The organism is Megasphaera vaginalis (ex Srinivasan et al. 2021) (genome assembly GCF_000478965.1).
GTDB lineage: Bacteria > Bacillota > Negativicutes > Veillonellales > Megasphaeraceae > Megasphaera > Megasphaera vaginalis.
This window is the reverse complement of record NZ_AWXA01000025.1, coordinates 1-57671: the sequence shown is the minus strand read 5'-3', so window position 1 is coordinate 57671 and position 57671 is coordinate 1. Positions and strand designations below refer to the sequence as shown.

General features: G+C 51.2%; 58 protein-coding genes, 1 pseudogene and 2 riboswitches (1 of these 61 running past the window's edge). Of the genes and pseudogenes, 5 read left to right on the top strand and 54 right to left on the bottom strand.

Annotated features, from left to right (window positions below):
- The 25 genes and pseudogenes from HMPREF1250_RS04675 to HMPREF1250_RS04555 form a co-directional block, all read right to left on the bottom strand.
- Nucleotides 1-326, bottom strand: the 5' portion of a protein-coding gene (locus HMPREF1250_RS04675) for a VanZ family protein (RefSeq protein WP_023053434.1). Its footprint begins 112 nt before the window's first position; 326 of the gene's 438 nt are visible here — the first part of the coding sequence; the start codon lies at nt 324-326; its stop codon lies beyond the left edge, outside the window.
- Nucleotides 327-431: 105 nt separating this feature from the next.
- On the bottom strand, nt 432-2336 hold the full coding sequence (locus tag HMPREF1250_RS04670) for a capsule assembly Wzi family protein (RefSeq protein ID WP_023053473.1): 1905 nt from the start codon (nt 2334-2336) through the stop codon (nt 432-434).
- A 273-nt stretch (nt 2337-2609) separates the two neighbouring features.
- A complete protein-coding gene (locus HMPREF1250_RS04665; protein WP_023053499.1) occupies nt 2610-3287 on the bottom strand; it encodes a CpsD/CapB family tyrosine-protein kinase in 678 nt (225 codons plus the stop codon).
- Nucleotides 3275-4741, bottom strand: coding sequence for a GumC family protein (locus tag HMPREF1250_RS04660; protein ID WP_023053508.1), 1467 nt, complete (start codon nt 4739-4741; stop codon nt 3275-3277). Before HMPREF1250_RS04660 ends, HMPREF1250_RS04665 begins: the two co-directional genes overlap by 13 nt.
- Before the next feature lie 156 nt (nt 4742-4897).
- On the bottom strand, nt 4898-5506 hold the full coding sequence (locus tag HMPREF1250_RS04655) for a polysaccharide biosynthesis/export family protein (protein WP_328512813.1): 609 nt from the start codon (nt 5504-5506) through the stop codon (nt 4898-4900).
- A 75-nt stretch (nt 5507-5581) separates the two neighbouring features.
- A complete protein-coding gene (locus tag HMPREF1250_RS04650) occupies nt 5582-6370 on the bottom strand; it encodes a tyrosine-protein phosphatase (RefSeq protein ID WP_023053512.1) in 789 nt (262 codons plus the stop codon).
- 50 nt (nt 6371-6420) lie between these two features.
- A pseudogene (locus HMPREF1250_RS04645) lies at nt 6421-8097 on the bottom strand (polysaccharide biosynthesis protein).
- Nucleotides 8098-8673: 576 nt separating this feature from the next.
- Nucleotides 8674-9138, bottom strand: coding sequence for a 6,7-dimethyl-8-ribityllumazine synthase (ribE, locus tag HMPREF1250_RS04640; protein WP_023053504.1), 465 nt, complete (start codon nt 9136-9138; stop codon nt 8674-8676).
- 55 nt (nt 9139-9193) lie between these two features.
- Nucleotides 9194-9838, bottom strand: a complete 645-nt coding sequence (locus HMPREF1250_RS04635) for a riboflavin synthase (RefSeq protein ID WP_023053493.1) — start codon at nt 9836-9838, stop codon at nt 9194-9196.
- Nucleotides 9819-10961, bottom strand: a complete 1143-nt coding sequence (gene ribD, locus HMPREF1250_RS04630) for a bifunctional diaminohydroxyphosphoribosylaminopyrimidine deaminase/5-amino-6-(5-phosphoribosylamino)uracil reductase RibD (protein WP_023053498.1) — start codon at nt 10959-10961, stop codon at nt 9819-9821. The genes HMPREF1250_RS04635 and ribD overlap by 20 nt, the downstream gene beginning before the upstream one ends.
- A gap of 80 nt (nt 10962-11041) precedes the next feature.
- A riboswitch (FMN riboswitch) is annotated at nt 11042-11176 on the bottom strand.
- A gap of 57 nt (nt 11177-11233) precedes the next feature.
- A complete protein-coding gene (gene rpe, locus HMPREF1250_RS04625; RefSeq protein WP_023053464.1) occupies nt 11234-11878 on the bottom strand; it encodes a ribulose-phosphate 3-epimerase in 645 nt (214 codons plus the stop codon).
- A 5-nt stretch (nt 11879-11883) separates the two neighbouring features.
- Nucleotides 11884-12738, bottom strand: coding sequence for a ribosome small subunit-dependent GTPase A (gene rsgA, locus HMPREF1250_RS04620; protein ID WP_023053481.1), 855 nt, complete (start codon nt 12736-12738; stop codon nt 11884-11886).
- A gap of 7 nt (nt 12739-12745) precedes the next feature.
- Nucleotides 12746-14665: a Stk1 family PASTA domain-containing Ser/Thr kinase gene (pknB, locus tag HMPREF1250_RS04615; RefSeq protein WP_023053421.1), complete on the bottom strand. Its 1920-nt coding sequence runs from the start codon at nt 14663-14665 to the stop codon at nt 12746-12748.
- A gap of 71 nt (nt 14666-14736) precedes the next feature.
- Nucleotides 14737-15444, bottom strand: a complete 708-nt coding sequence (locus HMPREF1250_RS04610) for a Stp1/IreP family PP2C-type Ser/Thr phosphatase (RefSeq protein ID WP_036242714.1) — start codon at nt 15442-15444, stop codon at nt 14737-14739.
- Between the two features lie 64 nt (nt 15445-15508).
- Entirely contained in the window at nt 15509-16543 is a 1035-nt protein-coding gene (rlmN, locus tag HMPREF1250_RS04605; protein ID WP_023053483.1) for a 23S rRNA (adenine(2503)-C(2))-methyltransferase RlmN, read from the bottom strand.
- Nucleotides 16540-17874, bottom strand: coding sequence for a 16S rRNA (cytosine(967)-C(5))-methyltransferase RsmB (gene rsmB, locus HMPREF1250_RS04600; RefSeq protein ID WP_023053485.1), 1335 nt, complete (start codon nt 17872-17874; stop codon nt 16540-16542). Before rsmB ends, rlmN begins: the two co-directional genes overlap by 4 nt.
- A gap of 69 nt (nt 17875-17943) precedes the next feature.
- A complete protein-coding gene (gene fmt / locus HMPREF1250_RS04595; RefSeq protein WP_036242711.1) occupies nt 17944-18888 on the bottom strand; it encodes a methionyl-tRNA formyltransferase in 945 nt (314 codons plus the stop codon).
- The gene (gene def / locus HMPREF1250_RS04590; protein WP_023053465.1) at nt 18888-19349 is read right to left on the bottom strand and encodes a peptide deformylase; all 462 of its coding nucleotides are present in this window, start codon (nt 19347-19349) and stop codon (nt 18888-18890) included. The genes fmt and def overlap by 1 nt, the downstream gene beginning before the upstream one ends.
- Nucleotides 19350-19575: 226 nt before the next feature.
- Complete coding sequence (priA, locus tag HMPREF1250_RS04585; protein ID WP_023053452.1) at nt 19576-21936, bottom strand: replication restart helicase PriA; 2361 nt, start codon at nt 21934-21936, stop codon at nt 19576-19578.
- 65 nt (nt 21937-22001) lie between these two features.
- The gene (metK, locus tag HMPREF1250_RS04580; RefSeq protein ID WP_023053433.1) at nt 22002-23192 is read right to left on the bottom strand and encodes a methionine adenosyltransferase; all 1191 of its coding nucleotides are present in this window, start codon (nt 23190-23192) and stop codon (nt 22002-22004) included.
- Nucleotides 23193-23242: 50 nt separating this feature from the next.
- Nucleotides 23243-23345: riboswitch (SAM riboswitch) on the bottom strand.
- A gap of 175 nt (nt 23346-23520) precedes the next feature.
- Nucleotides 23521-24738, bottom strand: coding sequence for a bifunctional phosphopantothenoylcysteine decarboxylase/phosphopantothenate--cysteine ligase CoaBC (gene coaBC, locus HMPREF1250_RS04575; RefSeq protein WP_023053511.1), 1218 nt, complete (start codon nt 24736-24738; stop codon nt 23521-23523).
- A 14-nt stretch (nt 24739-24752) separates the two neighbouring features.
- Complete coding sequence (rpoZ, locus tag HMPREF1250_RS04570) at nt 24753-24962, bottom strand: DNA-directed RNA polymerase subunit omega (RefSeq protein WP_023053503.1); 210 nt, start codon at nt 24960-24962, stop codon at nt 24753-24755.
- Between the two features lies 1 nt (nt 24963).
- On the bottom strand, nt 24964-25596 hold the full coding sequence (gene gmk / locus HMPREF1250_RS04565; protein WP_023053500.1) for a guanylate kinase: 633 nt from the start codon (nt 25594-25596) through the stop codon (nt 24964-24966).
- Nucleotides 25593-25880 (bottom strand): extracellular matrix/biofilm regulator RemA, encoded by a 288-nt coding sequence (remA, locus tag HMPREF1250_RS04560; RefSeq protein WP_023053448.1) that lies wholly within the window; start codon nt 25878-25880, stop codon nt 25593-25595. The genes gmk and remA overlap by 4 nt, the downstream gene beginning before the upstream one ends.
- An 11-nt stretch (nt 25881-25891) precedes the next feature.
- Nucleotides 25892-26767 carry a YicC/YloC family endoribonuclease gene (locus tag HMPREF1250_RS04555; RefSeq protein WP_196806850.1) on the bottom strand — a complete coding sequence of 292 codons (876 nt, stop codon included), beginning with the start codon at nt 26765-26767 and terminating at the stop codon, nt 25892-25894.
- Between the two features lie 218 nt (nt 26768-26985).
- On the opposite strand from HMPREF1250_RS04555, the gene HMPREF1250_RS04550 reads away from it, so the two are divergent.
- Nucleotides 26986-28707, top strand: a complete 1722-nt coding sequence (locus tag HMPREF1250_RS04550; protein WP_023053505.1) for an Rqc2 family fibronectin-binding protein — start codon at nt 26986-26988, stop codon at nt 28705-28707.
- A 66-nt stretch (nt 28708-28773) separates the two neighbouring features.
- Here HMPREF1250_RS04550 and HMPREF1250_RS04545 read toward each other — a convergent pair whose 3' ends face one another.
- The 11 genes from HMPREF1250_RS04545 to HMPREF1250_RS04505 form a co-directional block, all read right to left on the bottom strand.
- Nucleotides 28774-29964, bottom strand: a complete 1191-nt coding sequence (locus HMPREF1250_RS04545) for a sodium/glutamate symporter (protein WP_023053438.1) — start codon at nt 29962-29964, stop codon at nt 28774-28776.
- Nucleotides 29965-30459: 495 nt separating this feature from the next.
- A complete protein-coding gene (locus HMPREF1250_RS04540; protein WP_023053484.1) occupies nt 30460-31923 on the bottom strand; it encodes a 4-hydroxyphenylacetate 3-hydroxylase N-terminal domain-containing protein in 1464 nt (487 codons plus the stop codon).
- Between the two features lie 59 nt (nt 31924-31982).
- Nucleotides 31983-33284 (bottom strand): acetyl-CoA hydrolase/transferase family protein, encoded by a 1302-nt coding sequence (locus HMPREF1250_RS04535; protein WP_023053491.1) that lies wholly within the window; start codon nt 33282-33284, stop codon nt 31983-31985.
- Between the two features lie 314 nt (nt 33285-33598).
- Entirely contained in the window at nt 33599-34312 is a 714-nt protein-coding gene (locus HMPREF1250_RS11780) for an MATE family efflux transporter (protein ID WP_051356056.1), read from the bottom strand.
- Complete coding sequence (locus tag HMPREF1250_RS11775; RefSeq protein ID WP_023053466.1) at nt 34309-34926, bottom strand: MATE family efflux transporter; 618 nt, start codon at nt 34924-34926, stop codon at nt 34309-34311. The genes HMPREF1250_RS11780 and HMPREF1250_RS11775 overlap by 4 nt, the downstream gene beginning before the upstream one ends.
- Entirely contained in the window at nt 34926-35480 is a 555-nt protein-coding gene (gene yfcE / locus HMPREF1250_RS04525; protein ID WP_023053496.1) for a phosphodiesterase, read from the bottom strand. The genes HMPREF1250_RS11775 and yfcE overlap by 1 nt, the downstream gene beginning before the upstream one ends.
- 82 nt (nt 35481-35562) lie before the next feature.
- Nucleotides 35563-36030 (bottom strand): peroxiredoxin, encoded by a 468-nt coding sequence (locus HMPREF1250_RS04520; protein ID WP_023053437.1) that lies wholly within the window; start codon nt 36028-36030, stop codon nt 35563-35565.
- A gap of 47 nt (nt 36031-36077) precedes the next feature.
- On the bottom strand, nt 36078-36497 hold the full coding sequence (locus HMPREF1250_RS04515) for a SoxR reducing system RseC family protein (protein WP_023053426.1): 420 nt from the start codon (nt 36495-36497) through the stop codon (nt 36078-36080).
- A gap of 136 nt (nt 36498-36633) precedes the next feature.
- Nucleotides 36634-36780, bottom strand: a complete 147-nt coding sequence (locus HMPREF1250_RS11770) for a hypothetical protein (RefSeq protein ID WP_196806848.1) — start codon at nt 36778-36780, stop codon at nt 36634-36636.
- Between the two features lie 86 nt (nt 36781-36866).
- A complete protein-coding gene (locus HMPREF1250_RS04510; protein WP_023053469.1) occupies nt 36867-37568 on the bottom strand; it encodes an SIMPL domain-containing protein in 702 nt (233 codons plus the stop codon).
- Between the two features lie 37 nt (nt 37569-37605).
- Nucleotides 37606-38181, bottom strand: coding sequence for a hypothetical protein (locus tag HMPREF1250_RS04505; RefSeq protein ID WP_023053424.1), 576 nt, complete (start codon nt 38179-38181; stop codon nt 37606-37608).
- Between the two features lie 42 nt (nt 38182-38223).
- Here HMPREF1250_RS04505 and HMPREF1250_RS04500 point away from each other — a divergent pair, with 42 nt between their 5' ends.
- Nucleotides 38224-38496: a hypothetical protein gene (locus HMPREF1250_RS04500; RefSeq protein ID WP_023053456.1), complete on the top strand. Its 273-nt coding sequence runs from the start codon at nt 38224-38226 to the stop codon at nt 38494-38496.
- 53 nt (nt 38497-38549) lie between these two features.
- Nucleotides 38550-38768 carry a 4Fe-4S binding protein gene (locus tag HMPREF1250_RS04495; RefSeq protein ID WP_231391283.1) on the top strand — a complete coding sequence of 73 codons (219 nt, stop codon included), beginning with the start codon at nt 38550-38552 and terminating at the stop codon, nt 38766-38768.
- A gap of 129 nt (nt 38769-38897) precedes the next feature.
- Here HMPREF1250_RS04495 and HMPREF1250_RS04490 read toward each other — a convergent pair whose 3' ends face one another.
- The gene (locus HMPREF1250_RS04490) at nt 38898-40232 is read right to left on the bottom strand and encodes an MATE family efflux transporter (RefSeq protein WP_023053462.1); all 1335 of its coding nucleotides are present in this window, start codon (nt 40230-40232) and stop codon (nt 38898-38900) included.
- Between the two features lie 120 nt (nt 40233-40352).
- Between HMPREF1250_RS04490 and HMPREF1250_RS04485 the strand changes: the two genes are divergently transcribed.
- Nucleotides 40353-40868: a transposase gene (locus HMPREF1250_RS04485; RefSeq protein ID WP_023053431.1), complete on the top strand. Its 516-nt coding sequence runs from the start codon at nt 40353-40355 to the stop codon at nt 40866-40868.
- On the opposite strand, the gene recO is transcribed toward HMPREF1250_RS04485, so the two are convergent.
- Genes recO through HMPREF1250_RS04445 form a run of 8 tightly spaced genes read right to left on the bottom strand, consistent with a single transcriptional unit; the run spans nt 40846 to nt 48429 of the window.
- Nucleotides 40846-41592, bottom strand: coding sequence for a DNA repair protein RecO (gene recO / locus HMPREF1250_RS04480; protein WP_023053449.1), 747 nt, complete (start codon nt 41590-41592; stop codon nt 40846-40848). The genes HMPREF1250_RS04485 and recO overlap by 23 nt on opposite strands.
- A complete protein-coding gene (locus tag HMPREF1250_RS04475; RefSeq protein WP_023053427.1) occupies nt 41579-42928 on the bottom strand; it encodes a hemolysin family protein in 1350 nt (449 codons plus the stop codon). Before HMPREF1250_RS04475 ends, recO begins: the two co-directional genes overlap by 14 nt.
- An 11-nt stretch (nt 42929-42939) precedes the next feature.
- Nucleotides 42940-43833 (bottom strand): GTPase Era, encoded by an 894-nt coding sequence (gene era / locus HMPREF1250_RS04470; protein ID WP_023053510.1) that lies wholly within the window; start codon nt 43831-43833, stop codon nt 42940-42942.
- Between the two features lie 16 nt (nt 43834-43849).
- Nucleotides 43850-44245: a cytidine deaminase gene (locus tag HMPREF1250_RS04465; RefSeq protein ID WP_419177275.1), complete on the bottom strand. Its 396-nt coding sequence runs from the start codon at nt 44243-44245 to the stop codon at nt 43850-43852.
- On the bottom strand, nt 44245-44718 hold the full coding sequence (gene ybeY / locus HMPREF1250_RS04460; RefSeq protein ID WP_023053494.1) for an rRNA maturation RNase YbeY: 474 nt from the start codon (nt 44716-44718) through the stop codon (nt 44245-44247). The genes HMPREF1250_RS04465 and ybeY overlap by 1 nt, the downstream gene beginning before the upstream one ends.
- Nucleotides 44719-44730: 12 nt before the next feature.
- Nucleotides 44731-45687: a PhoH family protein gene (locus HMPREF1250_RS04455; RefSeq protein WP_023053428.1), complete on the bottom strand. Its 957-nt coding sequence runs from the start codon at nt 45685-45687 to the stop codon at nt 44731-44733.
- A 25-nt stretch (nt 45688-45712) separates the two neighbouring features.
- Nucleotides 45713-46663 (bottom strand): TIGR01212 family radical SAM protein, encoded by a 951-nt coding sequence (locus HMPREF1250_RS04450; protein ID WP_023053509.1) that lies wholly within the window; start codon nt 46661-46663, stop codon nt 45713-45715.
- Entirely contained in the window at nt 46660-48429 is a 1770-nt protein-coding gene (locus HMPREF1250_RS04445; RefSeq protein WP_036242680.1) for a B12-binding domain-containing radical SAM protein, read from the bottom strand. Before HMPREF1250_RS04445 ends, HMPREF1250_RS04450 begins: the two co-directional genes overlap by 4 nt.
- A 116-nt stretch (nt 48430-48545) precedes the next feature.
- On the opposite strand from HMPREF1250_RS04445, the gene HMPREF1250_RS11550 reads away from it, so the two are divergent.
- The gene (locus HMPREF1250_RS11550) at nt 48546-48785 is read left to right on the top strand and encodes a hypothetical protein (RefSeq protein ID WP_155914491.1); all 240 of its coding nucleotides are present in this window, start codon (nt 48546-48548) and stop codon (nt 48783-48785) included.
- Nucleotides 48786-48907: 122 nt separating this feature from the next.
- On the opposite strand, the gene ahpC is transcribed toward HMPREF1250_RS11550, so the two are convergent.
- The 9 genes from ahpC to mutS all read right to left on the bottom strand — a co-directional run.
- On the bottom strand, nt 48908-49471 hold the full coding sequence (gene ahpC / locus HMPREF1250_RS04440; protein WP_023053443.1) for an alkyl hydroperoxide reductase subunit C: 564 nt from the start codon (nt 49469-49471) through the stop codon (nt 48908-48910).
- 97 nt (nt 49472-49568) lie between these two features.
- Entirely contained in the window at nt 49569-50135 is a 567-nt protein-coding gene (locus HMPREF1250_RS04435) for a hypothetical protein (RefSeq protein WP_023053461.1), read from the bottom strand.
- A gap of 47 nt (nt 50136-50182) precedes the next feature.
- Nucleotides 50183-51064 (bottom strand): 16S rRNA (adenine(1518)-N(6)/adenine(1519)-N(6))-dimethyltransferase RsmA, encoded by an 882-nt coding sequence (gene rsmA, locus HMPREF1250_RS04430; protein ID WP_023053467.1) that lies wholly within the window; start codon nt 51062-51064, stop codon nt 50183-50185.
- Nucleotides 51051-51611, bottom strand: a complete 561-nt coding sequence (gene rnmV, locus HMPREF1250_RS04425; protein ID WP_023053471.1) for a ribonuclease M5 — start codon at nt 51609-51611, stop codon at nt 51051-51053. The genes rsmA and rnmV overlap by 14 nt, the downstream gene beginning before the upstream one ends.
- A complete protein-coding gene (locus HMPREF1250_RS04420; protein ID WP_196806849.1) occupies nt 51608-52852 on the bottom strand; it encodes an aminotransferase class I/II-fold pyridoxal phosphate-dependent enzyme in 1245 nt (414 codons plus the stop codon). The genes rnmV and HMPREF1250_RS04420 overlap by 4 nt, the downstream gene beginning before the upstream one ends.
- A gap of 28 nt (nt 52853-52880) precedes the next feature.
- Entirely contained in the window at nt 52881-53822 is a 942-nt protein-coding gene (gene miaA / locus HMPREF1250_RS04415) for a tRNA (adenosine(37)-N6)-dimethylallyltransferase MiaA (protein ID WP_023053429.1), read from the bottom strand.
- On the bottom strand, nt 53822-54613 hold the full coding sequence (locus HMPREF1250_RS04410) for a class I SAM-dependent methyltransferase (protein ID WP_023053497.1): 792 nt from the start codon (nt 54611-54613) through the stop codon (nt 53822-53824). The genes miaA and HMPREF1250_RS04410 overlap by 1 nt, the downstream gene beginning before the upstream one ends.
- Entirely contained in the window at nt 54610-56499 is a 1890-nt protein-coding gene (gene mutL / locus HMPREF1250_RS04405) for a DNA mismatch repair endonuclease MutL (RefSeq protein WP_023053488.1), read from the bottom strand. Before mutL ends, HMPREF1250_RS04410 begins: the two co-directional genes overlap by 4 nt.
- Nucleotides 56496-57671, bottom strand: a 1176-nt coding sequence (gene mutS, locus HMPREF1250_RS04400; protein ID WP_023053478.1) for a DNA mismatch repair protein MutS, incomplete at its 5' end; no start/stop codon positions are given. The genes mutS and mutL, both read right to left, overlap by 4 nt.

Genomic DNA, 57671 nt, shown 5'->3' with positions numbered 1-57671 from the left:
TACAACTGGAGATGCTCGTCGATGACGGCGACAAAACCGCCGATGATGACCGTCAGGAAAAAGGCCGTTCTACGCTTCCCAAAAGCATAAACGGTGGAAAACAACGCGCTTCCCAGAAAATAAAATTCCGTAAAATGCGCCGCTTTGCGGACAAGATGCTCAGTCAGCGCCAAGGGCTGCGAAATGGTCAACATAGCCAACGCTCGGTTCAAAAAGGCCAGAACCTGGCGACTGACAGCCGTCGAATGCGGCGCGTCGACCAGCGAATTGTGCCAAATAAAACAAATCAAGAGCAAAGTGAGAGCAAAGAAACTAATTTTTTTCATAAAATCTACCCGATACGGTCATAGCAGCCGCACTGCTGAAAATAAACAGGAAATCCGTCCCGCAGCAAAGCCGATGGGACGGACCCGTAAGAATATCTGCCGAACTTAATAACGCCACTGGAGAGAACCGATGGCAAAGAGATTGTTATCCGTGTCGTCGTCATAGTTACCATGTTTCACCTGGGCATATCCCAAGGTCCCGTTGAGAACGACATCGTCACTTATTTTTTTCTGCCCCATAAAAGCCGCTTCATTGACGACAGGATGATACGTCGCAGTTCTGTCCATGTCCATATGCATGACGTAAAATCCGATATATGCTTCTTTCGGGAGATAATGCTTGACGCCGATATAATACTTACGGCTGTTTCCGCCCATGGCGTCGCCGATGATATTATCACTGTAGGTCCAACCGTTCTGATACGTCCAATGCGTATACCAGACAGGCGTCGTCTGGGCGCCTTCAATCGTCATATCCCACGAACCGTCATGGGTCAGCCGCGGAATATACACGCCAAGGCGATACGCTCGTTTCGTCGGCATAAATCCGCCCTGATCCTCGCCGTATACTTCGCCGTACCACTGCACGCCGGGGAAGCGGAGACGGAAGTCGAAACCGGCAATATCGTTCCAGCGGTCAGATTCTGTCGAATCGGCGTTGGTACCGGTCAGCCAATGGCCCCAATCGGATCGGCTCAATCCCTTGCCGTCACCGCCAAGCATGGAAACGCGGCTCAAACCGAAGGTAAAATAGTCTGTCGGCGTAAAATCGGCACGAAGGCCAAAAAGCCCGACATGATCATAATCCTTTCGGCCGAGAGCCTTCGCCGAATCGGAACGATCGCCTTCCAATTGGCCGTAGAACAAGTGGAAATCAGCCTCCCCGAGAAAACGGAAGAAACCGCCTATTTTATGGGGCTTTACCAGGTGGGCCTGAATTGTCGTCAACGGTTTCATATTGTTGCCGAGAAGCAGACTCCCTGTCGCTCCCTGCCCCCAGACCATGGCTTCTTTCCCAAGTTCCCAGGCCATTACGCCCGTACGAGTCTTGATATACCCTTCTTCGAGACCGGCTTTGAACTGCTGATCTTTGTCATAGCTGAAACGGGGACGCACGGCGATAGCCGTTTCGTGACCGATATTACCGGCGATACTGGCACTGACAATGCCGTTTGCGCCGTCTCCGTAGCGATAGCCGTTATTATTCATGCCGAAAGGCTGCCAATGCGCATGGGGCCCGTTATACCGATAAGCGCCTGTCGTACCGCTGTTAACGGCAAGAGCGGCCGTCACCTCACGCAGTTTTAACGTATCCTGTACCGTTTCTCCACGCAAAACGGCTACCTCCGGAGCAACATAAGCCTCGATGGCGTGAAGCTGATCAGCCAAATACGGCGGCATTTCCCTGTCGGCAGCAAGCTTTTCCGCTTCTATCGTCCACTCGGCAAACTGCATCCGGCTATACGGCTTAGCGCCTGTCGGCAATGATTCGATATAACCCATGCCGCTCAATTTTTCGAGATACGCATAATAAACAGAATCGACAGGCACATTGGCCGAGGTCCTCATAGCAGCCGGATTATCGGCTTTGACGGACTGCCGCGTATTTTCAGGCACTTCAATAGGAACCGCCGGGCGATACGTATCTGCCGAATTCCGCAACATCGGTTCCGTTTCCGTTACCGGCGCCGCTTGCTGCGTTGTCGCCGTTCCCCTGATTTCATCGATTTCCGGAGCAACATAACTCTCGATCGCGTAAAGACGATCAGCCAGCCCGACAGGCATCGGCTTCGACTGCGCCTTTCCTTCGGCCTCTACAGCCAGCTGCGCCAGCTCCATGCGGCTATACGTCGCGCCTTCCTCCGGCACCGCCGTAATATAACCGGCGTCATGCAAACTCTTCAGATACTCATAATACGGGCTGTCAACAGGCACAGCTGCCGCCCAAACACTGCCTGTCCCCAACGCTGCCACGGCAGCCAAAAGAACGGCTGATTTCTTGAATTTCATAGGATTCCTTCTTCCCCTCTGAAATGATAGTTTTCCTTAGTATACCATAAAACGGGATAGCCAATAAACTGCATTAATAGTAAAAAAGAGAGCTTCCTTTGTGTTATGATTTACGTGATTATCCCAAACCACCACAAAGGAGCATCTCTCATGAACGGCTTAACACAAGATATCTGTTTCCGTCTATCCCTTCTCACTTATGCTGACGCCCACAGTGTGATTCAGGCCTTCCCGTAAGTACCTTCGCACGTTTATCGTCTCCTACAGGCTTATTTATTTTCTATTCTCATCGTAATAATAATAGCCATAACTATTGTGATGCTTCTGAGGAACGCAATTAAGCACAGCTCCCAATATCGTTACTCCGCTTTGATCAAGGCGTTTCTTCGCTTCCTTGGCTTCATCAGGAGAAACGGCGCCGAATTTTATGACATACACGATGCCGTCTACTTTTCTTCCTAAAACGGCAACATCGGTGACTACCAAAACAGGCGGCATATCGAGAAGAATATAGTCATACGTATCCTCTACTTTATTTAAAATATCAAGCATCGCCGGAGAGCCCAATAATTCCGACGGGTTCGGCGGTACGGGGCCGCTGGGAAGCACATCCAGGTATTCAAAGACATCGCGACTTACAACGTCTTCAAATGCTTCGCCCATGGCAATGCAATTGCTTAACCCTTTATTCGGCAATCCGAACTGCTTATGTTGCCGCGGCTTCCGCATATCGCAGTCAATCAAGAGAACCTTTTTTTTATCCTGTGCCAATGTAATAGCTATATTGGCAATCGTCGTCGACTTTCCTTCCCCCGGCGTTGCCGATGTAAAGCTGATATATTTTAATTTTTTTCCCGCTCCGGCAAACTGCAGATTCGTACGAACGGCGCGATAGGCTTCGGAAACAGGTGATTTCGCGTCATAATGGACAATGAGGTCTACTTGTGCCATACTTTACTCCTTATCGATTTCATTTTATCCATAATATTCAATGAATCTGCTTCATAATCTTCCAGCGTATTGGCATCAGGAATGATTCCCAGTACAGGAAGCCCCAAATGTGTTTCTACATCATCTGTCGTTCTTATCTTACGATTCAAGAGGTACTTGGCCACCAGATAGCCGCTGCTGCAAAACAATCCCATAATCAAAGCCAACAATACAGTTAATAATTTTCGTGGTTTAATCGGCTTATCCGGCAACGTAGCCGTGTCAACGACTTGTACTTCATTGGGGACCATCACTTCGGCCACTTTCGCCTCTTCCAGTCGTTTCGCCAGCATAATATAGATTTCTTGAGCAACATCAGCATCACGTTTAACGCGAATATACCCTTGCTCCTTAGCCGGCAATGTAGCGATAATGGCATTGTTCTCTGCATCCAGATTGTCTAAGGCCTGCTTCTTGCCCTCTTCGACGGCGATGGCCGCTTCATTTTTGAATTTATCCGCCAATAACCCTTGCTGAACCATATTACTTGATGGGGCCTGCTGAGCGACAATATTATCAATCTCCTGATTTAAAGATGCCCGGACTTGATTGATCTGATTTGTCACTTCCTGCATTTTCGGATGCTCAGCAGTATATTTGCAGGCATAACTGGCCTTTTGCGCCTCTAATTGAGCCAACTGCGTCTTGTACTGTTGAATGGCCGGACTGTCCGCCACACTCTGCCCGGCCGAAGAAAGCTGCCCGTTAACACTGCTTAGTGCCGCTTTAGCCGTTTCCATATTCAGTTGATTCTCAGCCTTTGCCTTGTCGATTTCCGATAGCTTATCTGCTAATGCCTTCATTTGATCGTCAGATGAATATATTTTATTGGCAACTTGATATGCCTGCAGCTTGTTTTCGGCATCTGTCAATTCTTCTTTTGATGACGTTGCTCTCTTTTGCAAAAACTCGCGTATATTCTTCTGTTCGTCATGAGAGAGTTGCGTCAAGCGATTTAAAAACCCCTGTACAATTAATGTATTGGCTTTCTGCGCATCTTCCGGTGTTTTACCGGTTACATCAACTTCCAGAATTTCCGTATCTTTGTACGGTTTAGTGATAATACGATTTTTTACATAATCCTCATAATCCGGAAATGCTCCATCACTGTCCGGTTCTTCCGTCTGCCGAATAACGGGTACAATAACGTTTCTACTTTTTAATATCTCTGCATCAGTATTCATCCGTTGTTTAGAATCCATTCCTCCCCCTGTCGGTAAACTTTCCAAGATGGAACTGCCCAACCCTTTATCCTGCTTGACCCTCAACAAGGAAACGGATTGATATGTCGGCGGTACAATCAGTAAATACAGTCCTGCCGCCACGAGAAACGCAACCGTTACTTTAGCAATGGTCTTCTTATTTTCTATCAAAACATCATAAAGCTCTTTTAAATCTATTACTTGTTCATCCACAGGTTTTATTCACTCCTTAAGTTGAGTAGTTCATAACAAGTATAGCAGCAGCACATGCAGTAATTAGACAGGTCTCAGCATCCAGGATCGGCAATAAGCCGCAATATCTCAAACCTGCCAGCCCTAATCAGTGATTTTTTCTATTTAATACCTGCATTAGTTGTTACTATTTATTTTTGAAGCCATATATGCCGCACTGAAGAGAGGTGCAATGTCCCGCGAGAAGCTGATACGTCCGTTACGCGTCAAGTAGAGAATGTCGCCTTCGCGCATTTCATAGTTTTCCGCCATATTCCCTGTTTGCAACATCTTGTTCAAGTTGATCGTAATGATCTTATTCGTATTGTCCTGATGGATGAGATAGATTTTTTTCTTGCCCGTATCCCAGTTGAAACCGTCGGCAGCGCCAATAGCATCTATGACAGTATGCCCTTTCGTCAGCTCATATGCGCCGGGCTTATTGATTTCTCCGAAGACATAGACCCGAACGCCGCCAAGTTTGACAATGTTGACGGCTACATCGGGATTAATAATATACCGCGACAATCGCTGCGCTACGGTATCCGTAAATTCGTTTACCGTCATGCCGTTGGCATAAATCTCTCCTGCCAGCGGAATAGATACCTTGCCGTCAGGTCGAATCTGGTACGGTGTCTGTTCACTGCTTGTCGGTGATGTGCTCATGCTCTCTTCCTGTGTCACCATAATACTCAGCTGGTCGCCGGGACGCAAGGTATAATCAGCGGCCCACGCTGACATCGCCATAGATGCCGCCAATGCCGTAATGGCCAGTATTTTTTTTCTCATCTATAAACCTCCCCATTTGGTTATATTCTTTTATTATCCGAATAGTCTGGAAAAAAAACCTTTTTTCTGTTTTTTGAAACAATCCGGTACGGTGGGATAAAAAAGCTTATGACGAACGATATTGTCCGCATTGCGGCAACAGGAATCCCAAAACGCAGCGCTCCCCGTAAACTTGCGTATCCCCTCTTCCGCCGCACTGGTGTCGGGATTACGCCAATCCGTACGGTGCGCATCAGAGCCGAGAAAACAAATCATCTGATGACGATAAAGCAATTCGGCCCGCTCCTTTGCCTGTTCACCGAATTGCCCGATAAAGCTGCCGGCATTGCACTGTGTCAATACGCCCTTTTGCATCCATTTCAATATCCGTTCGGGATGCGTCATGATCCGGTCATACCGCTCCGGATGCGCCAAAACAGGGATATATTCACGCAGCATGAGCTCATACAAAAGTGATTCCGTCTGTTCCGGGTCGCTTTGCGGCGTCAACTCCGTCAATATATAATGACTGCCGTTCAAGCAGTACCTCGTTTCGCCCTTCCCCAAGAAATCCAACGTCGTATAATTCAATTCCACTTCGGCGCCGGTATGAACACGGATCGGTATATTCGCCTGAACGGCAGCTTCCCGAAGTTCTTCCGTCCGCGTCACGATGTCTTCCCAGTGGGGAACGATACCGCGGCGATTGACATGGGGCGTAGCAAAAATGTCCGTCGTCCCCGCCTCGACAGCCATTCGCAGCATGTCCAGGGACATTTCCTGAGAGCGAGAACCGTCGTCACCTTCAATAGTATACAAAATATGTGAATGCAAATCTATCATGATAAAAATACCTCTTCAGCGTTATATTCTGCCTTTAGCGATTTCCCACATCAAATTTCTTCAAAGTTTTGCAATAGATTTCGATTATCGGGCGTATGATTAGGGTTGTAAGTAGGAATGATTTCTTGTAAAACATGAATAATATCTTCCCCCGTATTACACTGGCCAAAAGATTCTATCTTTTCAAACAGCCACTTTCCATTTACTTCTTCCAAAGGAGCTTCGTAAATTTTTTCATATTGAGTTTTTTCCACTCCTTCTTCTTTTGTCAACAACTCTTCATATAACTTTTCTCCAGGGCGCAGTCCCGTAATCTTGATTTCTATATCTTTGCCCTCTTCATAACCGGACAAACGAATCATATTTTTCGCCAAATCCATGATCTTAACAGGTTCACCCATATCCAATAAAAACACCCCCCCTCCCTTACCGATAGCGCCTGCTTCCAACACCAACTGACTCGCCTCCGGTATCGTCATAAAATACCGAGTCATTTCAGGATGTGTTACGGTAACTGGTCCGCCCGCTGCGATTTGCTTTTTAAACAAAGGTACAACACTGCCGCGGCTACCAAGGACATTACCAAAACGAACTGTTACATATTCTGTTTTATAATGTCCGTTCATAACACGAATAACTTTTTCTGCAACCTGCTTCGTTGCCCCCATAACACTCGTCGGGTTTACCGCCTTATCGGTTGAGATCATAACAAATTTTTCCACGCCATACTCTCCGGCAACTACCGCCACGTTTCTTGTGCCGTAAACGTTGTTAGAAATAGCCGCCCGAGGCTGTCGTTCCATAAGAGGTACATGTTTATGTGCCGCAGCATGAAAAACAACTTGCGGACGATGTTCTTCAAACAAGCGTCTTAATTCTTCTTTATCACGAATACTGATAATAGCCGGTATCAGTCTATTCTTGCCATATAATTTGGACAACTCTTGATAAATAAGATAAATACTGTTTTCTCCATGTCCTGCTAAAATGAGTTATTGCGGATTCATACGCATAATTTGACGACAAATTTCGGAGCCAATGGAACCGCCTGCACCGGTAACAAGCACACGTTTGTTCTCTAAATATGCAGCAATTTTCTTAAAATCCAATTGAACCGGTTCTCTCTCCAACAAATCTTCTACTGATACAGGGCGCAAATTGGAAACAGAAATATCGCCATTCAGAAACTGGTATATTCCCGGCAAAATTGTCAACTTACATTGCTTTTCACGAACACAAACATCGGTTATTTCTCGAATTGTCTTTGTCTTTGCAGAAGGCATAGCAATAATTATTTCCCGTATATTATTTTCATTTACAATACGGGAAATATCACTCCTTGTTCCCAATACTTTTTTCCCCTGAATAAACATGCCCTGTTTATTCGGATCATCGTCAATAAATCCGCTTACCTCTCTGTTGCCGCTATGATAGTACGCAAGTTCTCTGGCTAACATATTCCCTGCATCCCCTGCTCCTATGATTAAAACAGGAATATGGGCGATGCTGCTAGCGGCCAACATGTGCCTCACTTCATGGAGAATAATATAGTGAAGTATAACTCGTTCAAAACAAATAACCCCAACAATAAGAATAAAAGAAATCAAAAAATAAGAGCGAGGCAGAATATATCCAAATGCAGAAACGATACACCAAAAAAAAGCTACCCCCAGCGAAGATGCTAAAATAATATCTTTTATCTCATGAAGGCCCAAGTAACGCCACATACGCGTATACAGCCGAAATATCAGCAGTGGCAACACGTAAGCTACCACGATTGCCGGTAAAAGGTGGACAACAATTAACGAGTAGGGATTATCTAAAACGTTGTCAAAGCGCAAATAAAGGGAAAAAAAAGCAACAAATAAAATGGATAATATATCCAAAGATAATAAAAAGAACGGCAGTAAATATTTTCTCATTGTCCTCTTATCCTTAAAAACAATAAACTGATCAATAATCAGAGATAGAATAAATTCTTATATTAATACATAAATTTATTTAATTTTAACACGTATGATACCACATGAAAAGACCAAAACCGAAGAGCATTTGTAAAAGGCTTCGAATTCATTTGTTTATTGATTTATAAAGTATAGCACATTTCTTCTTACAATGTAGAGTAAAAATACAGTAAAGAAAGGCCGGCGTTTTCACGCCGTTCTGTACGTTAAGCCGTTACAGGAAGTTCATTTCCGATTTCTTTTCATTCAGTTTTCATAGTATAATCAAAATACGTATAATTATGCAATAACGCTCCGACCCAATTGTTCTGAGCCGGAGCGTTATTGCATGATCGTATCTTAAATTTCTTTCAATAAATTTGCCATTTCAATGGCTGCCGTGGCTACGTCGAAGCCCTTGTTTCCCGCCTTTGTGCCGGCCCGTTCTACGGCTTGTTCGATATTTTCCGTCGTAATCACGCCGAAGAGAACGGGGACGCCCGTCTTTAGAGACGCTTGGGCAATGCCCTTGGCTGCTTCATTGCAAACGAGGTCATAGTGGCTCGTGGCACCGCGAATGACGGCGCCGAGGCAGATGACGGCGTCATACTTGCCTGATTCGGCCATTTTCTGCGCTACCAGGGGGATCTCGAACGAGCCGGGAACCCATGCCGTCGTAATATCGTCATCGTTCACGCCGTGACGGTGAAAAGCGTCATAAGCGCCGCCGAGAAGACGGCTGCCGATGAATTCGTTGAAACGGGCGACGACAATGCCCATCTTTAAGCCTTGACCGAGTAAATTACCTTCTTTGATGTGTGCCATAGTGTACACGCTCCTATCTTTATCGTTTATGTATGTATTGTCAGAGAGTTAACTCTTAAAAACCATTTTCCAGCAGTGACTGCAGCGACAGCTTGCCCTTACCCCGCGCCGTATAGTCCGCTGTAAAATTATGGACGTATTTGCCGATCATGTCCGTTTCCAGATTGACGACGGCGCCGACTTTTTTCGTGAGCAATGTCGTATTCGCCATGGTGTGGGGAATGACGGAAACGGTAAACGCCTCGGCGGAAACAGCGGCAACGGTCAGGCTGATACCGTCGATAGCAATGGAACCTTTCTCGACAATGAAGGGTGACAGTTCCTTTTCAATGGCGATCGTCAGCACGCGGGCAATGCCGTCCGTAGCGATTCGCTGTATGCGGCCCATACTGTCGATATGGCCGCTGACGATATGTCCGCCCAAACGACTGCCGAGCTGCAAGGCCCGTTCCAGATTCACCTGCGAACCGCTGCGGATGTCGCGCAGCGACGAACGGCGCATCGTTTCGTGCATGACGTCGGCAGTAAAAGAAGACGCCGTCATCGTCGTAACTGTCAGGCAGACGCCGTTGACGGCAATGCTGTCGCCGATCTGCGTTCCTTCCAGCACCTTCTTCGCTTCAACAGTCAGCCGAATGGAATCGGCCTTGCGGTCCATGGCGCCGACAGTTCCCAATTCCTCAATGATTCCAGTGAACATACGTTCCCTCCCGTTCCGCGTTATACGCCGTAATCAGGATATTCCCGTCATGAATCTCGGCATTTTCATACGTAAGCGTCATACATTCGTCAAGGCTGTCGACACCCATGCCGCCGACCGCTGTCGTCGCCTTCGCACCGCCGATTACTTTATTGCCGATAAAGGCATACACCTTGTCGACCAGTTTATGATCGAAGAAACTGCCGTGAATAGTACTGCCGCCCTCTACGAGAATGCTCCTAATGCCTTCTTCCCGATACAACAAGTTCAAGGCCGCCGGCAAATCGACGCATTTTCCGTCGTGAAGCGGCGCCAGCAGAATTTTGACACCTGCCCGCTTCAAAGCCCGCATCTTTTCGACGGGACATAAGAAAGTCGTCACGACGATCGTCGTCGTCGTCTTGTCGGTAACGACTAACGACTTCAGGGGGATTCGCCCCTTTGTATCGAGAACGACACGGATCGGCTGATGCGGCGCGTCGTGATCGTCCCGCCTGATGCGGCTCGTCAACAGAGGATTGTCGGTTTCCACCGTGTGAATGCCGACGAGGATCGCGTCGTAAGTCGAGCGGAGATAATGCCCGTGCGACCGCGCCCAGTCATTCGTAATCCACTGCGACCGCCCCGTCCGTGACGCCGTGCAACCGTCGAGACTCTGCGCCAGCTTCACGGCGATAAAAGGCTTTTCGACAAGCATGTTCTTGATGAAAACTTCGTTCAGCTGCGCCGCTTCTCCCGATAACAGGCCGATCTCTACGGGAATGCCGGCCTGCCGCAGAATGGCGGCCCCTTTACCGGCTACAAGAGGATTGGGATCCAGCATGGCCATGTATACCTTGGCAATGCCGTGTTCGGCCAGCGTCTTGGCGCACGGCAGCGTCCTGCCGTAATGGGAACACGGTTCCAAGGTCACGTAAGCAGTTGCACCATTGGCGGCTTCACCTGCTTCACGCAGAGCCCAAACCTCAGCATGCGGCGTGCCGGCCTGATGATGGTACCCCTTTCCGACGATCCTGCCGTCCTTGACGAGAACACAGCCGACAGCCGGATTGGGCGTCGTGTAGCCGAGTCCGAGCCTTGCCAGAGCCAGTGCTTCTCTCATGTATTCTATCGGTTCCAACACGTTCCTTCCTTTCGGTATCATATAAAAAAAGGCTATTGGGAGCTGTTCCAATAGCCTTTTAAGCACAACAAAAACAAGCCTGCCGTCTTTTTCCATCCAGACTGTACTGTCGGTACCGAAATCGCATCGGTTCAACCTCCGAAGGAGGTTAGCGGACTATGACCGCCGGTCAGGAATTGAAAGCGTCGCTTTCGCACCTTGCCCCAAAGACTATATGATACGTATAGTATTTACAGAAGAATTATATCATAAAGGCATACGCATGACAAGTATTACCGCAGCGCAGCAATGGCGGCCCGCCTGTCTGCGGCGCCGAAAACGGCGCTGCCTGCAACGAGGAAGGTCGCGCCGGCGGCTTTTACGGCAGCGGCCGTATCCGCATTAACGCCGCCGTCGACTTCAATAACAGCCGTTTTATTGCCGACTGCCGCCAGAAGATCTCCGGCCTCCTTGATCTTGGCGAGGGTGTACGGAATGAACCGCTGACCGCCGAATCCGGGATTGACGCTCATGATCAGGATCATGTCGAGAAGCGGCGCCACGCACTGCAAGGTTGCTACCGGCGTCGCCGGGTTCAGGGCCGCGCCGGCTTTCATGCCGGCTTCGTGAATCTGCTGCAAAAGACGATCCAGATGAGGACAGGCCTCCTGATGAACAGTTACGTACGTCACGCCAACCTTGGCCAAACCGTCAACGTACGTTTCCGGATGCTCCACCATGAGATGAGCGTCGAGCGGCAGTGTCGTACAATTCCGCAACTTGGCGATAACCGGCACGCCGAAGGTCAGATTGGGAACGAAATGGCCATCCATCAGATCGAGATGAATATAGTCCGCCCCTTTGGCTTCCACGTCCTTGATCTCTTCGGCCAAGCGTGAGAAGTCGGCAGATAAAACAGAAGGTCCGATGTATATCATTACCGTCATTTCCTTTCTTTGAGAGAAGTCATGATCTTACAGTATGTTTCATAGCGCTCCGGCTGAATCAACCCGTCCGCTAAGGCGGCCTTGACGGAACAATCCGGCTCCGTCAGATGGCGGCACGACGAAAAACGGCACTGCCCCGCATAGGCGGCCAGATCGGGAAAAAGTCCGATCACTTCCGTTTCCGCCAGATGTTCGAAATCGAGGGCGCTGAAGCCGGGCGTATCGACGACAAAAGTGTCCGGCGACAATTCCATAATCTCCGAATGACGTGTCGTATGACGACCGCGCCCGATTTTTTCACTGACCGCGCCGACGGACAGGTCACTGCGGCCGAGCAAACGCGCCAGGAGACTCGATTTGCCGACACCGGACGGCCCGGCAAAGGCCGTCATCTGCCGCGGCAGTATGGCGCGCAAAGCCGCAAGGCCTTCACCGGAATGAGCGGAAGCCAGATAGACTTCATAGCCGCATTTTCGGTAAAAAGCGGCATATCGTTCCGCCTGCTGCCGATCCAGATCACACTTGTTGAAACAGAGTTTCGGGTGAATATGGTCATATTCACAGGTCATAAGCATCTTGTCGACCAAAAATCGATTCGGATCCGGCGACCGGGCCGCCATAATGATCACCATCTGATCGATATTGGCGACAGCCGGACGGCGCAAAGCGTTCCGCCGCGGCAAAACGGCTTCCACTACGCCCTTTCCGTTCCCCAGTTCCGTGATTTCAACAATATCGCCGACGACGACCTTCGCCTTCATCCTGCCGCGGCGGCGGCATTCGGTCAACCCACCGCCGCAGCGAACGTAATAATAGCCGTTATAATTTTTGATGACACGTCCTGTGGTCATGTTCCTCCTAGAGATTCTGTTCTTGTACTAAAACATTATTGACATATACCTTTACATGGGTTTTCCCCGTACCGCTGACATTTTTTGTAATACTGTCACCGCCGGACTGGTTGCGGTCGTAGACGACGCGCGAGCCGTTCTCATCATCAACGACAATTTGAACATGTTGATTGGCGGCACCGGCAGGCACGCTGATATTGACGGTTCCCGTCCGCGTCGTACCCGTTTCTCCGCCTTGGTTCGAATCGGTTGCGGCGGCAGCCGGATAGATAACGGAAAGATCGACAGTGCTGCCGTCTTTCGGCGTCTGCGTCGTGACTTTGGCTTTGCTGTTGTCTTTCGCCGCATCGAGTCCGGAAATGGTGCCGACCGTATAGCCCGCGCCTTCCAAGGTCTTAATCGCGTCGGTTAAGGTCATGCCGCTCGTGTTCGGCGCATTCTTGGCCGATTTTTCGCTGCTCCCCTTCTTGCAGACGACAACGTCGATCTTCGTGCCTTTTTTGGCTTTTTGCGGCGCCGACGGCGTTTGACTGATAATCTTGCCGTCACCATACTCGCTGCTTTCGGCATAGCTGACATTGCCGATGGAAAGCCTGATTTCCTGCAACTTCTTATCGGCCTCTTCAACAGTCAGTCCGCGCAAGTCGGGAATCAATACTTCCGAACCGCTCGCCCCTTTGCTGACCGTAAGATAAATCGTGCGGTTAGCTTTGACGACGGATCCGCCTGACGGCGTTTGCGAAATGACCTCTCCGATCGGCACCTGGTCATTTTCCATTTCCTTGACCGAAACGGCAAGATCTTTCTTTTCCAACATACGGCGCGCGATTTCGATCTGTTTCCCGGTCACATCGGGCACGATGATATCTTCCGTGCTCCAGAAATTGCCGAAGGAGAAAAACGCCCAGGCAAAGGCGGCAATAAAAATGCCCAGCATCGTCACGATAATCGATTTTTTCGAATGGTTGCTGATCGAGTCGAGAAAACGAACGAAAATATTCGCTTTTCCCGGCTTTCGCGCCGCCTCTTCCTGCGCGGCGACAGGCGGCAGCTTCTGCGTATTAAAATTATTTTTGATGATCGGCATGGCGCCCTTATTCGTATTGACGAATCCCTGCGCCAGTCGCAGCTCGGCAATCATTTCCCCGATCGTCTGGAACCGGTCGTCGGCGTTCTTGGCCATGGCTTTCAGGATGCAGCGCTCGACGAGCTGCGGTATGCGGCGGTTGTATTTCGTCGGCAGCGGAATTTCATCCTGCACATGCTGCAGCGCTATACTGATCGCCGTATCTCCTTCAAAAGGAACGACGCCGGTCATCATTTCATACATGACGACGCCAAGAGAATAAATATCCGTCCGTTCGTCGACCTGCCCGCCGCTCGCCTGTTCCGGCGAGAAATAATGGACGGAGCCGAGAACCGACGTGTCCGCCATTTCGGCGGCATTGGAGTTAACGGCCCGGGCAATGCCGAAATCGGCGACTTTGATCCGTCCCGTCTCGGTGACCAGAATATTATGCGGCTTAATATCGCAGTGGACGATACCGTTGGCATGGGCGTGCTCTAAGGCTTCGCCGATATCGAAGGTAATCCGCATGGCCGTATTGATCGGCAAATGGCCATGCTTGGAAATGTAATCCTTGAGCGTTTCGCCGCGGACGAATTCCATGACGATATAGTGCACGCCGGCATCATAACCGACGTCATATATATTGACAATATTGGGGTGTGAGAGCCTGGCCGCCGCCTGCGCTTCTTTATGGAAACGAACGACGAAATCATGGTCAATACCGTATTTGCTGTCCAACACCTTAATGGCAACGATGCGGTCAAGGAGAATGTCCTGCGCTTTATATACGCTGGCCATACCGCCTTCACCTACGAGCTCCAATATTTTATATCTGTTATCCAAAATATGATTAATCATATTTGATGTTCCACCACTTTCTCCGAATCTCCGAGCCGTACGCAGCCTGTTCGTCGCGTCGGCCTATGATGTCATAAAGTAGCTAAAATTGCGGTAACATTATCTTTTGCGCCTGCTTCATAGACCAAGTCAAAGAGGCGCCTGATGATTTCTTTTTCGCTGCGGCGATAATCGCTGAGCGCTTCGACGATAATTTCTTCCGACAGAGATGACGTCAGTCCGTCGGAGCAAAGGAGCAGTCTGTCGTTTTCCCGTACCGGAAAGGCGCCGACTGCGACTTCCAGTTCCTGATCGACGCCGACAGCCCTGGTCAGAACGTGACGATCGGGATGATCTGCGGCTTCAGCTTGCGTGATCCGGCCCTGATCAAGCAGTTCCTGTACGAAGGTGTGATCCGGCGTAATCTGTGTCAGGTCGCCGTCACGGAAAAGATAAATGCGGCTGTCGCCGACGTGCCCCCAAAAGGCATTGCCCTCCGACAACGTCAGGAGCGAAAGCGTCGTCCCCATTCCTTGCAGAGACGGTTCGATCGCGATTTTGCTGAGGATGCATGAATTGGCATATTGGATCGCCTTTTCCAGCTGCCTGGTCGAGGCATAGGTATAGTTATTGAAGTAGTAAAGAACGGCTTCCACCACCGTTTTGCTGGCAATTTCCCCGCCTACGTAGCCGCCCATCCCATCGGCGACGAGCATAATGTCACGGGCCTCGCTGATTGCGAAGGCGTCTTCGTTCAGGCTGCGGACCAGTCCGATCTTCGTTTCACCGTATATTGTCAAATTTTCACGTCCTCTCACGGCTTCAGCTATGTCCACTTTATTAAACACATTTTTATAAAAAGTGTCAAGATTCCTCTTGCTCCCGCCGAATGCGAAGCTGTCCGCAGGCGGCCCGGATCCGACTGCCCATTTCCCGCCGCAGCGTAACCGGAATGCCCCGCTCCTTCAAATACCGGGCGAAAGCGTCAATCTCCCTGCGCGCAGGCCGCCGCAGACCGACGTCATAATTATCGTTAATGGGGATCAGATTGATCAGGATGTTCTTTCCTTTCATGAGGCGCGCCAGTTCTTCGGCACAGGCCGGCGTACAGTTGACATTTTTGATCAGAATGTATTCATACGTTACCTTGCGCCCCGTTGCGGCAAAATATCGGTCGCCGGCAGCGATAACGGCAGGCACGTCATAAGTATCGGTAAGGGGCATGATCTGTCGGCGGATTGCATTCGTCGGCCCGTGCAGCGAAATGGCCAGCGTCAGCGGCAAGCCTTCTGCCGCCAGTCTGTCTACAGCAGGCACGATTCCCGACGTCGACAGAGCCATATTGCGGTATCCCAGATAAAACGTATCTTTCTCGTGGATCAGGCGAAGAAAGGCCAAAACGTTATCATAATTCAACAAGGGCTCGCCTGTTCCCATGATGACGACGGAGTGCAGATCGGGCGTCACATATTTACGGAAAGCCAGCAGCTGTACCACCATTTCGCCGACGCTCAGGTTGCGGACAAAGCCGTTCTTGGCCGAAGCGCAGAAAGCGCAGTTCACGGCGCAACCGACTTGCGACGAAAGACAGACGGAATTACCGTAGTCATGCTTCATCAGCACGGTCTCCACCGTTTCGCCGTCATGCAGTTCCAGCAGCAATTTGACCGTTTCACCGTCAGCCGCTTCCTGCCTGGCGAGAAGCCTGGGAAAGTAAATGGGCAGCTTCGCCTTCAATACGTCTCTGTCTTTTTTCGGTAAAAGTATCATTTCGTCCCAGTCGAAAACGTGGCGTCCGTAGATGTACGTGAATATCTGATCGGCCCGAAATCGCCTGATTCCCTGCTGCAGGAGAATCGCTTCCAAGGCTGTTTTCGTCAGGCTGAAGATATCGATCATGGCGTACCTTCTTTGATCATTTTGGCAATAAAAAATCCGTCCAGTCCGTCGCGCTGCGGCAAGAGCTGCAAATAAGGACCTGCCTGCGCAAAGCCCAACGTGCTGCCGATGGGCACGACGGTGAAGTCGCCGTGTTCTTTCAGAAAAGCGTCGACAACAGCGCCGTTCTCCCCATCGTTCAGCGTACAGGTGCTGTAAACGAGGACGCCGCCCGGTTTGACGCATTTGGCGGCGCTGGTCAGGAGACGGAGTTGGATCTGCGGCAAATTGCGGAGATCGCCGGGACGTTTCCGCCAGCGCAGATCGAGTTTGTGCCGCAGCACGCCGAGCCCGGAGCACGGTGCGTCGACAAGGACGCGGTCGGCGCTGGCGCTGTAAATATCACCGATCGTCATGCCGTCCTGCAACAAGGGGCGCACATTGGTCAAACCGAGACGGCGGGCGTTATCTTCGATAAGTTTTATTTTATGCTCGTAAATATCACAGCCGTATACGACGGCCTTATTGCCGCCAAGCGCTGCCAAGTGCGTTGTCTTGCCGCCGGGGGCGGCACAGATGTCAAAGATGACGTCACTCGGCTGCGGTCCGACGACGTGAGCCACCAGTTGTGACGGTTCATCCTGAACGATAGCGCCCTTACCGACGACTTGTTCCAAGCGCCTCATGCCGGGATTCGTTTCCAGATAAATGCCTTCACTGCTGTGAACAGCTTCATGACAAGCGATATCCGCTTGCCGCAGTTTCTCCATCAAAGCCTGTCGTGTCGTCACCGTCGTATTCGTTCGCAAACACAGTTCCGGTTTGCCGTCAAAATAGCGGCACAGCGACAGCGTATCGGCGGCGCCGTACCATTGCAGCCACTTTTTGATCAACCATTCCTGTTGGTGATAGGTCAGGGACAGATGACGGACGAGGTCGTCTTCCGCCGCAGGAATGACGAATTCGCTTTTGCGGCGGATGCTGCCGCGCAACATGGCGTTAACAAATTTCGCCATGCCGCTGTTGCCAAGCTTCGTCGCCAAATTGACGCTTTCATTGCAGGCAGCCGATTCGGGTACTTTATCCATCTGATAGATCTGGTATATACCGAGCCGAACGATAACCAAACAAAGAGGATCGAGCCGGCTCAGACTGCGTGAGCTCAATTGGCCGATAATCCAATCCAAATAGTTTACATGACGCAGCGTACCGTATACCAACTCCGTATAAAAACGACGGTCTCTGTCGGTCAATTTATTTTTCTGTATCGTTTGCGAAACGACAATATTGCTGTAACCGTCATCCTTACAAATCGTGAGAAGGCTGCGGCAAGCAAGTTCACGCACATTCATGAAAAACTCCTATCTCATTTATCATCATCAAAAAAGAAACTGCCGTGCCCTTTCTTCCTTATCAACGGATTACCCGGCAGCAGTCAGCTTTTCGCCGACAGCGGGCTGATGGCTTTGCAGGAACTGGGCCGCCGCCATTCGCTTCCGGCTCTCTGGCTGCAGTTCCGTAATGCGCAAAGCGCCTTTCCCCGCCTGCACGATAAGCGCTTTTTTCGTTACTGCAATAATCGTTCCCGGCGCGGCATCGCCTCCTTCGGTAACATCGGCCGCCCAGATTTTCAAACGCTGCCCCTGCCAGAACGTATACGCGCCTGGATGAGGATCAAGAGTACGCAGCCACCGTTCAATAACGGCTGCATCTTGATGCCAGTCGATATTGGTCATTTCTTTCGTGATCTTCGCCGTATAGACAGCCAGCCTTTCATCTTGCGGCCGCGCTTGGCGCAAAGCCTGTGAAAGTTCCGCCAGTACGGGCAAAAGCGTCTGCGCTCCCAATTGAGCCAATTTGGCAAACAAAGTGCCTGTCGTTTCCTTAGTTGTCAGCCGTATTTCCGCCTGTTTCAGAATCGGGCCCGTATCCATTCCTTCGTCCAGCCCCATAATCGTCACGCCGCTGACGCCGTCGCCCTCTTTGATGGCATACTGAATCGGCGCGGCGCCGCGAAAACGGGGCAGCAGCGAAGCATGCACATTGAGACAGCCATACGGCGGTATATCCAAAATCTCACGCGGCAAAATTTTACCATAGGCGATGACGACGATCACAGTCGGCGCATAGGATCGAACCAGCGCGACAGACGCCGCGGGCCGCAGGGAGTCAGGCTGATGGACAGGCAGTCCCAAGGCCAGGGCGGCTTCTTTGACCGGAGAGAACGAGACCTTTTTGCCGCGGCCTCGTTGCTTGTCGGGCTGCGTAAAAACAGCGGCGATCGTGTGTCCCGCAGCGTGAATCGCCTGCAAAGCCGGCACGGCAAAATCCGGCGTGCCCATAAAAACAATGCGCTGTTTTTCCATCATTCACCGACTTTCCGCAAATTAGTTGCCTTTTCAATGAAGAGATCGCCCTGCAGGTGATCCATTTCATGCTGGAAAATACGAGCCAGAAACCCTTCCACCTCGTAAATGATCTCCTTCCCGTAACGGTTGCGCGCCCTGACGGTGATCTTTTTATGCCGGCTCACGTCACCGTAATAGCCGGGAACACTGAGGCAACCTTCCGCGCCGAGTTCCATTTCTTCCGACGCCTCCAGCAGTTCCGGATTAATCAGTTCAATAAGGCCGTTGCCGTCGTCAAGGACGACAAGTTGCAGCGATTCGTTAACCTGCGGCGCGGCAAGACCGACTCCTTCGGCGGCATACATCGTTTCCGCCATATTATCCAATAAGCGCTTAATGCGTTTCGTAATCGTTTTGACCGGTTGCGCCTGCCCTTTCAGGACGGGATCGCCGGCTTTTGTAATGCGTAAAACAGCCATCTTTCACCTCAACATATGATTGCCTGCCGAAAAGGGGGCGGCAAAATAATCATTCCAACGGATTGCTGCGGCTTGCAGCCGAACAACAAGATTCCATATCTAAATAATTATATACCATTCACCGCAATAAGCATAGAGCGACGTACCGGTTGGAGCGCAGTCACTCAAAAGACGAAGTCATCTTTGCGCCATGCCGTCTGCCGCCATGATTAATAACGTTCTTACTTCAATAGGTCGGTTCCACATCAATCATGACGCCGTGCTGCCAGAAAGCGGCTGCTTCTTTCATATACCCTTTTACCGCCTCCATATCCTGACCGCGCAGGAGAATGACAAGCCTGTATTTATTGCGTATTTTCTTGATAATATCCACGTACGGACCGATTACTTCCACATCCTTGCCGTTTTCGCCGCAAAAGCCCCGCAGCAAGGCGGCCAGTTCATTGCCTTTCTTACCGGCGACTACCTCGTCGGCATCGGTAATAACTACCTTGATCAACGATGCAAACGGCGGATAACGCAATTCTCTGCGAAAGACAAGCTCGGCCTCGTAAAACGCGCGATAGTCCTGGGCGGCACTGCACTGCATGACATAATGCTCCGGCGCATAGGTCTGCATGACGACGCGGCCGGGAAAATCGCCGCGGCCGGCTCTGCCGGAAGCCTGCGTCAATAGCTGAAAAGTCCGTTCGCCGGCCCAGTACGCCGGCAGATTGAGAAGACTGTCGGCAGCAAGGATGCCGACGGCGTTGACTCCGGCGAAATCATGTCCTTTGGCGACCATTTGTGTGCCCAGGAGAATATCATATTCGTGGCGGCGAAAAGCTTCAATAATATGATCGCTGCTGTTTTTCCGCGTCGTCGTATCCTGATCGAGCCGAATGATGCGTGCCGCCGGAAACAGTTCTTGAAGCCGAGCTTCCACTTTTTCCGTCCCGGAGCCGAAAAACTTGATAAATTTGCTGCCACAGGCAGGGCAAACGACTGGAACGGCTTTTTCAGCGTCACAATAATGGCAACGCAGCGTTTCGGCATGTTTGTGATAAACCATCGCTACGTCGCACGTATCGCATTTGACAACGTAGCCGCATTTGCGGCACATGACGAAGGTCGAAAAGCCGCGGCGATTCAAGAGGACGATGGCCTGCCGCCGAGCTGCCAGCGTCTCCGCCAGAAGCGCTTCTAAAGAGGAAGAGATGACGCTGTAGTTGCCGCGCGCCAGTTCTTCCCGCATATCGACCAGTTCCGTCTGCGGCAGCGAACGCCCCATAACTCGCTTAGTCAAGGTCAGCAGCGTATAGACGCCGCGCCGAGCCAGATAATAGTCGGCAATAGCCGGCGTAGCGCTGCCCAAAATAACAGGACAATCGTAATAAGCGGCTCGTTTTCTGGCAACGGACACGGCATGATAACGAGGCGATTCGTCCTGCTTATAAGAACTGTCATGGCTTTCATCGACGATCACCAGCCCCAGCGCCTGCACCGGCGTGAAGACGGCGGAACGGGCGCCGATGCAAATATGGCTCTCGCCGTTTTGCATGCGGCGGCGGTTGTTTTCCCGTTCCCCTTTGGAAAGGCGGCTGTGCATGACGACGACGTCATCGCCGAAACGGGCCGTAAAGCGTCTGACGATCTGTCCGGTCAGCGCGATTTCGGGAACCAGGACGAGAACCTGCCGTCCTGCGGCCAAGGCATCCTTCGCCAACTGCAAATAGACCTCCGTCTTGCCGCTGCCGGTAACGCCGTGCAGGACGAAGGTTCGATGATGCCTCTCACTCCGCACGCTTGCGAGAACAGCCTGCTGCTCGTCAGTCAAGGACCACGTCGTATCGGCGGCGGCAGCCAGTGGCAAAGCCGTCGTCCGGCGAATTTTGTCCCTTCGTTCAGCCAGCCCGGTCTGGCAAAGCGCTACAGTTGTATCGCGGCTGTAACCGCTTCGCAGCACATCGGCCAGCGGCATTTCGCCTTTTTCCTGCAAGAGCGACAAGAGTTCCGCCTGTCTCTTGCGCCGCCGCAGGATACCCGCCGTATCGGCAGCGCAAAAGACGAGATACGGTTCCGTTTTCGCAGCGATTCTGTTTTCCGTCACATTTCTGCGAAGCAGCAAGCCCTGTTTCAGCAGTCTGTCGACGACGCCGTCGCCAAAGCGGCTGCGAAAGTTTTTTTCCGTCTGCTCCCCTTCTGCCGCCGCAAAGGCCAACGCCGGCTCCGACGCGGCAACGTCGCTCCCCCTTGCCGAAAGAGAAAGAACGCGGGTTTGGCGCAGACCGTGCTTTTCCACCATAAAAAGGCGCAAGGCGTCGGCAAAGTTGCAAACGTAATACTGGCTGATCCAGAACGCCGTATCGATCATTTCCGCTTGAAATCCCGCCTCTTCCGACAAGAGAGCCGCCACGTCTTTCAAAGCATACGGAGACGCAGCCGCTTCACCTGACCGCAAAGCGATAACGACGCCCTCTTCATGGCGGGAACCGAAAGGAACGAGAACGCGGTCCCCTACACGGAGCCGCAGCGACGGCGGCACGCTGTACGAGAACGTTTGCTGCAATCGTTTTGCCGTAATGTTGATAATAATGTCAGCAATCATTTTCATTCCTCCCGGTAACAAAGAAAGGGAGACTCTCGTCTCCCTTTGACCGTACGATATGATAATTATAAACCAGCTTCACTGCGAAGTACAGCCACTTTATCCAGCTGCTCCCAAGGCAGATGAAGATCGTTCCGGCCGAAATGGCCGTAAGCGGCCGTCTGCTTATAGATCGGACGCTGCAAATCAAGCATTTCAATGATGCCTGCCGGACGCAGATCGAAGTGTTTGCGGATCAAGGCGACAATCGTGTCCGTGTCGACGTGACCGGTACCGAACGTTTCCACATGGATCGAGACGGGATGAGCCACGCCGATGGCGTAAGCGAGCTGGATTTCGCACTTATCGGCAAGACCTGCCGCAACGATGTTCTTAGCCACATAACGGGCGGCATAAGCAGCGGAACGGTCCACTTTCGTAGGATCCTTGCCGGAAAAGGCGCCGCCGCCGTGGCGCGCCATACCGCCGTAGGTATCGACGATAATTTTGCGTCCAGTCAGCCCGGAATCACCTTGCGGACCGCCGATGACGAAACGGCCCGTCGGATTGATAAAGAGCTTTGTCTTTTCATCGAACAGTCCATCGGGAATTTCCGGTTTGATGACATTTTCGATCAGATCTTTTTCGATCTGTTCCCGCGTCACTTCCGGACTGTGTTGCGTCGAGATGACGATCGTGTCGATGTGTACGGGTTTGCCGTCTTCATATTCGACGGTGACCTGCGTTTTGCCGTCAGGACGAAGATAGGTCAGCACGTCTTCCTTGCGGATTTTTGCCAGGCGACGAGCCAAACGATGAGCAAGTGAGATCGGCAGCGGCATGTACTCGTCCGTTTCATTGGTCGCATAACCGAACATCATGCCCTGGTCGCCGGCGCCGATGGCGTCGAATTGTTCGCCGTTGCCGGCCTTGGCTTCAAGGGCCTCGTCAACGCCCATGGCAATATCCTGAGATTGTTCGTCCAAAGAGACAAGGATACCGCAGGTATCGCAGTCAAAACCGTACTTGGCACGGGTGTAGCCGATGCCGCGTATCGTCTCACGGACAATATGGGGAATATCGACATAACAATTGGTGGAAATTTCTCCTACGACATGCACCATTCCTGTGGTAATCAGCGTTTCGCAGGCTACGCGGGCATGTTTATCTTTTGCCAAAATGGCATCCAGAATGCTGTCGGAAATCTGGTCAGCTATTTTGTCGGGATGTCCTTCTGTTACGGATTCGGATGTGAAAAATTCACGATTTTTTACCATTACCATTCCTCCTGTAAAAAAATTCCCCTCTGCAAAAGAGGGGTTCTTGTTACCCATCTTCCAGTGAAAGCACTGTTGGAATTAGCACCTTTTCAATAGTGAAGGTTGCTGCGGCGTCATCGGGCCAATCCCTCTGCCGACTCTTGATGGAACATATGTAATTTACGGTACTTAGTATTATAGAATAAGGACGAAAAAAAAGCAATAGATCGCCGTCGTTTTCCTATATCGCAAGCGCATGAAAATCATGCCTTCCAGTCTCGTCAAACGACACAGACGAGGACACTTTGCGGCTTGCCTAAAGTATCCTCGCCTCCACGTTTTTATTTTACGCCTCAGCGCTTTCTTTCGCAGCGACCAAAGCGGCGCCGGCGCTGATGATCTTTTGCGCTAATTCAAACTTGCTCATCATTTCCATCGCCTCGCTGCGCCCGTCAGGGAACAAAAAGGTCGCTATATTCGTCGTCCCCTGAAACCCGGCGCCGGCGACGCTGACATCATTGGCAACAAGCATGTCGAGGTTCTTTTTCTTCAACTTACCCATACCGTATTCGATGACATTGGTCGTTTCAGCGGCAAAACCGATCAGTACCTGATGCGTTTTTTTCTGTCCCAACCCATACAGAATATCAGGGTTCTTAGCCAGTTCCACAGTCAACGTTTCCGACGATTTCTTAATTTTATTTTCCGCCGGCCTGGCAACGCGATAATCGGCAACTGCCGCTGCCTTGACGACCAGATCGACGGAATCGTAAATCTCCTCGCAAGCGGCCTGCATTTCCAGTGTCGTGCCGACATCGATGCGATGCACGCCTAACGGCGCCGGCAAAGCTGACGGAGCCGCGACGAGAGTCACATCGGCGCCGGCCAGCATGGCCGCTTTGGCAACGGCAAATCCCATGCGGCCGCTGGAACGATTGCCGATATAGCGGACCGGATCGATCCGTTCCCGCGTACCGCCGGCCGTGACCAGCACTTTTTTGCCGCGCAGCAGCGCCGAACTGCAGGTAGTCTTTTCGATATATTCGACAAGTATGTCGGGATCGGGCAGCCGACCGACGCCGTCAATGCCGCAAGCCAAACGGCCGCTGTCCGGCTCGGCGATGACATATCCCAAGGCCTTCAGCTTCTGCAAATTCCCCTGAACGACGGGATTGAGATACATATTGCTGTTCATCGCCGGCGCGATCATAACCGGCGCTTTTGTAGCCATCAGCGTCGTTGTTGCCAGATCGTCGGCAATGCCATTGGCGATTTTGCCGATAATATTGGCCGTTGCCGGAACTACGACAAACGCATCGGCCCAGCGAGCCAGGGCAATATGCTCAATATTGAACTCAAAGGTATCGCCGAACATATCGACGGCAACGGGATTTCCCGTAATTTCACGCAGCGTCAGCGGCGTGATGAACGCTGTCGCATGCTGCGTCATCACGCATTTCACGACAGCCCCTTCCTTGCCGAGGAGACTGGCCAAGGCGGCCGCTTTGAACGCGGCGATACCGCCGCTGATGACAAGTACGATCTTCTTGTTAGCGAGCAACATGAGAATTCCCCTTTTTATTTAATTCCGACCTTAGGCACTTCATATTTAATTTTTCCTTCGTCAATTTCTTCCATGGCGACGGAAACGACTTTGTTCGTATCGACATCAACCAAAGGGTCGTCGCCGTCCGTCAATTCGCGGGCTCGTTTGGCCGCCAACGTTACCAAGGTGTATTTGCTGTCCACTTTCGTCATTAACGATTCCAATGTCGGTTTAATAAGCATATTATTCTCCCCTTGTATACTGTTTCAAGACTGCCGTAATGGTATTGTCATTGCGCGACGTCTTCCGGCATTCCGCAGTCAATATGGCATCGGCCTGGCAGACGGCCCGCTGCAGATCATCATTTATGATAACATAATCATACCGTCTTATCCAGTCCAGTTCACCGCGCGCTTTGGCCAAGCGTTTGCAGATGACTTCATCACTGTCGGTGCGCCGGTCGCGGAGCCGCTGCTCCAGTACGGCCAGACTGGGCGGCAGGATGAAGATCAGCACGGCTTCCGGGTATTTCTCCTGGACCTGCATAGCGCCTTGAATGTCGATTTCCAGCATGACATGCCTTCCTTCGTCCAGCCGGCGGAAAACGAAATCTTTCGGCGTCCCGTAATAATGGTCATAGACCTTGGCATACTCCAAAAAAGCGTCGGCTGCCAAGAGCGCTTCAAAATGAGCGTTGTCCGTAAAACGGTAATTGACGCCGTCGATTTCGCCGGGCCGAGGCGGCCGTGTCGTCATGGATATGGAATAGCCGATCTCCGGAAAGTCACGGCGCATGGCGTCACAGATCGTGCCTTTCCCGGCGCCTGACGGGCCGGAAACGACGATGAGAAGTCCCTTGTCTTTCGCCGCCATCATCCTTCGTCTCCTTCATCCGGGCACATGTCGCTCACGTCTTCGCCGACATGCAAAATGCGATGGGATATCGTTTCTGCCTGAATTGCCGAAAGAATAACCTGACCGTGATCCATAATCAGCACTGCCCGCGTCTTTCTGCCGAAGGTCGCGTCAATCAGCGTATTGTGCTCCCGCGCTTCCTGCACCAATCGCTTGATCGGCGCCGATTCGGGGCTGATAACGGCCACCACCTTGTGCGCCATGACCATATTGCCGAAGCCGATATTTAAAAGATTGAAATTCATAGCCGTCTCCATTATTCGATATTTTGAATCTGTTCGCGAATCTTTTCCAACTCGTTTTTCAGCTGCAACACGTATTCCGTAACCTCCAGATCGCCAGCTTTGGAACCGATCGTGTTCGTTTCGCGGTTCATTTCCTGCATCAGAAAATCAAGAGAGCGGCCTACGTCATTGCCGTCGCTTAAAAGTCGTTCTAATTGTAACACATGGCTGCGAAATCGTACAACTTCTTCGGTAAAATCCGATTTATCGGCGTAAACGGCGATTTCCTGCAGAATCCGCCCCTCGTCGGCGCTGCTGCCGGCCTGTTCCAGCATCTTTTCAATCCGCTTGCGCAGCCGCTCTTCGTAAGCCGCCATAATCACCGGACGCCTGGCGGCGATTTTTTCAATGATCTCCTGCAAAGAAGCCGCACGCGCCGTCAGGTCGCGTTGTATCGTTTCTCCTTCACGGCGCCGCATCGTCATAAGACTCGTCAGCGCCTCTTGCAGCGCCGTTTCGAATACGGGACGACAGACTTCGGCATCGATCCGCGGCGGTGTCTCCGTAAACCAATCTTTTGTCAGCGACGCGACCTCGGCAAGCGATGTCGAACCGCCGTCAAAGCACTCTTCTCTGGCCCGTTCCAGCGCTTCCTTACAAGCCCGCAGCGCCGCCAGATCGACCGTAATTTCCGGCGCCTGCGGCGCAATTTCCCTAACCGTTACGAAAACGTCGACCTTGCCGCGGTGTAAGTGTTCCTTAATCTTTCTGCGCAGCCCCTCTTCAAGACGCAAATACGAATGGGGCATACGAATATTCAATTCCAAAAAACGTTGATTGACGGAACGCAGCTCTATTGCCACTTCGATGGAGCCGTCACTATGGCTGCCGCCGCCGAATCCGGTCATGCTGTTCACGCCGATTCCTCCTCCCGGCCCTTTCTCTGTTCTTCATCAGGCACTTGTTTTCTTAGCGTAATACAGAGGCCGCAAGCTGTCAACAGGAAACGTAGTTTCTCCGAAAAAATTCCCTTTTCCCGTTTGAAATCGTTTCCATTCCCTTTACCGAAGATTTACTAATTCGCATAAATCTCCTATAATAAACGGTAGTATAAAGGAGAAAAAACATGAATCTTGACGGTATTACCTTACATTCCATTACCACCGAATTGACGGCCATCCTTCATGGCGGCCAAATTTCCAAAATCTACCAGCTAAACGGCAAGGGGCTTTATTTTCGTATCTTCAACGACAGCGGCTTGCACCACCTGGTCATCACCCTCGACGATTCGCCCCGCCTGTACGTGTCTCCTGTCATGCCGCCGACACCGGATGTACCGACGGGCCTCTGCATGTTCCTCCGTAAATATTATGAAAACGGCCGTATCGCTTCGATCAGGCAACTCCACTTGGATCGCCTTATCGAAATTGCCGTTGACGTCCTCGACGTTTCGGGAAAATTGGCGACGCGGAAGATTCACATCGAACTGATGGGAAAATACAGCAACGTCATCTTTACGGAAGACGGCATCATCCTTGAAGCGCTGATTAAGACGAGAAAAGACAAACAGGCCCTGCGCACGATTTCGCCGAAAGAGCCGTACGGGTTCCCGCCGAACTTCATGCGCATGAATCCTTTCGAATTTACGGCGCAAGAGATTGCGGAGATGCTGCGCAGCACTGCTGCGGACGAAACGCTCGGTACGTGGATGCTCCGCCGTTTTAACGGCATGAGCACGGTCGTCCTGAATGAGCTGTCTCTCCTCTCCGGCATAGCCAAGGACGCTTCCGTCAAGTCACTGACAGCAACAGAACTAACCTGCTGGTGCCGACATATCGCCGCCCTGGGACAAGAACTCCGTGATGTCAGAGGCGCTTACGTCTACACTGACGGCAAAAAAGAGGTGCTCTTCCCGTTGCCGCTGCAATCGTTCGCCGCCAAGCCGGTCCGCCATTACGCTTCGATCCAGACCTATCTGAGCGAGTATCAGGCCGAACACGGCAGCCTCAGCGGCGAGCAGGAACGGCTGCGCAAAAAAGTAGCCAAAATAATCGAAAAACAAGAAAAAAAAATCAAACGTATTTTTCAGGAACTGAAAGAAACGGCTAAAATGGATACGTACAAATTGTACGGCGATCTCCTGATGATCTACGCTTACGAGAAACACGCTCATGAAGACAACGTGACCCTTATCAATCTGTTGTCGGAAACACAGGAAGCGGTCACGATCCCCCTGAATGCTGCGCTTTCCATGACAGATAACGCCAATCATTATTACAAGCGGTACACAAAGCTGCGCAACCGTAAACAGAAATCAACGGAACTGCAGCGGGACAATCAACGACAACTGGATTATTTCCGTTCCCTCGAATATTCTTTGGAAACGGCCGTAACCAAAGACGAATTAGCCGACATCAGGGCGGAAATGCAGCAAATGAATCTGCTTCGCACCAATGCAAAGGAAAAACTAAAAAAAGAATTTGCCCAAAAAATCCGTACCGTTTCTGCAGACGGCATGGAAATCTGGATCGGCGGCAACAACAGACAAAATGATTTCCTGACGACAAAAAAAGCGCATCCTTATGATCGCTGGTTCCATGTCAAGGGGCAGGCCGGCTCTCATGTCATCCTTGCCTGTCATAAAGGCGAGCCGACAAATGCGCAGTTGGAAAAAGCGGCGCAGCTCGCCGCTTATTACAGCCAAAGCCGCCACGACACCAAAGTCGAAGTGGACAGCACGTTGGTACGTCATGTCAAAAAACCGGCACACGCCGCGCCGGGCTACGTGATCTTTGAAAATCAAACGACATACGTCGTAGAACCGAAAAACTGGCCTGTCGATACATAACTAACGAAAAAAAGCCGCGCTCAAGGAAATATATCCTGATTGCGCGGCTTTTTATGCCATTGAAGATCAGACAAAAATATTCATTAAGAGCGTAATGATCATAGAATTGACAAAATCGATGATCAACGCCCCGACCAGAGGAATAACGAAGAAAGCAGTCGGCGCCGGACCGAATCCTTCGGTCATCGTCGACATGTTGGCAATGGCATTCGGCGTAGCTCCCAGCCCGAAGCCGCAGACGCCTGACGACATGACGGCGGCTTCGTAATCGCCGCCCATGAAACGGAAAACGGCGAAGTACGCGAAGAAAGCGATAAACACGGCCTGACTGAGGAGCATGACCACGAGGGGAACGGCCAAATCCGTAAGTTGCCAAAGCTTCAAACTCATCAGAGCGCAGGAAAGAAAAATGGTCAATCCCAAATTTCCCAGAACTTCGCTTTCTCGCTGATATACCTTGTAGATATGCGTCATATCGGCCACATTGCGGATTACGGCGGCAACGAGCATGGAGCCGATATACCCGGGAAAGATCAGACCGATGCTGACGAAAAATTTACTTACCAGCGTCCCGATCCCCATGGCCAACAGCAGATGCGCCAAGGCATTCATGAAGCGGAAATTATTGATCGTCTGCCCCTTTCGCAGTTCTTCTTCAATGATCTTTTCTTCACCTTTTCTGGCCGATTCCAGCTTTTCCAGTTCCGGTTCGAGACTTGCCGGATCAAGCCGTTCCCCTTTAGCGTGGCTGACCAACCGATAACGGTGCACCAGACTTTCGCCGACAGGTCCGCCGATCAGACTGCCTGCAACGAACCCGAAAGTGGCCGATGCAAAGGCGATCGTTAAACCGCCGTTAAGGCCCAACGATTCGAGAACAGGGCCGAAGGAACCGGAAGTACCATGGCCGCCTACCATAGGAATAGAGCCTGTCGCCAGCCCCATCAGCGGGTTGAGATCAAAGAAATACGACAGCGATATGCCAATGGCGTTTTGGCAGCAAATCAAAATAGATGTAATAAATGCCATTTTAAAAACTAAAAGGCCGCCTCGCTTGATCAGATTGATACTGGCAGTGTAACCGATACTCGTAAAAAAGATCATCATGCATACGTCTTGCATCGTCGTATCCTGTTCATACGTCCAGATTCCCTTGACATACAACACGCAATTGACAACGGCAAATACGATGCCCCCCCCACGATCGGCGCTGGAATACAGTACTTCCGCAGAAAGCCGATCTTGTACCGCAACCAAACGCCCAGATAATAGACGGCAATGGCGGCCGCCATCGTTTGGTAAATATTTAACTTTACTTCCATCTTTTTCCTCCCTTTAATTTTGCTATGCAAAATTAATTTTTGTTTTTCGAAACTACGCCATTTATTTTATCAGAAGAAAGTCGTTTACACAATAAAAAAATATATTGATTCCCCTTTTCTCTATTTTCCGAATCGTGTCTCCCCTCAGACTGTACTCTCCCACTTTCCCGTAGAACCTATCGGACGATACGCGTATACGGCACGGACAATGCTCTCGCCGGCTGCAGACTTATACAGCATCAGGCGGTACCGGAACGGCTCCCGGCGATGAGAAAGCTGCACGTCGGCGTTCTTCATCTCCTAGAGTTCGCGTACACCGTACGAACAGGCCGCATCATTTTCATGATAAAACCCCGGCTCCCGTTATGGGGAGCCGGGGTTTGCGATACGCCCGATTACACGGTCCTTGCTCAAAAATTTCGCCGCTTAGTTATTTTTTCGGTTTTTCCGGTTCTTTTACGTCTTCCGCGATACCGGCAATATCCTTTGCATAGGCGACAAATTCTTCATACGGCGTATTCGCATGGACTACCATCCGCGCGCCGTCCGGTGAACCGCCGCCATGCATACAGCCCGGGATCCCGCCGCCTACAGTCAGCCATTCGCTGAGACGGGCGGCGCGGGCTCTCGTATCGGCAGATACGTTGACGCCGGCTTTTACGTATTTCTGGATCATCGGCCCTAATTTGGGATCCGTAAAGTCGCGATACGACGGGAAACAGCCTGTTTCTACGATACCGCCGCCGATTTCCTGACAGAGCAGTTTCGTCTGATACGGCAACGAAGCGACATGAATCTTATTGACATGCGCAACTTTATTATCCGACAGCCAGACGCCGGTTTTATGTTGTCTGCCCAGTGCCATGGCTCCGATACCTACGGCATACGTCGTTTCGTTGTTGACGCTCATATTAATCATTTTGTCCTTAAACGGTTTTGACGACAAGCCGTTGGCGCGGATCATGAGCGTAGCTGCGCCGATCATGACGTCACCCTGTCCTGCTACGCAGGCGCCGATACAGGCGCGGTAGTTTGCCGTAAAATATTCAATGACTTTGCCGCTGTATTTAAATTCACCTGCCATAAATACGCGGCCTTTCGGCACGAATACGCGGTCAAACATCAGATAAGCCTGCGTGACGCCGGTAATCGGGGAATCAAAGCCTTCCTCTGCATCACGACAGTCGCTGACATGCCGCGTTTCCACGATCGTAAGGCCTTCAATGTCCTTAGGAACGACACAGGACAAGGCGTAATCTTTATCGCCTTCTTTGTATCCGGAGCCGGGCAGCAGGAAAATTTCTTCAGAAGCCGCAACGCCGCAGATCATGGCCTTACAGCCGGAAATAACGACACCGTCATCTCTGTATTCCACGATGTGCAGATTGCTGTCCGGATCAGGCTGTCCCGACGGTTTTAAGGAACGGTCGCCCTTCGCGTCCGTAAGCGCGCCGGCAACCAGAATCCCTCTTTCTTCAGCAGTCAATAACCATTGTTTCAGCCGTTCGTGATAATCGGTACCGTATTCTTCATCCATATCGGACGTAATGGCCCACATCACATTCTGCGCGTTCCACCCGACGCAGAAGCCGCCTGTACACGTGCCGCATTTATGATACATCGTTCGTTTCAGACGGGCGTTGTTCATAATGTCCTCTTGCGAAAGCATCAGGCTGTTTTGCCGCATAATTTCTTTTCCTGTCAAGGAAGACACGGTAACGAAGATATCCTTCTCTTCAGCACTGTTGGCTCCGTCAAAGCCTCTTGCATGCGATTCTACGGCTTTACGAGTATACGGGTGTGTCGTTACGTCTTCAATGAGTTCTCCGAATTTATACACATTCGGCCGCATTGATTTCAGAGACTGCAAATATTCTTCTCTCGTTCTTACCATAATCTTTTCTCCTTTACACTGACGAAACTTGACTGAAAATGCAAGCTGAACGGGCTTTCCTAAATCATCAGGTGCATTGCTTCCGCCGACTGCAGCAGTTCTTCGCGGAACTTGGGATGGGCAACGGAAATTAATGCTCGTGCTCGCTGAGCTGCTGTTTTGCCTCTAAGTTCCGCAATTCCGTACTCCGTTACAATACAATCGACATCACCTTTAGAAGTGGTAACATGAGCCCCTTCAGTTAAAAACGGCTTGATCTTGGATATCGTATCATTCTTAGCGGTAGCGTAAGTGCAAATAAACGAGCGGCCGCCTTTGGACCAATTGGCACCGCGAATAAAATCGACTTGTCCGCCGGCACCGCTGATGTTCTTATGACCGATGGATTCGGAACAAACCTGTCCGACCAAGTCTACTTCCACACAGGAATTGACAGATATCATATAATCATTCTGCGCAATGATGCGAGGATCATTGACATAATCAACGGGATAGAACTCGACTCCCGGATTGTCATCAATATATTCAAACAAGGACTGTGACCCGATGGCAAAGGTAGCTACAGATTTTCCCCGATTGATGTTCTTGCAGCTGTTGTCCACGGCGCCTGATTGAATAAGCTTCACAAAACTGTCGCAGAAAAGCTCTGAATGGATGCCCAAATGTTTTTTGGCGCTGAGAAATTCTCCTACGGCATTCGGAATGCCGCCGATCCCAAGCTGCAAAGTGGCGCCGTCAGGAATGCGCTCTGCAATCAGCTGACCGATGCGTTTATCCTTTTCACTGCATTCGCTGTCCGGTATCGTCGGCAACGGTTCGTCACATTCGCAAATCGCGTCCACTTCGGAAATATGAACAAAATTGTCACCTAAAACGCGCGGCATGTACCGGTTTACTTCCAGAAAAACGTAACGGGCATTGCTCATCTGCGCCCGCCCTTCCGCCGCGCCGACGCCGAAGCTGAAGAAGCCGTGCTTATCCATCGGCGAAACCATGGCGTAAAAAACGTCGGGAGACATATTCTCCCGCCACATTCGGGGAACTTCATAATAAAAGTTCGGCATAAAATCAGCCCGGCCTTCCCACACGGCAGGTCTGGCTTTGCCGCTCGTAAACCAAGGCACGTGAATAATTTTGCCTGCGAAAACGGGATCCAAGTACCGTTCCTCCCTGCTGGCCAACAGCATATGATGCTCAATATTGCGCAAATCCTCGCGCAACACCCGTTCCGCCAAGGCCCTCATAATGGCGCTCGGCTCTCCCAGCGCCGATGTGGCGGCACAACAGAACCCGGATTGTATGTTTTCAACAATCCGTTCCGCCGTCGTCAGCTTTTGTTGATAAATTTCCTGATAATCCACCTGATTCGCCTCCCTTTTTATCGCAATGTATATATGAATATTACCCGATCATACACATCGTCTAAAAAGCAAGAGATACCGCAAATTTATGTTAATTTTATTATATCATTCTTATTAATTTTAAGTCAATATATGTAAATTCCTAAATAATTGTAAAATTTATTTTTTATATTTTAAAAACTATTTTTATTTTTCTACTGTAAGTAGTTCGACAAATTCTGATAACAGCGAAACTATTCCGGCCGTTCAACTGCAACTACGCCTTCGGAAAAGCGGTCGCCGAAATGATCTTCCTGCGCCGTATTTCCCATATATCAGTACCCGTATTGCCGACGATAGCGTCGCCAACACAGGACAACAAACGCCAGCGCCGACATTTCAGCAATGACGACGGACCACCAAATACCGCCGACACCAAAGAAAAGCGGCAATAAAAGGACAGCGCCGCTTTGAAAAACGAGGATCCGCAGGAGAGATATGGCGGCTGAAACGCGTCCGTTATTAAGGGCCGTAAAAAAGGAAAAACCGAACGTATTGAACCCGAGAAAAAGAAACGACAGCGCATAAATAGAAAATGCCTTCTCCGTCATTTTCCACAGCTCCGGATCATATCCGACAAAACACCGGGAAATATCTGCAGCAAAAAAAGACGCGAAAAAAGTAAGAACCATGCCGGACACGCCGATAACGGCCAAGCTTTTATAAAAAAGATTCCGTACTTCTCCACTGTTCTGCGCGCCGAAATGGTAACTGATCAGCGGCGACACGCCCATGGCATAGCCGAAATAGATGCTTTCAAAAATACCGTTGGCATAAAGCATGACGCCATAGGCGGCAATGCCGTCAGCACCGAGGTAATCCATGAGCTGCAGATTATAAAGGATACCGAGAACGGAAGCGGACAGGCTGGTCAACATTTCGGAAAAACCGTTACTGCAGGCCTGCCGCACAATCGGCCATTCCACAGCGGTCCGAACCAAGCGAAGCGTACTCGTATTGTGACAGCAAAAATAGACCAACGGCGTCACACCGCCGAGAATTTGCCCATAACGCTTGCTACGGCCGCCCCGGCAATACCGTAACCGCAAAAGACGATGAAGATATAATCAAAGACAAGGTTCACAACGCCTGAGGCAATCGTCAGGTAAAGGCCGTATTTCGGTCTTTCCGCAACGGACCAAAGGGCTTGAAACATGATCTGCATCATAAAAGGAACCAACCCGGCCAAATCAATTCGTCCATAAAGAAGACAAGCTTCAAACAATTCTCCTTCCGCTTCCATTGCGATCAAAAAATACGGTAAAACCCATTCGCTGGCCAACGTGATCAGGATGCCGCTACATAAAACGACATAAATAATCATGGAAAAATACCGCTTACCGTCTTTACTTCGGCCTTCTCCCAGCGTCTTGCCGATGACGGCGGCGCCGCCGGCTGAAAGCATGAACGCCAGAGAAGAAGGAATGACGACAGCCGGAGTCAGCAAATTAATGGCGGCAAAGGGAACCTTGCCGATAAAATTGGATACAAAGAAACCGTCGACGACATAATAGATGGAAAGGATGACCATCATCCAAACGGAAGGTACGACAAAACGCAGCAAGCGACGGTATGTAAAGTGATCAGACAATTGAATCGTCATTATTCCGCCTGCCCTGCATGGTACGTCATAATGGACGCGCCGTCCGTGTCCTTCCAGGTAAAGACCGCGCCGTCCCAAACCAAATACCCGTGCCGGCTGCCTTCTTTCGGCAGCGACAGCGAACCGGGATTCATATACACGTATCGTTCGTGAACGACACATTTCGGCACATGCGTATGACCGTTAAGCAAGATCGTCCCACGCGCCAAAGGCGGCACATTATGCTCATTATACCGATGACCGTGCGTTGCAAAAACCGTCACAGCGCCGTCACAAATATACGCGTAAGACGCGAGAACGGGGAAATCCAGAACGGCCTGATCGACTTCAGCTTCACAGTTGCCGCGGACGGCGACGATATTTTCTTTTAATCCGTTCAACAGGTTTATGACGGCCTTCGGTTCATAATCACGGGGCAAGTCATTACGCGGCCCGTGATAGAGCAGGTCGCCGAGCAAAAGCAGTCGCTCGCCGCCTTCTTCCCGAAAAAGGCGGCATAATTCGCGACAATAGTAAGCCGATCCATGCAAATCGGCGGCGATGATCCATTTCATAGCTAAAACTCCCTTTCAGCGCAGACGGAAAAATGCAGATTGCGATAAAACTCGTAACCTGCATTGATCGGACTGTTCTATTTTATTCGATTCCGAGATCGGTCAGCAATTTGCCGACATGTTCCTTGGCATTGACGCCGCGATATACAGCGGTAACGCGCCCCGTTTCATCAATAATGAACGTCGATCGGTCAATGCCGATATACGATCGCCCGTAGAGTTTCTTTTCCCGCAGCACATCATAACACTTGCAAAGGCTCTCGTCCGTATCGGATAAAAGCGTAAAGTGAAGGGCGAATTTTTTCTTGAAATTCACATGCTGACGCACCGTATTACGACTGACGCCGAGAATTTCATAACCGGCCTGTACTAACTTGGCATATGCGGCATCAAATTGCTGCGCTTCCAAAGTACAGCCTGCCGTATTATCTTTCGGATAAAAATAAAGGATAACTTTTTTACCCAGAAAATCATGGAGCGAAACGGCTTTTCCCGCATCGCTCGTCACCGTAAAGTCCGGCGCCTGCGCACCGGCGATAATCTTTTCCATAACCGCTCCTTTCCCGTGCATGCCGTCTGCTGCAAACAGCACGAAAGTTATTCGACGACACGGATGATTTCAATTTTTTCGCTTCCATCGGGTTTGACAACCTTATCATAGGTCTTGATCGCAACGACGGCAACAGGAATACCTGCGCAGAAACCGGCAATCGCACCGCTTTGTCCATCGTAACCGAGATTTGCGCCGGCGAAATATCCGATAAACGCACACAGCAATACCAAAAACAGGGGCAGGCCGAAGCAGAGAACGGCACCTGTCACCATATGATTATCGGGAATCGTATATTCGACATATTGCCCTTTCACCGCGCCGATCGTATTGACGGCGTCGATAACAACGTTATCCTGACACATGGAAGAACTGCACGGCGAATACAAATGATTCCGGTTCGTCTGCAATTTCGCCATCCCGTTCGGCAAAACTTCTTCAATCATACCTGTATTTTTCTTTAACATAAGCGTGACCACCTTATTGTCTCATGCATAATCAATACACTTTTTGTATTCTTTTTCTATTATATCTCTCCTGCCACGTAAATTTCAACTGTCATTGCGAAAATCCGCCCCTTTTCCGCGACATCATCGACCTCCCTCAAGCCGCGTCATTCTTGCCGCAGTCTCCCCATCGTTCCCGGCATCGCCGAAAAGAAACAACAAAAAAGACGAAAAAGCCGGCGCCGCTATTTTCCTTTTCAGTCAAATAACGCGTCTGCTTTTTCGTCCCTGCCGTAAGCGTCATACCGATGGCAATGCCTTTCAGTAAAAAGCGGTTGTAAAAACTGCCGTCATAACCGGCAAAACGGGTTTCGAAACGGCTTAAACTGCTTATTTTACCTTAAAGACAACAGTAATATGCATTTCTTCCGTCTGATCGCCGTATTCAACCGATGATTGTGACGCCCCTAAAGCCGTATCCACCTTGGCGGTCATCAGGCGCATAGGATAACGCGGATAGTCGGTGTTCAGCGAATCGACGCCCAGGACGCGGGTTCCCAGCGCCGTCGCCAACGCATCCGCTTTTTGCCGCGCGTTCTTGGCGGCTTCAATCAACAGATTCTGCCGCTGCGTTTCTTTGTCCTTATCATTGTAGTCGAGCTTGGCCAGGCGCACCGTATCAATACCGGCGGCGGCAGCCTGATCGATGACCTTGGACGTCTTTGTCCGATCGTTAACCGTTACTTGCAACGTGTTGGACACGACGTAGGTTTTGCGATACTGGTCGGTATCACCGATGCGTACATTGCGCTCATTGATGTGAAAATCCTTCGTGACAATATCGTTGTCAGGAATTTGCAACGTTGTCAGAGAGTTGCGGAAAGTACGGGAAACGCGATCATTTTCCGCCTTGGCCTCTGCCAGCGTATCCTTTTCCGTCTGCGCCGTCACCATGACGACGGCCTGCCTGGCCGTATACGTTTCCTGCGCATATCCGTCAACTGTAATGGTACCGTAATCGGCGGCCAAAACAGCCGGTGCGGAACACGTCAGCATCAATGCTGCGGCGATTGCTGCAAATTTTTTCTTCATATCTTCTTACCTCCTTATTCGTCTGAACCGTTACGCGTTACGATAAACCCGTACCCAAAATAAGCAAGTACGGATCGCCGTCTCCCTTCACCAATTCAACGTAAAGCGACTTGTCGCGAATCCAGCCGTCATCATCCAACAGGCCGTTGCCGGCCAGCCATTGCCCTGCCGTATTTTCATCCGGCAGCGGTCCTTCCGCCGTCAGGCGCAGAGAATAGGAAACGCGGTAAATGATCTTTACGTCTTTCGCGTTATCTGCGACAGGCAGAGGCTTCACGTCGAGATCGGCATATTCATAAAGCTTTCCCGATTCATCGGGACTGCGGGACACGTACTGATCGAGCCAGGAGACGAACAATCGCTGTACCAGGACCGTATCGTCTTCGTTGATCAACTCTTTATGGCTGCTGACGGGAACAAGCGCTTCCGTCGCGCCTGCTTCAGGCATACGGACAGTCTCGGCCCGGACAGCCGGTGCCGGCTCAGCCGGTACCGGCGCCGGCGACAAGAGGCGATATATGCCGAAAACAAGCAGGACTGCTGCCAACAAAAGCGCAGCCGCAACGGCCAAAGGGCGTAAGCGGCGTTTTTTTCTCCTTTTACGCATAACCATATGTAGCTCTCCTTTCAAAAATACCGAATTAGAAAGAAAAGGATGTTTGTTGTAAAAAAATATCGGGTCCGTAAAAAAACGATGACGTACTCAAATTATAACCGCTTGTCGAAAAATCTGTCAACAAAGAACGAAAAGATTGACAGCCCTTCATTACGCCGCCTCTTTTCAGCGGCTTCGCCAAAGACGCACAACCCCTATATCAGCCGGCGGCGCCGTTGCGGCGAAACGAGTCGCCTTCACGCCGGCGTCAGTTACCGCTATCCGTATCGAAAGATACCGTCTCTCTCCCATTTATGCAAAACGTTGGGATAACAACATACAATATCTGCGAATCCGGTTATACTTTTTTCAAAAGGAGGGATGCGATGATGTGGGAAGTGATCCCCAATTATTTTAAGGATGAAAAGCGGTGCATCCGCTGTGGCTGCTGCGTTACGATCTGCCCGGTAGACGCGATCAGGATGATGCCCGACGAGAAAGGCGTCGTCCGGCCTTCCTACGAAAAATACAAGTGCATTCGCTGCAATCGCTGCACCGATGCCTGCGAAATTTTTGAAAACTACATGCTCGGCGGCTCGGAATGATCCCGGCATGCGCGAAATCGGCTAAACGTGCTCGACAAGCTGCTCTTCTCATCAACAACAAAGGGACTGTCCGTTACAACGGACAGTCCCTTTGCCATCTTGGCGATAAATTGAGTCGACAGGCGACCGCTATCGTTTCACCGGCAACGACCGGCTGAAATAAAAATAACAACCTGTTGTAAAGAAACAGGCGGCAACCCAACAAATGGGACTTGCCGCGCAAATGCCGAAATAGCCCCATATCTGCGCCAAGATCAGTGCCGCCGCACCGCGCAGCACCAGTTCCAGAACACTGCTGGCAAAGGGTACGACAGATATTCCCATACCCTGTAACGTATTGCGATAGACGAAGATTTGCCCTAAAAAAACATAGCAAGGAACGGACATGTGCAGGTAAAGTGACGCCTGGTCCAGGAGAAAATCGTTTGTTTCCGTAAGAAAAAGACTGATCAGTTCACGGCCGAAAAGATACATGGCCAGCGCCGAAACGGCGCAAAGACAGAACAGGAGCAGCGAACACTGCCGCACGCCCTGACGGATGCGGTCATATTTTTGAGCGCCGTAATTCTGTGCCGTAAAGACGGCAATGGCAATGCCGAAAGAAATCATCGGCTGCATGGCCAGCTGCTCAATACGCGTCGCCGAGATGAACGCCGCAATCGTTTCGGCGCCAAAGGTATTGCACACGGATTGAACGACGATAATCCCTAATGAAATGATCGTAAATTGTGCCGCCATCGGCATGCCGATGCGCAAATGGAGCCAGGCAAACTCCCTGTCCAAGCGCCAGTCCTCCCGTTTGAGTCTGAGCAGGGGAAACCGTTTCTTAATGTACAGAAAGCATAAAACTGCCGATATGCCCTGCGCCACGACGAGGGCGACCGCCGATCCCGGCACCCCCCAACGGAAGCGCTGAATGAAAACCAGCGCCAAACCCACATTGAGGATTGAAGAGACGATCAGAAAATACAGCGGCGTCCTACTGTCGCCGAGGGCTCTGCAAATGCAGGAAAGCAGATTGTAGAGCATCATGACGAGAAGCCCCTGCGCGATGATCGAAATATAATGAAAAGCGTCGTCATAAAGCATAGAGGAAACATTCATCAGCGACAAAATCTGCGGCAGCAGAAAATGGGCCGCCACGATGAGGATACCGATGAGCAGAAACGACAAACTCGCCGAAGTTGCGACAGACCGGCGAACACCGTCATAATCGCCGGCGCCGAAACGCTGTGCCGTCACAACGGTAAAGCCCGAGGCCAGACCGATCGTCATCCCGAGCAGCGCCATAAAGATCGGCGCCGTAGAACCGACAGCGGCCAAAGCGTTAACGCCAATAACCCTGCCGACAATGATAACATCGGCAATATTATAAAACTGTTGAAAAACATTTCCTATCAAAAGAGGGACCGTAAACGCCACAATCAGTTTCAGCGGATTCCCTTCCGTCATACTGCGAACCATATACTCTCCTTACTTCCGTCGTATTTTTAATTTCTTTTTAATCGAATGCAATAACAAAAAGGCCGTATTTTAATCTTGTTCTCATCTCGCTGTCGTACAATAGAGCTAAGAGGTGATACGATGACAGTACCATATAAGCACAAGAACAAGCGATACGGCCGGCCTATATGCCGTGTCCAATTCATGACGCTCTGCACGGACAGAAAACGGCCCATTTTGGGGTCGATCGTCCATGACGGCGAAAAAAATGTTTGGTTGCCTTCCGTCTGGGGCACTGCGGCGACAAAGGCGTTGACAAGTTTGCAGCAGTATAACCGCACTATATTGATAGAAGACTTTGTCGTCATGCCCAATCATATCCATCTGCTTCTGGTGTACAAAACCTATCGTTCCAATCTGAGCGACTGGTTCGTCTTTTATTGCAAGCGATATATATTGCATGCCATGAAGCGATTCCGTTTTTCCGATATGGCCGTGTGGGAAAAGAACTATGAAGCGTCCTATTTACATTCCGAAGTGATCCATTCCGTATTCCAGCAAAATATTGAAGAGCACGTTTCGCGCTGGCATTACGACGCCTATTATACGCCGACGCCGGCCAATCCCAACACCTTCATAGAGAAGACAAAAAACTGATGCTCTTTAACCGCCGTTCACTGCACTGACTGACGTACGCATACAGCAGGTCTTCCAACAGCGCCAGCCCCTTGGCGCTAAAACGGACAGTCTCCCGGCAGTCCCAATCATATTCCAGCACGCGCCGCCAAAAAGCGCGAAAAGCCGGCGTGAGGCGTTCTTCGCGCCATTCCGCTCCGGCGTCTTCATCACTTAAAATCGTTTCCCCCGCTCCGGCAGCCCCTGTCCGATAAAGGCGAACCGTTGCCGGATCAGGGGCGAAGCCGGTCAAAGAAAGCAACTGCCAACCGGCAATGATCGTCACAATACGGCAGTCCTTCACACATACGGCGTCTGCATACTGCGAAAGCAGCCGATACAGCGCAGGATCCGCTTCCTGCGGCGGAACCAGGGCCAAAAACAGTTCCGTAAAAATTTGACTGTAAACGTATTCGTTCCACGTCAGATTCTGCAAATACCGATTTACGGCACATTCATATTCGCTCAATATGCGCACATTTCCCTGCCGATAGATCTCAAAGGAAATTTTGCTGAACGGAAGCGGCGCCGCCGGCATTCCCTTCCGAACGCCGCGCCCCTTCTCAGTTAACACCCGGAGCAATCCTTCCTGCACCGTATAAATTTCCAGAAAGAGCTGCTTTGCCGCCTGTTTGTGCACGCGCAGGACGATTCCGTCACAGCGGGACGGCAATCCCGGCGGCGCACCGCTCTTATGTTTCGCCATCGCGCTCCCCTTCTTCGTCCTTTGCCAATTCCCCGTTCTCCGCCAACGGCACAGCCTTGAGGCGGGATATGCGGAACCCCTGCGTTTCCAGGACTGTAAACCGGTAAAGGCCGATGCGAACTTCATCACGAATGGACGGCGCCTGGCCGAGAAGATTGAAAACGTAACCGCCGATCGTGTCCGTATCGACGTCGTCTTCCACGGGAATGCGCAAAAGCTCTTCCACATCGTCGAGCAGTACGGTCCCGTCAAATTCATAGCCGCCGTCTGGCAACGGCTGTATTTCTTCTTTTTCCGCCGTATGTTCGTTGCGAATATTGCCGACAAGTTCTTCCAGAATATCTTCCAGGCCGATGAGCCCTACCGTACTGCCGTATTCATCAACGACGATGGCCAAATATGTCCGTTGCGCCCGCATCAGCTGCAACAATTTCGACACTTCCATGATTTCGGGAATCATCAGGATAGGCCGGTTGATGAGCCGCAGATTGCCGCGCCGATGGATGTATAAATCCAGAAAGTCCTTGATATGTACCAAGCCGATAATATGGTCTTTATCATCTTCACAAAGAGGATAACGGGTATGGCGGGACTGGCGGATCGTATTCAGATTCTGATTCATGTGATTGCCAACAGTGAGACAGACGATATCCTGCCGGGGCACCATAATTTCTTTAGCCAACAAATCGGCGAATTCAAAGACATTATCGATCAATTCGCTTTCGATTTTATCTATCTTCCCGCCCTTATGACTGGCCGTCACCAGCATGCGTATCTCGTCTTCCGAGTGAGACATGTCGATCTCGTTGGTCATGTCGAGACCCTGACGGCGCAGGATAAACTGCCCGACTTTGCTGCCGGCCTTGATGAAGGGAGAGAACAGATTGCTGCAGCCGTGCAGCACAGGACCGACAATGCGCAGCACCTGTTCAGGCCGCTGCAGCCCGACAGATTTGGGAATCAGTTCCCCGAAAACCCAAAGAACGGCACAAACTGCCAGCAACAGACAGACCTCCATGCCGGCAATCAGCCATATATTGCCGATGAACACCTGCAACCGATCGTACGAATCGCGAAAAAGCTGCAAAAAAACGACGCCGGCGGCAATGCCGGAAAAAACCATGCCGATTTGCGCCATGCCGAGAAAAACCGTCGGTTCATCATAGAGCTTGAGCATTTTCCGTGCCGATTCATCGCCTTCGCGAATCAGATCTTCAATATATTCACGGCGCAACTGGGCAAAAGAAAATTTTCCTGCTACGCAGAACGCATTGACGACGATGCAAAGAAACAAGAGGGCGACATAGTATAATCCATCCTGAAGCGGTATCTCCATGTAATATTCTCCTATTCGTTCTTATAGCCGAATTCGCTGAGAGCCGAGGCCTGGTTACGCCAGTCTGATCTGACCTTTACCCATATGTCCAAATAAACGGTATTGCCCAAAAGATGTTCGATCTCGCTGCGCGCCAAACGACCGACCTCTTTTAAAACTGCGCCGTTTTTCCCGATTACGATTCGTTTTTGTGATTCCCGTTCGACAAATACGGTCATGCGGATATAGATTTTGCCGCCTCGCTCCTTCATTTCGTCAACATAGACGGCAATGGCGTGAGGTACTTCGTCCCGCGTTGCCAGGAGCAGCTTTTCTCTGACGATCTCGGCGACCAGGAGGCGTTCCGGCTGATCGGTCATCATGTCATCAGGGAAATACTTCGGTCCAGACGGCAAAAGTTTACGCAGTTCCGCAACCACGGTGTCGACATTATCCCCCTGCAAGGCGGAAATGGGGATGATCTGCGCAAAATCATAGAGATTGGCATAGTCGGTGATTTCTTTCAGGATATCGCCTTTGGACAGCTTATCGATTTTATTGATCAGCAGAAAAACCGGCACGCCGGCTGCCGCAATTTTATCAAGAACAAACAGGTCTCCAGGGCCCCGCTTTTCATTGCCTGCAACGAGGAAGAGAACGGCGTCGATATCCTGCAGGGACTGATACGCCATTTCGTCCATAAATTTTCCGAGCTTATGCCTGGGCTTGTGAATCCCCGGCGTATCCAAAAAGACAATTTGGCAGGCATCGTCCGTATGGACGCAGAGGATGCGGTTTCGCGTCGTCTGCGCTTTATCGGAAACGATCGACACCTTCTGCTTGATAATGCGATTGATCAGCGTTGATTTACCGACGTTCGGTCTGCCGACGACGGCTACAAATCCGGATTTAAACGATTCGTTCATATAAGCTCCTTTACAGTTACAAGGCGGTACGATCAAAGGGAAGCGGCAAAAGTTCGGACAATGCCACAATGCGGGGCGGAGAATCCGGCGCCGTCAGAATCACATAGGGAATTTCAAATTCTTCCAGCACCTGCCGGCAAGCGCCGCACGGCGACGTATAGCCGCGACCGTCGCTGACAATGGCCAAAGCTTCAAAGCTGCGGCAACCTGAAGCGACAGCATGAAAAACGGCGTTCCGTTCAGCGCAGATACTGAGTCCGTAAGACGCGTTCTCCACATTGCACCCTGTATAAATAACGCCGTTGCTGCCGAGCAGAGCGGCGCCGACGGTAAAATGAGAATAAGGAACATAAGCGAATTCTCTGGCGGAACCTGCGGCGGCGATCAATTCCCGCACCGTTTCTTCACTAATCATAACGCTTCCCCCTGACGGACATATCCCAGACGCTGTAAGATGAATTCTTCTTCCTTGCGCATTTCAGCCTTATCCTCATCTGTCAGATGATCATAACCAAGGATATGAAGCATGCCGTGAATCGTCAAATAAGCCAGTTCCCGCTCAACGGAATGACCATATTCGCCGGCCTGTTCCCGAACCTTGTCCAGAGAAATGACAATATCGCCGAGATATGCCGCATCAGGTCCGTCATAGCCGTCGGCTTCGCCTTCGTTCAAGGCGAATGAAAGCACATCTGTCGCCCTGTCGATTTGCCGGTAATCGCGGTTCAATACTCGAATATACTCGTTATGGCAAAGAAGGATGCTGATTTCCGCGGCAGGCCCCAATCCGTAGACCAATGCGGCTTCCCTGCAAACGCGTTCGATCACCTCTTCATACGCTTCCCTGCGAGACTCTTCCTCTTCGTAATTAATACGAATATCCATAACCTGCTCCCTTCAATCCTTTTGATAAAATTCCTCGTAAGCCCTGATGATCTTGCCAACCATATCGTGGCGGACAACGTCTTCATCGGTAAAAGACACCATGCCGACGCCCTTGACCTTGGCCAGGACCCTCTCGGCCTCAGTCAAACCCGACATTTTGCGGTCGACCAGGTCAATTTGCGTCTTATCGCCGTTGACGACGACGCGGGAATGATTGCCCATGCGGGTCAGGAACATCTTCATCTGTTCACGCGTCGTATTTTGGGCTTCATCGAGAATAATAAACGATTCTTCCAACGTCCTGCCGCGCATATACGCCAACGGAGCCACTTCGATAATATTTCTGTCAATCAGCTTTTGAAACTGGTCGTATCCGAACATGTCAGCCAACGCGTCATATAACGGCCGCAAATAAGGATCGATCTTTTCCTGCAAATCGCCGGGCAGAAAGCCCAGCTTTTCGCCGGCTTCGACGGCAGGACGCGTCAGAATGATCCGCTCCACCTGGCGGTTTTTTAAATAAAAAGACGCCAAGGCGACGGCTAAATAGGTCTTACCCGTGCCGGCGGGCCCGATGCCGAAGGTGACGAGATTTTTGCGGATAGAATCGACATACCGTTTCTGACCAGCCGTCTTCGGCTTGATCAGCCGGCCCCGCGCCGAAATGCTGATCGTATCGCCGTAGATTTCCCGCAGTTCTTCGCCTTTGCCGTTTTTGATGCACAAGGAAGAGTACCGCACATGTTGTGTCGTCAAATACGTATTTTCGCGGTTCAAATAACGAAGTGCCGCAAAAACCTCTTCAATAGCGCCAATATCCGTACTGCTGCCGACCAGAAAGACATTCGTCCCCCGTGCGGCAATCCGGCATTCGGGAAATTCATGCTGCAAGACTTTCAAGAATTCATCTTTGACGCCGAAAAGCGCTTTGGCTTCAGCCGGATCGGTAAAATTCAGTTGTTTTTCCATAACCGTTGCAGGCTCCTTTTTCCAATCATTCCGTAAAATGTCGAACAGCTTTTCCATGCAAATAGTTGCAGTCCTTCCCCTGCCAGGTGTCGAGCCGCTCCAGTTCGGCATCGATCATATCGCGAATGCGCCACCAGCCCATGCCCCAGTTGGCGAAATCGACGGCTTCCTGCGGCGCCCTGCCGATGAGTCGCTGAAAAACGATATCCGGCCGCGAATGAGCCAGGAAAAGGACGACACGCCGTACGTAATCCTCGACGGAGATGAGCGAGATCTTGCCGTCGCGATACCATTCCGCCATCAATGTATTCTTAATGATATATAATGCGTGAAGCTTTACTTCCTGCGTCGGCAGCGCCGAAATGACGCGGGCCGTTTCGACCGTGTCGGCGTCATCCTCGCCGGGCAGACCGATGATTACGTGTGTACAATTTCGAAACGGATAAGCGGCAAGCATAGTGACGGCATCGATGTATTCAGCCAAACCGTGACCGCGATTAATCAGTTTCAATGTTCTGTAATTCACTGTCTGCAAGCCCAACTCGACAAGGATGTCGACATGGTATTTCTCCCTGATCTCCGCCAAAATATCAAGATACGTTTCATTGATGCAGTCAGGACGCGTGGCAACGGCCAGCGCGACGACATCGTCTTTGCACGCTTCTGCCAAATACGAACGGAAGAGAGGAGGCGGCAAGTAAGTATTCGTGAAGTTTTGAAAATAAGCGATAAATTTATGGGCCTTATATTTCGGAACGATATGGGCCTTATTGGTTCTGATCTGTTCGCCGATCGTCACCGACGCCGGCAGGTTTTCGTACCCGGCACCGATGGAACCGCAAAACGCGCATCCTCCGGTGCCGAGGCGGCCGTCCCGATTGGGGCAGGTATCGGGGATACTGATCGGTAATTTATAAACTTTTTCCCCGTATTTTCCTTTTAAATATGTCGAATAGATACGATATCGTTCTTTCATATAACTCCTTCCGCAGCCAGCGCAGCTTTATTCAGAAGGCGCCAGCAAACGCCGTCAGCACCGCTTTCCGCTAAGATATAGGCTGCTTCGTCAGGTCCGTCTGCGTAACGCCGCAGTTCCTTCCCGACAGCGGGCGTAATGGGCCAAAGATGATAACGCATCTTAATATCACGCCAATTTGTAAAGCGGTAACCGGTAAAATACGCCGCCGGTCCTTCTTCCCTGCGAAAAAAAGGATCCGTCAACTGCCGCGGCGCTTCTTCCCAACCGAGGAAAGACGGCTTGAGACGAAAACGGAAACAGGTCAGCATGTCCAGACAGAGAAGCTGCCTGGCTACATCCTTTTCTTCCGCCGTAAGCTCTGTCAGCGCCGTCAGCGAATCCCAGAGAAAATGACAGACCGTCGCATCGGAAACGGCAAGGCGATCAAAGCCGCGGCACAACCAATGATCGGTCAACCGCTCATAAAAGGAAAACCAATCGCCGGCAAAGAAACGGTCAACGTACGCCAGCGTATACGAAAATTTCCCGGAATTATAAATTCGTTCAAAAACGTCTTCAAAAACCTTCATCGTACCGACCGCTTCATAGGAAAGCCATTTCGTGGCCAAGACTTCATACGGTCCGCGCAGGTCACAGGCGTAGTCCTGCGAATAATCCCGTCGTATACCTGAACCCTTGAGAAGTTTCAGAAAGCCGATCTGCAACTTATGGGGCTGTAGAGAATAAATATCGTTGAAGGAGCGCCGCAATGCCTGCATCGTTTCATAAGGGAGCCCGACGATCAGATCAAGGTGGAGATGAATGGTGCCCAATGAGCGGATGACGTTCATGACATGAACGATATGAGGCCAGTCGTTATGGCGGCGAATCGCCTGCAAGGTCGGTCCGTAAGTCGACTGAATGCCCAGTTCCAGTTGGATCCGTCCCCGCGGCGCCTGTGACAACAGCGCCAGATCTTCCTCCGTCACGAGTCCCGGTTCTATTTCCAAATGAAAGTTCACCGTCGCCTGAAGAGAAACCATAAAGGCCAAAATGGGCCGATAATGCCGCGGATTACAGTTAAATGTCCTGTCAACGAGTTTAACCTGCTTGACGCCTGCGGCAACCAGTCGCTTCAGTTCTTCAATCACCAATGCGGCAGACCGAAAACGCACCGTATCATCTCTGCCGGAAAGGCAATATTGACAATGAAAGGGACAGCCGCGAGAGCTTTCATAATAGACAAGTTGATGAGACAAGGAGGCTAAATCCGCATCATCATAAGGAAAAGGCAAGAGATCAAGATCAGGCACTTCACGGATCAATTCATTGCCCTCAATCGCTCCGTCCGCAGTACGTCTCAAGACGCCGCCGACAGCCGTACCGTCTTCTCCGTTCAGCCAGGAAGCGATCAGTTCCGGCAGGATCGCCTCGCCTTCCCCCTGGAGAGCATAATCGATATTCCCTTCCGCCGTCAACAGTTCCCGCGCCGTATACGTCACTTCCGGACCGCCGACCATAATCGTCACGTCAGGACAAATCTGCCGCAACAGCGAAATGAGATGCAGCGTCATATCAATGTTCCATATATAGCAGGAAAAGCCGATGACATCTGCGTGAAACGCGTGAATCCTGCGCAAAATATCATAGGCATTATGGTTGATCGTATATTCGGCTGTCTCCACATTCCCAAAACCCTGTTGACGACACGCCGCCGCAAGGCAGCGAAGGGCCAGCGAAGATTGAACGAATTTTGCATTCAGCGTCGTCAATAAGATCTTCATCAAAGAGAAAAAAGCCTCCTCTATCGGTAATTTACCAAACTATTCAGTACCCTTATTATACTGCAAAGCCGGAAGAGTGACTAGTCTTAAGAAAACATGAAAACAGCAGTGACGGCATGCCGCAACTGCTGTTTTTACGTACTTCCGTCGCACAGGCGGCAGCACCAAAAAGCCGGCGTCTGAAAGCAGTCGGCCTCGCTTCGTCCACCGTGAACATGACGCCGCCAAAACAGCGCAATCATACGCCAACGCCGTTGTCCAAAAAAAATAACACCGCCAACACCGGCGTAAAACAACTTCTTCACGTACGCGCGGTCTCCGGCGGTTTCTCCTTGTTGTTATCATCATCAGTATAGCATAATCGACAGTGTTTCTCCATAATGTCAGTTCAAAATTTACGAGTTCTTTATATTTCCAGTTTATTAGCAAGAAAAACAACGGCAAGTCCTGCCGGACTTGCCGAAAAAGGTCTTACTGTCTACAATTTGCCCACCAGGTCGAAAGACGGTTTCAAGACGGCGTCACCGGGATGCCAGGAAGCCGGGCACACTTCGTCTCCATGCGCGCCGACAAATTGGGCAGCCTGCACCTTACGCAACAACTCATCTGCGCTGCGGCCGATATTACCGGCGCTTACTTCATACAGCACGACTTCTCCCGCCGGATTGATGACGAAGGTTCCCCGTTCCGCTTTTCCTTCTGCCGTAATATAGACGTCAAGATCTTTTGCCAGCGCCCCCGTCGGATCGCCCACCATCGGATACGTTACGGTTCCGATCAAGGGCGACGATTCATGCCATGCTTTATGAACAAAATGCGTATCGCATGAAACGGCATATACTTCACAACCAATCTGCTTAAAATCAGCATATTTTCTCTGCAAGTCTGCCAATTCCGTCGGGCACACGAAGGTAAAATCGGCAGGATAAAAGAAAAGGACACTCCATTTGCCCTGCAAATCTTCCTGCGTCACATCTCTGAAACCGTTGTCAACGTAGGCTTGCGCCGTAAACTCTGAAATTTTTTTACCATTTAACGACATAATTTACCTCCTTGCATACACGTTAAAGTATATCGATTTAGTACTCTTTCAGTATACGTCATCCATCGTTATATGTCAAGTTAAATGATAATTATTTTCATATAAAACTCTCCGCACGAACCAACTTTTCTTCCAGAATCGCTTTATCCGCGACGCCGTCTTGCTGCCAAATCAGTCTGCCGTAACGGCTGACGACGATCCATTTGGGAACACTGTACACAGACAATTTCCGGCTGTCTTCAAGGCGCATCATATACAACGGGAAAGAAAAAGAACGACTTTCTGTTCGTTCCTTCTCTTTTCTGTTACCGCTCTCAGGAAACGATATGGCTGCAAAATGAATCTGTTTCCCGTATTTTTGTTCCATTTCCTGGAGCAGCTGCAGCTCACCGTCACTTTCCCTGCTCCAAGGCATCCAGAAAAGCAGGCAAACGGCCCCGTCATTACAAATATTACGCAATTTTATATTGCTTCCATCCTGCGCTTTCAGGACGACATTCTGCACCAACACTTCCGTTTCGGCGCGACTGATTTCCTGTTGTTCTTTTCTATCTTCTTCGTACTCGATAGCCGGATCTTTCCCCGGCCAAAAAAAGAGCGTAACGACAATACAAATACTACCCAAAATAAGACTGATCGCCTTGCGTTGTTTGCCCGTATCCATACTCACCCTCTGTTTCCGAAAAAATAGCGTCCGGAAGGCGCCGGAAATCAACGCTCCCCATTGATCTGACCCGTTGTTGCGAGCCGTTTCGTCCAGCTATCGGCAATAGCGGCAAACTCGTCAAGAGAAAGGGTTTCGCCGCGTCTTTTGCCGTCGATGCCTGCAGCAGACAGAATCGCCTCCACGTCATTTGTCGGAAGACCGGTTCCTTTCAACGCGTTGGTCAGGGTTTTGCGACGCTGCCCGAAAGCCGCTTTGACAGTCTGGAAAAAGCGGTGTTCTTCGAGAACCTGCACCGGCGGCGTCGGCCGTACATCCATGGCGACAACAGCTGATTGAACGGCGGGAGGCGGCAGAAAGGAGGCCGGATTAATCACAAAAGCAAGGTGAGGTGACGTATAATACTGAACGGCTACGGACAACGCGCCGTAAGCTTTGCTCCCCGGCCCGGAAACCATACGTTCCGCCACTTCCTTCTGAACCATGACGACCATCCGCTCCATTGGCAGCCGTTCTTCCAACAGCCGCAAGATGATGGGAGTTGTAATATAATACGGCAGATTGGCGCAGACGACAAAGGGCTTATGATTCATCAGCGCCTCAATATCGACCTTCATGATATCGTCATGAATGATGCGTACATTATCGTAAGCTTCCAAGGTTTTATCCAAAACCGGCAACAAATTGGAATCGATTTCGACAGCCGTCACGGCAGCGCCCGTTTCAGCCAACGCCTGCGTCAGCGTACCGATACCGGGGCCGATCTCCAACACGGGCATCCCGGCATGAAGCGACGCCGTCTCGGCAATATGACGGACAACGGGAGGGTCAATCAGAAAATTTTGCCCCAGCTTTTTATTCATATGTAAATGAAATCGCCTGACGAGATAATGAACAACATCGGGATTTGCCAAATCAGAACTTTTCATCGCCACCATCCTTTTGCAGTTGCCGTAACGCGGCGTCCCACTCTTCTCGCGTAACGCCGTAATGATTCAATCGTTTTAAAAATTGCTTGGCATTGCCGTAGCCGATCCCCAGTACGGCGCCCAAAGCCGCTCTTTTCTCAGCCGCCGCAGCCGTTCCGTTCAAACCGGCAGACAGAAGATCGTCTGCCGTAAACGTCTCGTTCACCGTCATCACTGCGCAGCGGCACTTGTCAAGAGCGGAGCGAATGGCCTCCGGCGACGCCTGTTCCACACCAAGATCATTGTTGGCGATGGCGTCCTTTCGGGGAATGAAAGCGTGCTTGGCACGGGGAAATCGTTTGCTCAATGCCCGACGGATTTCTTCGCCGGCCCGATCCGGGTCGGTGAGGATAATGATGCCGCGGCGCTTATAGGCATACTCGATTTGCCGCAGCGTATCGGCGCGAAGACTGAAGCCGTCCGTTCTGATCGTATCGACATCGATGTGGGCGGACCGGATGCGCGCTTCATCGGCGCGTCCTTCGACAATAACCACTTCCCTGATCACCGCGCGCCGCCTCCTTTTTCGCAGATATATTGCGCCGCCGCCAAAACAGCCAAGATGTTGTGTTCCAAGACGATGCCGCCTTGCAGGTAGATCAGATACGGTTCACGTATGGGGCCGTCTGCCGATAATTCGATGGAAGAGCCTTGCACAAAATCACCTGCCGCCATGATGATCTTGTCAGCATATCCGGGCATGGCATCGGGAATCGGCGTCACATGGGCGTCGACAGGAGAAAAAGATTGGATGCCCTGACAGAAAAGACGCATATTTCCCTCATTCTGCAGCGCAATCGTCTGAATCAGATCACAGCGCGGCGCCGCTACAGACGGCGAAACGGCAAATCCGAGCCGTTCAAAAACGGCGGCAGCAAAGACAGCCCCTTTGATAGCTTGCGCCGTAACATGAGGCGCCATAAAAAAGCCCTGGAAAAAAAGACGGTAACCGCCGGCGTAGGAACCGAGCTCAGAGCCAAGACCGGGCGCCGTCAGATAATCGGCGGCGCAGTCTACCAGATCAGCCCGGCCGGCAATATACCCGCCTGTCGGCGCAATACCGCCGCCGGGATTCTTGATCAGCGAACCGGCAATAATATCGGCGCCGGCTTCAAGCGGCTCCTCCGTAGCTGCAAATTCGCCGTAACAATTATCAACGAAGCAGATCGTTTCGGGACTTTCCTTTTTAACGGCGGCAATGATCTTCCGCAGATCATCGATCGTCAAGGACGCGCGGGAACTGTAACCGCGCGACCGCTGCAAAAGGACGACTTTCGGTTTGTCAGCGGCGACGGCGCCGCGTATGGCCTGCAGATCGTAGGCATTATCTTTAAGAGGCACTTCCTTGTAACGGACGCCCCGCTCTTTGAGGGAATGCCGACTCGGACGGGCATGGCCGATAACGCCTTGCATCGTATCGTAAGGGGCCCCAACCAAAGAAATGAGCATATCGCCCTGCTGCAACAGCGCACAAAGAACCGTCGCCAAGGCATGCGTGCCGGAAACGAAATGAGGGCGTACCAGCGCCTTTTCGGCCTTAAAAACGGCGGCAAACACTTCTGCCAGCTTTTCACGGCCCAAATCACTGTACCCGTACCCCGACGTGCCGGCAAATTGGTAGGCGGAAACCTGCGCCTTTCTGTACGCCGCCAAAACCTTTTCCGTGTTATAAAGACTCACGGCATCTATCACTGCAAACTGCGCCGCACAAGCTTGCAGCGCCTCCTGCCTGAGTGTATCCATCTGAATCGACAAACCCTTCCATCCCTTTCTTGTATCATATTCCGATTCCTGCGCCGCGTATATCGACGATGACCGTGCGAGCCAAGGCTGCTTCGGAATCGTACTTTTCCTTTTCATACCAGTGAATATACGGCATCCGCCTGTACCACGTCAGTTGCCGTTTGGCAAAACGGCGGGTGCGCGTCTTGATCGCCGCAGTCATCGCGTCATACGTAATGCGCCCGTCGAGGTAAGCGGCAATCTCTCCGTAGCCGATAGCCTTCATGCCTTGATCCGACTCTGTCAGCCCTTCCTTCAACAAGGCTGCCGTTTCTTCAATCCATCCGGCGCGCAACATTGCGTCAATCCGCTTTTCAATACGCTCATAAAGAACGGGGCGCGGCAACGACAAGCCGATGACAAACGCATCATAAATCAATGCCGACGCTTTGCCGGCACGAACGAAGGCAGCGCCTTCCCCTCTGCCGACGGCGGCAACCAGACGGATCAACCGTTGTCTGTTGGCCAACAGCTCATGCCAGTCATCAGGCTGCCAATCCGTAGCCGCCGTAATATACGACTTCAACTCTGCCGGCGTCATCGACGCAACGGTTCGCGCGGCCCGCTCCCGTTCATGCGGCAATACCCGGGGCGCCGTAAATTCATATCCTTCCAGCAAGGATTGCAAATACAAACCCGTACCGCCTACAATAATTGGAAGTTTCCCCCGTTCATGGAGAGCGGCGATTTCCGCCTGCGCCAGTGCACAGAAACGAGCGGCGGAAAAGGGCTCGTCGGCAGCGGCAATATTGATCAAATGATGACGATAGGCGGAAAGTTCCTCCTGCGTCGGCTTGGCCGTGCCGATATCCATGCCGCGATAGATCTGATAAGCATCGCACGAGACCAGTTCGCTGTGAAATTCTTCCGCCAGGAAAAAGCTCAACGCCGTTTTTCCTACTGCCGTAGGTCCGACAATGGCAATAACCGGTTTCATTATATAGAATCACTCTCCAAAACGGCATAACAAATGCGGCTGTATTTACCGCCAACAAGGCGCAGTCCGGGAAAATCCCGACGCAGCCGGTCAAAACGGCGGCCTTTTATGACGATTCGCCGCGCAGCTTTTGAGGCGGCCAGGCGAATCAACGCAGGTGTCAGGAGCTGATGATCCATCAGTGGACGCAGCGGTCGAAAGGCGCAGCTGCTTTCAACAGGTTCGCTGAACATGGGATCGAAATACAGAATATCATATGGCTGCGCCGTACGATCGCGCAAATAGTTTTCATAATCTCCCTGCTGCAAATGAATACGCCGTAAAGCCTTCGTGACGGCAAGATCGTCATGGTTGAAATGTGCAAAGCCCCAACCCGTGACGGCCGCCAGGAGCGGTGACGCTTCTAAAGCATCGACGACGGAACCGGCCGGCAGTGCATAGGAGGCGATAACGGCATCGGCGCCGAAGCCGCAGGTGCAATCCAGGAGACGGACCGGTCCGGTCGCGGCCAAAGCCTCCAGAAAATGATCTGGCACCCCCTGTTGCAAATGAAGCAACCGCAACTGCGCCATATTCAGGTGGAACCGGTGCCTGCCCCGATCAGTCGTTATTTCCGGCCCCTGCGTCGTATAAACGAGGAGGTTGTCGTATTCTTTCTGTAACGTCTCATGAGAACGGCGACGGCGCAAAACGAAGGCGGCGCCGATTGAAGCGGCCCAGCGCGCCGCTTCTTCCTGCAACGTTGCAGACGCTTTTAATGACGGCGTTACCGTGATCACAGCAGTATTCATGTCCGCTTAAAAAGCCTGGCGAGGTCGGCAGGCGTGAAGCGCACGATGATCGGTCTCCCGTGCGGGCAGACGAAAGGCTTTTCCGTTTGAAAAAGCGCTTCCAGAAGCTGTTTCATTTCCCGTATATTCAACTTATCGCCGGCTTTGATCGCACCGTGGCACGAAAGATAGGCCAAGGATGTGTGCCGCAGCATCGCCTTATCCAAAGACGGCTGCAACGTCAAAATCCGGCAAATCTCGCGAAGCGAATCGGCAATATGGGCCGTCTGCAAATCACAGGGTACGGCTTCCATGCGCAGCGTCGACGGACCGGCAACGGAATAGGCATACCCAAGATCGACAAAAACGTCTTGCCGCTCTGTCAGAAGCGCCATATCGTGACTGTCGACTTCGACAAATTCCGCCGTCAGCAGCTGCTGACTCGGCAGTGCTTCCGCCCGTTTGCAGAAGGTATCGTAACGCACCCGTTCATGCGCCGCATGGTGGTCGATCAGATAGAGATCTTCCCCCTTTTTGGCAACAATATAGCAATCCGCCACTTCACCGAGAGGAATAAAGACATCCGCATCGCCGTCAAACGTAATGACAGGCCCTTGCTCTTCTTCGGTACCGGGAACCTTGCTTTCCGCCGCCAAAGCCGCCGTAAAGGCCGCTGCAGCAGCCGGTACATCGTCAGGCGTCAATACCGGTTCATACGGGCGCCGCGGCGATTCCCCGACATGTTGCTGCGCCGAAACTGCCGGCGCAGCATAAGTTGTCGCCGGAACCGACGATTGCGCCGAAGCGGTAAAAGGCAGTTCCGATTCCTGCGGCGACGCAATGTCCCGCAGAGGTTCAAGCCTTTCGCGCTGACGCGGCGGCAAAGGAGCGGACGCCGCGATCGTTTCCGGTCTGTCCTGACTGACCAGTGCCGTAACGATGCTATGATAAACGGCGCGATACACTTCCTTTTCGTCGGCGAACTTGATCTCCGTTTTGGCAGGATGAACATTGACGTCGATAAAAGCCGGATCGATATCGATTTGAAGTACGGCCAGGGGATATCCCGCTTTCGGCAGCATCGCATGGTAAGCATTTTCGATAGCTTTATAGATAATACCGTTCTGCACGACCCGACGATTGACGATACTCGTCTGCCAGGCACGGCTGCTCTTCAGCAATGACGGCTTGCCGACAAAACCGGAAATTGTCAGCGTTTCCCCTTCATAAGTTACAGGAAAAATCTCCCGCGCCGCGGCTGCACCGTAAATGCCGGCAATCGTTTCCTTCAAGTCTCCCTGCCCTCCTGTATGAAGCGTTGTCCTGCCGTTCGTAATTAAGGTGAATTCAATACCGCTGTTGGCCAGGGCCAGTTTTGTGACGATCTCGCTGATCTTGGCACTTTCTGTCCGTTCGCTTTTGAGAAATTTCCGCCTTGCCGGCGTATTGAAAAAGAGCTCCGCCACTTCTACCGTTGTCCCGACAGGAGCTCCCGTTTCTTCTTTTTCTTTGATAACGCCGCCGTCTATCAGCAGCTGTGTCGCCAACACGGCGTCTCGCTGCCGCGTCGTAAGGGTCATCCGCGATACGGCGGCAATACTCGGTACGGCTTCACCGCGAAAGCCGAGAGAAGTGATGGCAAATATATCTTCAACGGAGCGAATTTTGCTCGTGCCGTGGCGGATGAGGCATTTTTCCGCATCTTCGGCACTCATGCCGCAGCCGTTATCGCTGACGCGCATGTACGACTGGCCGCCGTCGGCAATTTCCGTCTCAATCGCCGTTGCACCGGCGTCAACGGCATTTTCGATCAACTCCTTAATGCATGACGACGGCCGTTCGACAACTTCACCGGCAGCAATTTTATTGGCCGTCCCTTCGTCAAGCACATGAATCAGAGAACTCATTTCATCCCGCTCCCTTCTTTCGCCTCTTTTTGCAGGCTATATAAAAATGAAATGGCTTCAATAGGCGTCATCGTCGCAACGTCGACAGACAGGAGCCGTTCTGTCAGCAAATCCGTAAAGAGATTTTCCGATAGAGACTGTGCCGTTTTTTCGGCGGCAAGCGGCGGCGCCGCGGTATCACTTTCGAGATCGTTGAGAATGATTTCAGCCCGCTGCAAAAGCGTTTCCGGCAAGCCGGCCAGACGCGCCACGTGGAGACCGTAGCTGCGATCAGCGCTGCCGGGAATGATACGGCGCAGAAATTTGATGCTCTTGCCGCGTTCCTTGACGGCGACCGTATAGTTCTTGATTTTTTCGGAGTCCTTCGCCATGGCAATCAGTTCATGATAATGGGTGGCAAAAAGCGTCAAGGCGTGAATCTGCCGCAAGCAGTATTCAATTACGGCGCGGGCAATGGACATGCCGTCAAAGGTACTCGTGCCCCGTCCTATTTCATCGAGAATGAGCAGGCTGTCCGCCGTCGCATGCTTCAAAATATACGATACTTCCTTCATTTCCATCATGAATGTACTTTGGCCCGTCAAAATATCGTCACTGGCGCCAATGCGCGTAAAAATACGATCGACAGGGCAGACGGAAGCGGCGCCGGCAGGAATGAACGAACCGACTTGCGTCATCAGTACCAGTACGGCAACTTGTCGCATATAAGTGGATTTTCCGGCCATATTCGGTCCCGTAATGACGAGAACTTCATGATCCTGATGATTCAGGACAACGTCGTTCGGAACAAAAAGCTCGCCTGTCACATATTTTTCAATAATCGGATGTCTACCGTCTTCAATGCGGATCATGCGCTGCCGGTTCAGAGACGGCCGCGTGTAATGGTTTTCATGCGCTGCACAGGCAAGGCTGTACAGGCAGTCCACCTGCGCGATCGAGCGGGCCGATACCTGCATGGCCGGAATAGACTGTTGCAGTTGTCGGCGCAATTCACCGAAAAGCTTGTATTCAAGCGCCAGCATCCGTTCCTGCGCCGTCAGCACCTTCACTTCAAAATCCTTCAATTCAGGCGTAATATACCGTTCGGCGTTGACCAGCGTCTGCTTGCGGACATAATACGCGGGAACAGGCTTCGTATTGGCATGGGAAATTTCAAAATAATAGCCGAATAC

Coding starts and splice junctions, on each gene's coding strand:
- era (WP_023053510.1), bottom strand. CDS start 43,833: ATGAACGAATCGTTTAAATCCGGATTTGTAGCCGTCGTCGGCAGACCG.
- rpe (WP_023053464.1), bottom strand. CDS start 11,878: ATGATATACATCGGACCTTCTGTTTTATCTGCCGACTTCTCACGCTTG.
- rsmB (WP_023053485.1), bottom strand. CDS start 17,874: ATGAATGTGCGTGAACTTGCTTGCCGCAGCCTTCTCACGATTTGTAAG.
- HMPREF1250_RS04515 (WP_023053426.1), bottom strand. CDS start 36,497: ATGTTAAAGAAAAATACAGGTATGATTGAAGAAGTTTTGCCGAACGGG.
- fmt (WP_036242711.1), bottom strand. CDS start 18,888: ATGGAAAAACAGCGCATTGTTTTTATGGGCACGCCGGATTTTGCCGTG.
- HMPREF1250_RS04550 (WP_023053505.1), top strand. CDS start 26,986: ATGAATCTTGACGGTATTACCTTACATTCCATTACCACCGAATTGACG.
- recO (WP_023053449.1), bottom strand. CDS start 41,592: ATGGCGAAACATAAGAGCGGTGCGCCGCCGGGATTGCCGTCCCGCTGT.
- HMPREF1250_RS04670 (WP_023053473.1), bottom strand. CDS start 2,336: ATGAAATTCAAGAAATCAGCCGTTCTTTTGGCTGCCGTGGCAGCGTTG.
- yfcE (WP_023053496.1), bottom strand. CDS start 35,480: ATGAAATGGATCATCGCCGCCGATTTGCATGGATCGGCTTACTATTGT.
- rsgA (WP_023053481.1), bottom strand. CDS start 12,738: ATGACCACAGGACGTGTCATCAAAAATTATAACGGCTATTATTACGTT.
- ybeY (WP_023053494.1), bottom strand. CDS start 44,718: ATGGATATTCGTATTAATTACGAAGAGGAAGAGTCTCGCAGGGAAGCG.
- HMPREF1250_RS04540 (WP_023053484.1), bottom strand. CDS start 31,923: ATGGTAAGAACGAGAGAAGAATATTTGCAGTCTCTGAAATCAATGCGG.
- rpoZ (WP_023053503.1), bottom strand. CDS start 24,962: ATGCTTATTAAACCGACATTGGAATCGTTAATGACGAAAGTGGACAGC.
- HMPREF1250_RS04410 (WP_023053497.1), bottom strand. CDS start 54,613: ATGAATACTGCTGTGATCACGGTAACGCCGTCATTAAAAGCGTCTGCA.
- metK (WP_023053433.1), bottom strand. CDS start 23,192: ATGGTAAAAAATCGTGAATTTTTCACATCCGAATCCGTAACAGAAGGA.
- HMPREF1250_RS04665 (WP_023053499.1), bottom strand. CDS start 3,287: ATGGCACAAGTAGACCTCATTGTCCATTATGACGCGAAATCACCTGTT.
- HMPREF1250_RS04450 (WP_023053509.1), bottom strand. CDS start 46,663: ATGAAAGAACGATATCGTATCTATTCGACATATTTAAAAGGAAAATAC.
- HMPREF1250_RS04485 (WP_023053431.1), top strand. CDS start 40,353: ATGACAGTACCATATAAGCACAAGAACAAGCGATACGGCCGGCCTATA.
- HMPREF1250_RS04655 (WP_328512813.1), bottom strand. CDS start 5,506: ATGGCGATGTCAGCGTGGGCCGCTGATTATACCTTGCGTCCCGGCGAC.
- HMPREF1250_RS11775 (WP_023053466.1), bottom strand. CDS start 34,926: ATGACGATTCAATTGTCTGATCACTTTACATACCGTCGCTTGCTGCGT.
- ahpC (WP_023053443.1), bottom strand. CDS start 49,471: ATGTCGTTAAATGGTAAAAAAATTTCAGAGTTTACGGCGCAAGCCTAC.
- HMPREF1250_RS04510 (WP_023053469.1), bottom strand. CDS start 37,568: ATGAAGAAAAAATTTGCAGCAATCGCCGCAGCATTGATGCTGACGTGT.
- HMPREF1250_RS11550 (WP_155914491.1), top strand. CDS start 48,546: ATGCCGCAACTGCTGTTTTTACGTACTTCCGTCGCACAGGCGGCAGCA.
- def (WP_023053465.1), bottom strand. CDS start 19,349: ATGGCTGTTTTACGCATTACAAAAGCCGGCGATCCCGTCCTGAAAGGG.
- HMPREF1250_RS04445 (WP_036242680.1), bottom strand. CDS start 48,429: ATGAAGATCTTATTGACGACGCTGAATGCAAAATTCGTTCAATCTTCG.
- pknB (WP_023053421.1), bottom strand. CDS start 14,665: ATGATTAATCATATTTTGGATAACAGATATAAAATATTGGAGCTCGTA.
- priA (WP_023053452.1), bottom strand. CDS start 21,936: ATGATTGCTGACATTATTATCAACATTACGGCAAAACGATTGCAGCAA.
- HMPREF1250_RS04490 (WP_023053462.1), bottom strand. CDS start 40,232: ATGGTTCGCAGTATGACGGAAGGGAATCCGCTGAAACTGATTGTGGCG.
- mutL (WP_023053488.1), bottom strand. CDS start 56,499: ATGAGTTCTCTGATTCATGTGCTTGACGAAGGGACGGCCAATAAAATT.
- HMPREF1250_RS04505 (WP_023053424.1), bottom strand. CDS start 38,181: ATGGTTATGCGTAAAAGGAGAAAAAAACGCCGCTTACGCCCTTTGGCC.
- miaA (WP_023053429.1), bottom strand. CDS start 53,822: ATGAAACCGGTTATTGCCATTGTCGGACCTACGGCAGTAGGAAAAACG.
- rsmA (WP_023053467.1), bottom strand. CDS start 51,064: ATGAAAAGTTCTGATTTGGCAAATCCCGATGTTGTTCATTATCTCGTC.
- HMPREF1250_RS04520 (WP_023053437.1), bottom strand. CDS start 36,030: ATGGAAAAGATTATCGCCGGTGCGCAGGCGCCGGACTTTACGGTGACG.
- HMPREF1250_RS11770 (WP_196806848.1), bottom strand. CDS start 36,780: ATGACGCTTACGGCAGGGACGAAAAAGCAGACGCGTTATTTGACTGAA.
- ribE (WP_023053504.1), bottom strand. CDS start 9,138: ATGGCACACATCAAAGAAGGTAATTTACTCGGTCAAGGCTTAAAGATG.
- HMPREF1250_RS04650 (WP_023053512.1), bottom strand. CDS start 6,370: ATGATAGATTTGCATTCACATATTTTGTATACTATTGAAGGTGACGAC.
- remA (WP_023053448.1), bottom strand. CDS start 25,880: ATGAATTTCAATCTTTTAAATATCGGCTTCGGCAATATGGTCATGGCG.
- coaBC (WP_023053511.1), bottom strand. CDS start 24,738: ATGTTGCTCGCTAACAAGAAGATCGTACTTGTCATCAGCGGCGGTATC.
- HMPREF1250_RS04500 (WP_023053456.1), top strand. CDS start 38,224: ATGTTTGTTGTAAAAAAATATCGGGTCCGTAAAAAAACGATGACGTAC.
- gmk (WP_023053500.1), bottom strand. CDS start 25,596: ATGATGGCGGCGAAAGACAAGGGACTTCTCATCGTCGTTTCCGGCCCG.
- HMPREF1250_RS04495 (WP_231391283.1), top strand. CDS start 38,550: ATGATGTGGGAAGTGATCCCCAATTATTTTAAGGATGAAAAGCGGTGC.
- rlmN (WP_023053483.1), bottom strand. CDS start 16,543: ATGATCGATATCTTCAGCCTGACGAAAACAGCCTTGGAAGCGATTCTC.
- HMPREF1250_RS04635 (WP_023053493.1), bottom strand. CDS start 9,838: ATGTTCACTGGAATCATTGAGGAATTGGGAACTGTCGGCGCCATGGAC.
- HMPREF1250_RS04555 (WP_196806850.1), bottom strand. CDS start 26,767: ATGACCGGATTCGGCGGCGGCAGCCATAGTGACGGCTCCATCGAAGTG.
- HMPREF1250_RS04455 (WP_023053428.1), bottom strand. CDS start 45,687: ATGGAAAAACAACTGAATTTTACCGATCCGGCTGAAGCCAAAGCGCTT.
- HMPREF1250_RS04475 (WP_023053427.1), bottom strand. CDS start 42,928: ATGGAGATACCGCTTCAGGATGGATTATACTATGTCGCCCTCTTGTTT.
- HMPREF1250_RS04435 (WP_023053461.1), bottom strand. CDS start 50,135: ATGGATACGGGCAAACAACGCAAGGCGATCAGTCTTATTTTGGGTAGT.